Here is a 57,671-nt window from a genome sequence, read left to right on the forward strand (position 1 = left end):
GGTGCGGATGAAAACGAGATACTCTGCGAACAGGTACGTTCGCCCGCCGCGCTCGCGCAGGTGCTTGAGCAAGTGAACGCAGAATCTCGCTTGTCACTTATAGAGGTCGTATTGCCGAGGATGGATATTCCAGCGCTCTTGCGAACCATCACCCAGTCGCTTGAGACCCGCAATACCGTGCAGTAGAACAGTCAGACTGTTGACGAACCTGTTTATTGAACTCACACCGCTATACGGACTTTGTCAGCGACCTCGGCATGCTTTTTACCGCCTACCTCGTAAGCGGTATATTCAACACCAAAAGATGCATTTAAAATGCAATTTATAAACTGCATTCGTTGAGAGGCATCATCATGGCATACCGCGATCAATCCCTGGGTGAACTGGCTATCGCTATTCCGCGCGCCACCAAGCTCTTTCGTGAACTCAATCTGGACTTCTGCTGCGGCGGAAAACAAACGCTAAGCCGCGCGGCTGGCAAAAAAGATCTCAATATCGATGAGCTAGAAGCCCAGTTAAATGAGCTGGCTGCACAGCCTTCTGATGCACGAGACTGGCGTGAAGCACCACTGGCTGACATTATCGCGTACATCATTCCTCGCTTTCATGACCGCCACCGTGAACAATTGCCGGAACTGATTCTGATGGCAGAAAAAGTCGAGCGGGTGCATCACGATAAAGCAGACTGTCCGCACGGCCTCGCAGCACAATTGACCGCAATCTATAACGAACTGTCCCAGCATATGATGAAAGAAGAGCGCATCCTCTTCCCAATGATTAGTCAGGGAATGGGGGCAAATGCTGCCGCACCGATTTCAGTGATGGAGCATGAGCATGATGACGCAGGGCGTGATGTGGAAGTGGTCAAAGAGCTGACCAACGGCGTCGTGCCACCAGAAGGTGCCTGCAACACCTGGCGCGCACTGTACTCAGGTATTAACGAGTTTATTACCGATCTGATGGAACACATCCATCTGGAAAACAATTTGCTGTTCCCACGCGCACTGCGTGGTGAGTAATGTCGCTGTAGTAAAAAAATAAGAAAGTCCAAAAAATAAAAAAATCAGTAAAAACCATTCAGTAGAAACAACAAAGGCGCTCAATGAGCGCCTTTTTTTGTCTGGAGATTACAGAATTTCCAGCAATTCTACTTCAAAAATCAGCGCGCTGAACGGCGGAATGGAAGCGCCTGCACCGCGTTCGCCATATGCCAGATTATGCGGGATATAGAGCTCCCACTTAGAACCGACTGGCATCAGCGTCAACGCCTCAATCCAGCCAGGAATAACGCCGCTGACCGGGAACTCAGCAGGTTGGCCACGCTCAACGGAGCTGTCGAACACACTGCCGTCAATCAGGCGACCGGTGTAATGCACACGAACACGATCCTGACGAGCAGGAATTGCTCCTTCACCCTGAGTTAACACGCGGAATTGCAGACCGGACTCTGTGCTATCCACACCTTCTTTCTGCGCGTTTTCCGCCAGGAACTGTTGGCCTTCTACCGCCAGCACCTGTTGGCGCTCACGACGTACCGCATCAGCACGCTCATGGATTTCACGCAGCGCACGATGAACCACATCCACAGGCACCGCAGGCGCGTTACCTTCCAGCGCATCGCGTAGACCAGCAAGCAGGGCTTCTGGGATCAGACCTTCAAGCCCTGATTCCTGTAACTGTTGACCAACCTGTAAACCGATGCCGTAACTTGCCTGCGCTTCGACGCTATCAAAAGAAGGAGTTGTCATGGATGTTCCTTTTAATCTGTAAAAAACTGAAAGCGCAGCATAACAGCGACGGGGATTGGGGTAAAATCTTGTGTGCAGGTAATCACGTTAACTGAACGCGAGCCAAGCCATTGCCGGAAGCTGGCCTATACTGGTGATTCTACTATTCCTAATACATCGGCTACCTTGTTCATCAACGTGTTAACTAGTCAGCTAAGGGAAATTATCGGTATACTGAACGCATTCTTATCCTGATACGGTTTTTATGCTGACGCAGCGTTATTGTTGGCATAGCGTGGTTAATGACATCATTTTTATCTGATGCGTTTTTATACTGACTGTTTTTATACTGAATTGTAGTAAGAGAGGTCACCATGGGCAGAATTGCGCCCAGGAAGCGGAAAACCACCTGGGATTATCAAACGCTAGTGCGCTTCTGCCAGCGAATTATCCAGCGGCAGCCCTCAGATGCTGTAGCCGTAGAAAATGATGAGGCGAATGAAGAGCAGGAGCGTCTGTCTCCCCCTTCCCTGCGTGAACGTATGAGTGTCACGCTGCAAAAAATCTGGCATCTGCCCGACAGCTACCACTGGATGGAACCGTTGCCTCTCCTCCATCGTCGCTGGATTTTAATCGCTATCGCACTGCTGCTGGTCGTATTGCTCTGGCCTTACAGCGCGCAACATCCGCAGCCTGCACGTAGCACCCCCGTACCTCTTACTCAGGCGGATAATCAGGCTGCGATGCAGGCCGTGATTATTGAAAATCCACCTTCCACGTCACAGCAGCAACACGCGTCTACACCGCCACCGGCTCAGCATTCAGCGCCGTGGCGGAACTATGAAATATCATCAGGGCAAACACTGGCACAGCTCTTTCGCGATAATAACTTGCCCGTCAGCGATGTGTTCGCTATGGCGCAGGTGGAAGGCAGAGATAAGCCACTCAGCAATTTGCGGGCTGGTCAGGCGGTCAAATTACAACTGAATGCGCAAGGCATGGTGGCAGAGCTGGAAATCGAAACCACAGCAAACCAGACGATTCGGTTCACGCGCGGTGCGGACGGCGCGTTCACCCGCACACGCTAGCGGGCCAGCCGTTCCAATAGAAAATCGCGCAGGACAAGAGCATGGTTGTGCTGCGCATCTTTACTGCCATAAAGCAGCGTGATGGTCTTCTTCTGCTCAAGTAACGCCAACAGCCTGTTGCACGCCGTCCCCTGCGCTAACTCATTACGATAATAATCCACAAACTCCGCCCAACGTTCAGGTTCCGCGTGGAACCATTTTCGCAGCTCGCTGCTCGGCGCAATGTCTTTAAACCACTCAACCCCTTCCAGGCGCGTTTTACTGATACCGCGCGGCCACAGGCGGTCAATAAGAAAAGTGGGGGAAGAAAAAGGGGCGTGCGCATCATACACGCGGGTGAGGTGAATCAAATCGGACATACGGCCTCCTTTTTAGCGTCTCCTTTTTAGGGTAGTCAGGTAAGGATAGTCCATTTCCCAATCCCTAAAATGCAAAACGCTGGCACGAGGCCAGCGTTTCACATGTTAACTAAAGTGTTAATTCGACGATAAACGTGAATTATGCTTCAGCAACAACAACGACATTCAGTTCAGCAAAGACATCGCTGTGTACCTGGAAGCTCACTTCGTGCTCACCCAGAGTACGCAGAACGCCGTTCGGCAGGCGAACTTCGCTCTTAGCAATGTCAACACCGGCAGCCGTTACCGCATCAGCGATATCGCGAGTACCGATGGAACCGAACAGTTTACCTTCGTCGCCTGCTTTAGACGCGATGGTAACGCTACCCAGTTCTTTGATCTTAGCGGCGCGAGCTTCAGCAGCAGCCAGAACGTCAGCCAGTTTGGCTTCCAGTTCAGCACGGCGTGCTTCGAAGAACTCAACGTTTTTCTTAGTTGCCGGCACAGCTTTGCCCTGCGGAACCAAGAAGTTACGAGCATAGCCCGCTTTAACGTTTACCTGATCACCCAGGCTGCCCAGGTTTGCTACTTTATCAAGCAGAATAACTTGCATTACTTTATCCTCTCAAAGTCTCGTTAATGGACAGTGGCCGATTACTGATGACGGTCAGTGTACGGCAACAAAGACAAGTAACGCGCACGCTTGATAGCGCGGGCCAGCTGACGCTGGTATTTTGCACGAGTACCGGTGATACGGCTCGGAACAATCTTGCCGCTTTCAGTGATATAGTTTTTCAGCGTAGCGATATCTTTATAATCAATCTCTACAACGCCTTCCGCGGTGAAACGGCAGAATTTGCGACGACGGAAATAACGTGCCATGTGGCTAGTCTCCAGAATCTATCAATTCAATCTGCTCGGCATGTAACACTATCTTGCTTAGACCATTGCGCCCTTGATGGCAGCTAATGAATCCGTGCACGGTAAGTTGCGTGCCGACCGTTATACTGTGGGTAACTGCTTGTGACGAAAGTCCGCTGACAATCACGGGCATACGACACCATGCTTGCCGCTTCAATCCGGCTTCCTCTTGCGTCGAGCGGTGCTCAAGCACGAACTGACAGTGAGGAATACCTGACGGGCTGACCTTACGAATGGGCGTCTTGCACACGGTGCCAGACAACACCAGACGGTTCACCGTCACCACAACAATTACTCTTCAGAATCCCCTGCATCCACATCATCGCCAGCTTCAGCGAAATCTTCACGACGCTCACGGCGTTCGTCTTTCGCTTTCACCATTGGAGATGCTTCAGTTACCGCGTGCTTAACGCGCATAACCATGCTGCGGATAACGGCATCGTTAAAGCGGAAGTTTGTTTCCAGCTCATCGATCGCTTCCTGCGGTGCTTCAACGTTCAGCAGAACGTAGTGAGCTTTGTGCAGTTTGTTGATCGGGTAAGCCAGCTGACGGCGGCCCCAGTCTTCCAGACGGTGGATCGTGCCCTGCGCACCAGTGATGGTAGCAGTGTAGCGCTCGATCATGCCCGGAACCTGTTCGCTCTGGTCAGGATGAACCATAAATACGATTTCGTAATGACGCATCGAATTGCTCCTTACGGATTATTCAGCCTCCTGTCTGGGTCAACCGCGGCCCGTGGAGGCAAGGAACGTGTATGTGTGCGGCTGAAAAAATGACGCGTAAGTATAGTGCTCGACATTAAAGAACACAAGGAAGAAACACAGGAGTTTTCTGCGTGGTGATATTTCAGCGTTAGGAGCAAAATTACAGCGTCCGCTGGAAGAAATCAGCCCCCGCCTGCAACGCCGTCGGCGTAATACGATGCGCCACACCTGGCTCGGTCAAATACGTCAGATTAGCCAGTTGCTCGCGCGCCTGTAATGCCTGGTGGAGACGTGCGCTTTCTGCCGCAGGCACGACATCATCCGCCTCACCATGCCACACAAACAACGGCCGACTGGACAGTGCCTCCAGCCGCGTGGTGACATCATAATCAGCGAGCTGGGCCGCTAACGCCTGCAACACCGCCTGATTCTCTTCGCGATCGGCCGGAACCGGAGGAAATAGCGTTGAGGATAACGTGGAGAAGTAGCCGGAACCCATAAATGCCGCCACCGCCGTAATCCAGGGATAGCGCGCCATGCACCCCAGTGCGCTCATTCCGCCAAGTGACGCGCCGCAAACGCCAACCCGTTCCCCGTCGATCAGACCACGTTGCCGATATTCCGCTACATAACCAGGAAGTTCTTCAATATTCGATCGCAGGATATCCCAAAAATGACGCAACCGCTGCGCTTCATCCCCGTCATAACGGGCACCATGCATGGCAGCATCGGGTAGAATCACTCTGAATCCAGCCTGAGCCAGCGCATAGCCAAAATACGAGTACACCTCTTTTGACGAGCAGTAACCGTGGAAGAAAAAAATCGTCGGCAGAGGCTGTTCCTTTCTTCCCGCAGGCACCGCATGAATCACATCTATACCGCTGCCGAGTTTATCCAGTGACATTTCAACCATATTTCCCTCGTATTCCGTTCTGTCAGCACACTTTTATGTAGCGAAATCGTATTTAGCAACAAGGTCACAACCTTTTACGATAAACCCGCTCACAATAATCTTCCTATCTCAGTAATGTTATTAATTTCATGCTTATTTAAGCAGCGCATTTATGTAAATAAAAAAATTGCATTGATCCAGATCAATTACTGAAATGGATATTTACACTCCGTGATTAAATTTTTTTTATTTACTGCCGTTAACGCATGTGAAGTAAGACTAAAAAATAACCTTTTTATTATAAGAGACACACATATGTTGGGACTTTCCTTTAAGCACTGGGGTTTGGGTATCAAGTTATCAATTATCGCCTCCCTAAGCGTGGCGATATTGTTCATAGCTTTCACCCTTACTCTTACCCGCTCCGCAGGCGATCAACTAAAATCGTTGACCCTCAATGACATGCAGAGCCAGGTGAATGGAGTCACCGACATGATCAACATGTACGATACCAGCCTACAAGCTGAGGTCAGCAACTATACGCGGCTGCTAGCGAGCTTTCTGCCGACGCGGTTTTCACTGGATACCGTTAACCGTACCCCTTTCGGCAGCACACCTCAGCCGACACTAAAGGCTGGCGATACGGTATTGAACCTCAACACCGAGGTGACGGATGACTTTCTGAGCCGTACTCACGCAATCTCAACAATTTTCGTCCGCGATGGAGAGGATTTTACGCGCATCACTACTTCACTGAAGAAAGAAGATGGATCGCGCGCAATGGGCACCAAACTCGATCGAGAAAGCCCGGCCTATGCACTTGTCATGAAAGGTGAAACTTACAGTGGGTTAGCAACGCTGTTCGGCAAACAGTACATCACCCAGTATCAGCCGATACGCGATAGTGAAAACAAGGTCATCGGTATTCTGTTCGTCGGCGTCGATATCACGAAGCAATTTACCGAGATGCAACACACTATTCTGAACAAGAAAATGGGTGAGACAGGCCATTTCTTTGTCCTTAGCACGAAAAAAGGAAAGGATGCAGGTAACTATCTTTACCACCAAAGCAATGCCAACCAACGTCCTGACTGGTCAGAAGGTGCATTAGAGAAAGTGCTGGCAACCGGTAATGGTACGATCGAATACGACAACAACACGATGACGGGCGAAGAGAAAACCCGGATCATGGTGTATCGCAGCATTCCGCAGTGGAACTGGATTGTTGCAGGCACGGTGAGTAAAGAAAGCTTAATGGCAGAGATTAATCATACCCGTAACCTGTTCTTAGGCGGCGGTATTATTCTGGTTCTGCTCTTCGCTGCATTCTTTGTCGTGCTAACGCGCAAATGGCTGAGCCAGCCGCTGGTTGAAATCGTCAAAGTGGCAGAACAATTTTCTGCCGGTAACCTGACGGCCACGCTTTCCAGCAACCGGAGCGATGAAGTGGGTCGCTTGATCGATGCGATTAACGGCATCGGGCAGGGGTTAACGACTATCGTGTCGCAGGTAAGAAGCTCCTCTGAGGAAATCAGTGCCAGCACCGATGCGCTTGCCGCTGATAGTGAAAATATCAGTGAGCAGATTGCCCGTCAGGCCAGCAGCGTCGAAGAAACCTCTGCCAGCATGGAGCAGCTCTCCGCCAGCGTGAAGCAGAATGCCGATAATGTCTCCGCCGCCAAAGATCTGGCAGAGCAGAGCGCAGCGGCGGCACGCAACGGCAGCCAGACCGTCACCGACTCAGTTTCTACGATGAGTGACATCAAAAATTCATCGCAGCGGATCGCCGATATCACGACGGTGATCGAATCTATCGCTTTCCAGACCAATATTCTGGCGCTTAATGCTGCCGTAGAAGCCGCTCGCGCGGGCGAGCACGGCAGAGGCTTCGCCGTGGTTGCTGCTGAAGTGCGCGCGCTGGCACAGCGCAGTTCTACTGCGGTGAAAGAGATCGAAAGCTTGATTGATGAGTCGCTGGAAAAAATCGAAGCGGGCTACCATTTCTCAGAAAAAACGCAGGCGGTAATGGACGACTTACGTAACCGCATCCTGCAAGTCAGCACCATCGTGAACGATATTGATATCGCCTCACGCGAGCAGTCCGCCGGTATCAGCCAGGTAAACATCGCGATTGTACAGATTGGTCAGGCAACGCAGGAAAACGCCATTCTGGTCAACAATTCGGAAGACACGGCGCAGAGTCTGCGTCAGAAAGGCCACCACCTCAGCGAGTTGGTCAGCGTCTTCCGTATTTAACATCCACCCATACCCTAAATAATTCGAGTTGCAGCAGGCGGCAATCGCACGAATCCCCAGGAGCTTACAAAAGTAAGTGACTGGGGTGACAAATCTGCCGGGAGCAGATTTGAACGCTGCTTGCAGCGGCCCTTTAGGGCGAGGCCCACGACGGGCCGAGTATTTAAGAGAAGCCAACGCACATGCAGCTTGAAGTATGACAGGTATAGCGGCCATCAAAGGTATTGCGCGATGGCCGCCACTTAAGTATTATGCCGACGTTTTTTCACCCATCCCCCCACTGACAAAGGAGACGACATCATGACAACACTTACTCTGATTCTTTGCAGGACATCTCGGGACTAATTCCGCATTCTTTTCCGCTTTGCGTTATCCCCCCAGCTGTAGCCTGCCTTACCCTATTTTTAAATTGATCAGCAGGATGATCTATGGGCAATGCTATTCGCTCTATTTCGGCGCGCGTCAGTGTGATCGCGACGGAAAATACCTGGATTGAAGATAAAGCAATCCAACAGCTTCAAATTACCTCACAGCTTCCCGATATGGTACGTGTGGCCGGTATGCCAGATTTGCACCCAGGCCGCGGTTACCCCATTGGGGCAGCATTTTTTTCACAACAGCGCTTCTACCCCGCTCTGGTCGGAAATGATATCGGCTGCGGCATGGCGCTATGGCGCACTGGCCTGAACGCCAACAAAATTTCGCTGGATAAGCTGGAAAAACGGCTTGGCAATATCGATGGGCCACTAGAAGACGATGACGATATTCCACCCGCGCTGGCAGATTTCCGCTATTCGCTGGGCACCATCGGCGGCGGTAACCACTTCGCAGAATTGCAGCAGCTTGATGAAATTTATCAGCCAGATACGCTGCACGATCTGCGCATTGATCCTAAACAACTGCTGTTGCTCGTGCATAGCGGCTCACGCGGATTAGGACAAACCATACTGGAAGCCCACGTGCGGGAATTCGGTCATCAGGGTCTTGAAGCCAACACACCAGCCGCAGAAGCCTATCTGGCACAGCATCAGTTTGCGCTGACGTTTGCCACCAACAATCGGCGACTGATCGCTCAGCGAATGCTGGAACGTTGGCATACAGAAGGCGATGCCGCACTGGACGTGAACCACAATCTAGTGACACCGACAACGATTGAAGGCATTTCTGGCTGGCTGCACCGCAAAGGCGCGACACCCGCCGACTGCGGCCCGGTTATCATCCCCGGCTCACGCGGCGACTACAGCTATATCGTCCAACCTATCCCTCACGCCGACAGCCTGTATTCACTGGCGCATGGCGCGGGGAGAAAGTGGATGCGCACGGAGTGTAAAGATCGTCTGTCTTCACGTTACAGCGTCCAGCAACTGGCGCGTACTCGCTTCGGCAGCCGCGTAATTTGCCAGGACAGGCAACTGATTTTTCAGGAAGCCCCGGAGGCCTACAAACCGATAGACAGCGTGATTGGCGCGATGCAGCAGGCGGGATTAATTACTCTGATTGCACGCCTGAAACCGGTGCTCACCTATAAAACGCGCGGGGAGGATAAATGATATTACTTCAACTTTCTGCCGCGCAGGGCCCCGACGAATGCATGCTCGCAACGGCAAAAGCGTTACAAGCTCTACTACGCGATGCAGCACGACAAAGTATCGAGTGTGAAATTATCGAAACCGAAGCAGGGAAACGTTCCGGTACGCTACGTTCCGCACTGGTTCTGTTAAACGGCGATCGGGCGGAACCGCTGGCTGCCAGCTGGTGCGGTACGCTCCAGTGGACATGCAATAGCCCCTGGCGTAAAGGGGGTGGACGTAAGAACTGGTTTATTGGCGTCGCACGCTTTCATCAGGAGCAGGCGTTTGCCGATAACGAGATTCGTTTTGAAGCCACGAAATCCTCCGGTCCCGGCGGGCAGCATGTGAATAAAACCGAGTCTGCCGTCCGCGCTACCCATGTCGCCAGCGGCATCACGGTGAAAGTGCAGAGTGAACGCAGCCAGCATGCGAATAAGCGTCTGGCCTGTTATCTCATCGCCTACCGTCTGGAAACGCTACAGCAACAGCAACACGCCGAACTACGCGCGCAGCGGCGTCTGTTCCACCATCAGATAGCGCGCGGCAATCCGGTAAAAGTCTTCAAGGGCGAAGATTTTACGCTGGTTGCTTCCCACTAACCTCAACTAACGGGCGGGCATCGATTGCCTGCCCGTGATTTTCCCCCTCGCTAAAGAGAGGGCTATCAGTGCGCTGAGAGCGTTCCCGTATCATCACGCAATGGCGAATCAGTACGACATACACGCCGCATTCAGAATCCCACCGCTGAGCGAAGCAGCACAGAGAAAAGCACCGGACGCAATATCGTTATTCTGGATATGTTGGCTGAGACGCGGCATATACAGGCGCACCGCAAAATAAATCAACAGTTGCACCACCAGCGCGACCACACCCCAGGTGATGTAATCCACGAGGCTCACCGAATTAATCGCCGCACTGGAAAGTGGAATCACATAACCAATCAACGCCCCACCAAATCCAATCGCGGCCGTACCATTGTTCTCTTTAATCAGCGCCCACTCATCATGCGGCGTAACGCGGGTATAAATAAACAAAAAGGCCAGCACCATGGCAAACCCGATAAAGAAATAGGACGCGAAAGCGAGTAGCGACGTAACAATAGGCATAGCGATATTCCTTTTAAATGAGACACGTTGGCGCGCCAGCAATAGGTAAGGGAAAGAATGGAGAATTATAGATGATTCGTGCAGAGCAAAGCGCTTATTGATAAACAATGCAGGAATCCCCCGCACGGCGCTTTACCACTCTGGCCGTTGTATCCACACGAATATCCTCACATTGTTTGAGAAAATGAATAAGTATTGCGTCTGAAATGCCGATAACGGGTGAGGCATTTTTTATCAGTGATATAGGAGTCTGTTCCACTTTCATCACCTGCCCTTTTTACACAACACACAACGACAACTAATCCGTTATTGGCCTGCTATGACGGTAATAATTAATGAACAAAAGGAAGAAGTTTATGCTGCGCTGGATGTCATTTCAAAACCTGTCGGTAACACGCAAGTTATTGGTAGGGTTTGGTTTATTGCTCATCATGGGGGTAATCCTTTCCATGGTCGGCTTTTATGGATTATACAATAGCGACCAATCATTAAAGCGCATCAGCCGTCTGGGTGCCATTTATGACAAGACCGTTGTCGCCCGAGAAGGTAACTTTGGTTATGCGCTAGAACGTAAGGCGCAGTATCTGGAACAGCATGACAGCGCTATCGGCAATATCAGTGGAGAGCTATCAGCACTGCTGAAGGAAATTGATACGGGACACTGGCCTGCGGAAGATAAAAGCGCCATTCAGGATATCAGCGCGTCGCTCAATACCTACCTGACCCAGCGCCAGCAGGTCATGAGCCCGGATGTCAGCCAACAGCGGCTCAGTGAATTGAACGATCAAATGGCGCTGTTGCAGGAAAATATCAATAAGCTTTACTTCACGGAAGAGAGCCGCGCGGGCCGTAACGTCATCAGCAGCGATATTCAACTGGGCGTGATTACGCTGATTGCCATCATACTCGGCCTGACCACCGCAATTGTTATTTCACGGCAGATCGTTCGCCCATTACACCAGGCGCTACACGCGACTCGCGCCATTGCAGAAGGCGATCTCACGGTACACCTTCACAATGAACGCCGTGATGAGTTAGGCCAGCTGATTTCGGCTATGGGGCAGATGAACAACAATCTGCACAGCATGATTGATAAAATTCGCCTCAGCGCGAATCAGATCTCCTCTGCCGCAGGGGAAATTACCGCCGGTAATGCCGATCTTTCCGTCCGAACCACGCAGCAAGCCGCTGCACTGGAAGAAACCGCCGCCAGTATGGAACAGCTGACGTCAACGGTAAAACAAAATGCCGATAACGCCCATCAAGCCAACCGGCTGGTTATGGACGCCTCTGATACCGCAAATCAGGGGGGAGAGCAGGTTTCTAAAGCGGTTAATACCATGCACGGCATCGCACAGAGTTCTCACCGTATTGCTGAAATCACTTCAATGATTAACAGCATCGCGTTCCAGACTAATATCCTGGCGCTCAACGCAGCAGTAGAGGCTGCGCGAGCCGGTGAACAAGGTCGTGGTTTTGCCGTCGTCGCCAGTGAGGTACGCAATCTGGCACAGCGCAGCGCGCAGGCCGCAAAAGAGATCGATACGCTCATTGGCGAGTCAGTTTCACAGATTAATAACGGTGCGGCACTCGTTAACAGCGCAGGGAAAACAATGGAGGGGATTGTACAGTCCGTGACACAGGTCCACACCATAATGAAAGACATTACTACCGCCTCGGACGAGCAACATCGCGGTATTTCTCAGGTCGGTCAGGCAATCATAGAGATGGATCAGAACACGCAGCAAAATACCGTGCTGGTCGAGCAATCCTCTTCTGCCGCTCACTCGCTGGAGCAACAGGCGATCGTGCTTTCTGATGCCGTTTCTGTCTTCCGGCTTTTACATCCTTCACAGCAAGACCTTCGCAGGCTGGCAAACCCCGCAGCCTAACCCCAACGACAGAGAGGTGCCTTATAGCACCTCTCTGCTATCAGATACGACGCTAATCACCCGCGCTGGCGAACGGCTTCAAACAGACACACGCCAGTGGCAACAGACACGTTCAGTGAAGACACGCTGCCCGCCATCGGAATACTGATCAGCTCATCGCAGTGCTCACGGGTCAGGCGACGCATCCCTTCCCCTTCCGCGCCCATCACCAGCGCCAACGGCCCGGTCAGTTTACTTTGGTACAACGTATGATCGGCTTCACCCGCCGTGCCGACGATCCAGATATTACGCTCTTGCAGCAGGCGCATCGTGCGAGCCAGATTGGTCACGCTGATGACTGGCACCGTTTCCGCTGCCCCACAGGCCACCTTCTTCACCGTCGCATTCAACTGTGCCGAACGATCGCGGGGCACAATCACCGCATGCACGCCAGCGCCATCAGCATTACGCAGGCACGCGCCCAGATTATGCGGATCGGTCACGCCGTCCAATATCAACAGGAAAGGCGTTTCCAGATTGTCTAACATCGCAGGCAGATCGTTTTCCTGATATTTCCGCCCTTCTTTGACCTTCGCTACGATCCCCTGATGCACCGCGTCTTCAGCCTGCTTATCCAGCCACTGCCGATTCGCCACTTGAATGACGATACCTTGCGCTTCCAGCTCGGCAATCACAGGCTGAAGGCGACGATCGTCGCGCCCTTTCAGAACAAAAACTTCCAGAAAACGCTGCGGGTCGCGCTCAAGCAGTGCTTTAACCGCGTGGATACCGTAAATAATTTCGCTCATTAATACTCTTCAAATTAACCATAACAGGCAGAACCTGTTCATTAGAGATAGAGGCTTACCCGGCTTCCTCCTCTACATCGAGGAGGAAGCTGGCTAGTTAACCTTACTCAGCAGATTTTTTCTTTGCGCGTTTAGCCTTGGTTGCAGCGGCGATTTTACGCGTTTTCTCTGCGTTCTTTTTCGCTTTATCGCGGTTCTTTTTCGGTTTGGCTTTTGGCTTATCCGATTTCGCGTTGCGTTCGCCTTCTTTGCGGAATGCCGCATCCGGCTCAAAGTTTGCAGCAGCTTTGCTTGGACTACGACGACGTCGACTTGGCTTAGCCTCACGCGACTCAGGTTTCTTCGTCCGGTCACGCGCAGTTTTGCCTTCGCCACGCACCTTGCGCGTACTGGAAATCAAGGCGAAATCAATGTTGCGTTCGTCCATATGCACAGCTTCAACGCGGATTTCTACTTCATCACCCAGACGATAAACCTGCCCACGCGATTCGCCGATCAGTCGCTGACCGATATTATCGTAACGATAATAGTCATTATCCAGCGTAGAAACGTGCACCAGCCCATCGATAAACAGATCTTTCAGGCGCACGAAGAAGCCAAAGCCGGTCACGCTGGCGATAATCCCCGTAAAGACTTCACCCACATGATCCTGCATAAAGTCGCACTTCAGCCAATCCGCAACGTCACGTGTGGCTTCATCCGCACGGCGCTCCGTCATCGAACAGTGCATACCCAGCTGTAGCATCTCGTTAATATCGCTATGCCAACCGCCCGTTGACGTCCAGCGCTCATGGCGATCGCTCAGCAGGTACTTAATCGCACGGTGCAGCGACAGGTCAGGATAACGACGAATTGGCGATGTGAAGTGGCCGTAAGACGTCAAGGCCAGCCCGAAGTGACCGCGGTTTTCCGGGTCATAAATCGCCTGCTTCATCGAACGCAGCAGCATGGTTTGCAGCATTTCCCGATCGGGACGCTCCGCGACCTCGTTCATCAATTCCGCGTAATCTTTCGGCTGCGGCTTCATTCCGCCTTTCAGCGTCAGCCCCAGTTCGCCCAGCACGCTGCGCAGGGCTAATACATGGTCTTCGCTCGGCTGATCGTGTACGCGGAACAGCGCGGGTTCTTCGTTCTTCTCCACAAATCTCGCGGCGGAGATGTTCGCCAGAATCATGCACTCTTCGATCAGCTTGTGCGCGTCATTACGCACCACGGCTTCCACACGGTCGATGCGACGTTCAGCGTTAAAAATAAACTTCGCTTCTTCGGTCTCAAACGCGATGCCACCGCGCACTTCACGCGCGTGTTCCAGCGCTTTATACATATGGTGTAGCTCTTCCAGCCCGCCGACCAAAGGCTTGTAGTGCTCACGCAGCTCGGCATCGCCTTGCAGAATGTTCCACACTTTGGTGTAGGTCAGACGTGCGTGTGAGCTCATCACCGCTTCATAGAATTTGTAGGACGACAGCTTGCCCTGTGCCGAGACAGTCATTTCACAGACCATACACAGGCGATCAACCTGCGGGTTAAGCGAACACAGCCCGTTTGACAGCACTTCCGGCAGCATCGGTACAACCTGCGACGGGAAGTACACCGATGTGCCACGCGCCCGCGCTTCATGGTCAAGCGCCGTATTCGGCCGAACGTAATAGCTCACGTCCGCAATCGCGACCCACAAGCGCCAGCCGCCGCCACGTTTCTGTTCACAGTACACGGCGTCATCAAAATCACGGGCATCTTCGCCGTCAATCGTGACCAGCGGCAGCTTACGCAGATCCACACGACCTTTTTTCGCGGCTTCCGGTACCTCTTCGGAAAGATCCTTCACCTGCTCTTCGACTTTAGGCGGCCAGGTGTGCGGAATATCGTGGGTACGCAGGGCGATATCCACCGCCAGCCCAGTACCCATATTGTCACCGAGGATCTCAACGATCTTACCGACCGCCTTCGTGCGGCGCGTTGCGCGTTGCGTCAGCTCAACCACGACCACAAAGCCCATGCGAGCGCCGTTAATTTCTTCTTTCGGGATCAGAATATCGAAGCTCAGACGGCTATCATCCGGTACGACGAACCCAACGCCAGCATCGACAAAATAACGGCCGACAATTTGTCCAGTACGCGGTTCCAACACCCGAACAATACGCCCTTCGCGGCGTCCTTTACGATCCGCACCCAGTGGCTGTGCCAGCACAACATCGCCGTGAATCGCCCGTTTCATCTCTTCAGCCGACAGATAAAGATCGTCTTTGCGACCTTCCACACGCAAGAAGCCGAAGCCATCACGGTGGCCGATCACCGTGCCACGCAGCAGATCGAGCTTTTCTGGCAGCGCATAGCATTGGCGGCGAGTAAAAATAAGCTGACCATCGCGCTCCATCGCACGCAGGCGACGGCGCAGCGCTTCGAGGGGTTCTTCTCCGGTTAATTGCAGGTCGGCGGCTAATTCTTCCCGGCTGATCGGGGTATCGCGCTTGGCGATGTGCGCCAAAATATATTCACGGCTAGGGATAGGGGATTCGTATTTTTCTGCTTCTCGTTCCAGGAATGGATCTTGTGACATTGCGGTTCCTCCGTTGTCATCAGCAGGAGGCTGAATAAAATTCATTCAACCAACAATAATTTATAAAGCGGCGGGTTTTCTTTGACCATATCAGCCAGCGTGTATTGATCCAGCTCATGCAGAAAATTTTGTACCGCCTGTTGAAGCACCTGCTTCAAGCGACAGGCTGGCGTAATGTGGCAAAACTCATGGTTACAGTTAACCAGCGTGAGCGGTTCCAATTCGCGTACAACATCGCCAATCCGAATAGTTTCTGCCGGTTTCCCAAGACGAATACCGCCGTTTTTGCCGCGCACGGCCATTACCAACCCAGCACGGCTAAGTTGATTGATAATTTTGACCATATGATTACGAGATACGCCATACACTTCCGTTACCTCCGAAATGCTGGTCATTTTCCCGCTCGGCAGTGACGCCATATAAATCAGCGCCCGCAAACCATAATCCGTGAAACTTGTTAACTGCACATAAACCTCGGATACCTCTGGGTATCATTGACAGGCGTATGGGGTACGCCCCTGAAAAAACAATGCTATTGACAGATAATAAACCAGGCACAAACACTACGGCTAATTATTTATACCCTTTGGGTTGCAAGAGATTGGTCGGTGGTGCCCTGCTTACCAAACCTTTTTACCTCTGCCATATCTTTTTAATTTTATCTCACCGCAACACAGATAACGTATTCTCTTTTGTTACACATCACATCTAGCGTGGGCTATCCCCCACGGAAGCGGCGTAAGGAAAAGGACACCATGGGGCTGAAAAATATTTCTATCCGCACCGGCTTATTAACGTTATTGCTGTTAACGACCCTGTTGCTGCTTATCGTCAGTAGTATGGGCGTCGTCGCGATTAAGAAAGACAGGGAAACACTGACTGCACAAAATCAAATTCAGGGGATTGAGCTGGGCAACCTGATGAACGGATACAATCAAACGCTTAGCGCCCGCGCCTCAGCAACGCTCGCCGTCAGGAAAATCGAAATCGGATTGCTGGATGACGGTGCTAAAGAAACCGGAATCGTAGAAAAACACCTCCACCAGTCACAGGAAGACATTGAACGCGCCATCAAATCGGTCGATGCCGATCCAAAGCGTCAGGCGCTGGCACAGGACGTGTTAAAAACCTATCAAGCCTATTTTCAGCAGGGTATGAGCCCGATGCTGAGCGCGCTGCAAAAGCAGTATACCGACGAATATTACGACGTACTGGAAAAACAGCTCGGCCCGCTGAGCGAGGCCTTTGATTTATCAATCCAAAACTTCCGTCAGTATGCCCAACAGCTTTCCGAACAGGGCTTGGCGCAGTCTGAACGTAATGAACGCATGATGCTGTTGCTGATTGCCATTGCCAGCCTGTTATCCATTACGCTGGTCGCATTAGCCTGGGTCGCGCTGCGGCACATGCTGCTCAAACCGCTGGATTATGCCATTGAGCAGTTGGAACTGGTTGCCGCTGGTAACCTGACCCGCCGCCTGATGCAAGGCGGAGACAACGAACTGGGTCGACTCAATGATGCTATCGGCCGCATGCAGGGTGCGCTGCTGGAGTCGGTCAGTCAGGTACGCGACGCCAGCACGCAAATCGATCTCGGTAGCCGCGAACTGTTTGAAGAAAATGCTCAGCTTTCCCAACGCACCGAAGAGTCCGTTGCCGCGCTAGAGCAGACGGCGGCAAGCATGGAGCAATTGAGTGCCACGGTGAAGCTCAATGCCGATCACGCCGAGCTTGCACATCAACTCGCCAATAACGTCTCGAACACCAGCAGCCGCAGCAACGAGTCAGTCTGCTATGTTATTGAAAAAATGCAGGAGATCGCCACCAGCGCCAAACGCATCAATGACATCCTCAGCGTCATCGACGGCATTGCGTTCCAAACCAACATTCTGGCGCTGAACGCCTCCGTCGAATCCGCCCGCGCAGGCGAACAAGGCAGAGGTTTTGCCGTCGTCGCCGGAGAAGTACGTAATTTGGCGCAGCACAGCGCGCAAGCCGCGAAAGAAATCCGCTCACTGATTGTAGATTCACAAACTCGCGTGTCTGAGGGGCTTGAATTAGCCTCTAAAGCAGGCGAGACCATGGATGAGGTGACCGACGAAATCATCCGTATTACACAGCTGATGCGCGACATTTCCACCGCGACACAAGAGCAGCATCGCGGTATTGAGCAAGTAAATGTTGCCTTTACGCAGATAGATAAAGTGGCTCAACACAACGCACAGCTCGTCAAAGCCTCATCCGCCACCACGCGGTCGTTGGAACAGCAGTCTCAACAGCTCATGCGGTCTATGTCGCTATTTCAGGTAGAACCTCGCCTTTCCTAATCCACAGATCTACATCACCAGTGGTCAGCCTCACGTTGACCACTGGCATTATAAAAAATCGTCACTGCTTTCTACTCATTACGTACAGCACAGAATAAATAATGAGAAAAAGCAGGAACCCGCTACCCACTTAACGCACATACTTCATACATATACTTTCAGATAATTTGAGTATTATTTTTTTGCCGCTATTCTCTGTTTTTGCACATAAGCGTATAAATAGAGTTTCAGCGTAAAAACGGCCAGAACCACCACGTCAATACATTGAATAAAAAGACAATGAGAGAAACACCTTATTGGTGGTAGGCGTTGTGCATTTCAGGTCATTAATTACATGCCAATAAAATATTTATTAATATAATTAATAGCTAGCTATTTTATTAATTCGGCCCATTGCTTTTCGCGTAAAAAAGGACTGCCGATAACATCGCAGACGGCGTTGTGATAAACGAATGCCTCTGGCAACAGCGAATCAAGGGTAAAGACAGAAAGAACATAGGCAAATATAAACATGAATAATCAGTCAGTTGATGTTGATTTGATTACCAGGTTTGACAATGAAGCCAAACTGCACGCGCTCAATTCCGTTTATGCCATCGCCGAGTTTGATATGGCAGGGAAACTGGTTGAAGCCAATCCTCTTTTTTGCAAAATGCTGGGCTATAAAAAAGAAGACATTATTCAGAAAAATCACACGTTCTTTCTGCCAGAAGGATTGCGCCAAAAACACGATCATTTCTGGCACGATGTGATCAAAGGAAATATCAATGCGGGAGAATTCCAACGAAAAAACCAAAAAGGGGACATTATTTGGCTCCACGCCGCTTATACGCCAATTATTGATCATTCCGGTCGCCACATTGGCGTAATAAAATTGGCGCTTGATATTACTCAGGAAAAGCGTCTGATGTCGGAACATCGAGCACAGCTAGAGGCAATTGAAAATGCGCAAGGCGTGATCGAATTTGATAAAGATGGCTACATCACCCACGTCAACAAACACTATCTGATGCTAACAGGCTATGAAGAAAAGGAAATTCTTGGCCTGCACCACAAATCGCTTTGCGAACCCACTTATACCGAACAGGCTGACTATCAAACATTCTGGGAGACCTTGCATCGAGGCCACCCCATTAGCGGACGCTTCCACCGACTGGGTAAGGATAATCATTCATTCTGGATACAGGCGACCTACAGCCCAATCATGGATAGTGAAGGTAATGTGAGAAAAATCATTAAATATGCTCACAACATCACGCAAAACGTTGAAACCGAAAAAAAAGCCCATCAGCAAGGTATCATTCTCGATATCCTGTTATCAGTCCATGACAGCTTTCTACTCGACCATAATCTCCCCTCAGCCTGCGATAAAGTCTTTGAACGCCTGCTCGACGTGACCAACAGCAGCTTCGGTTTTATCGCCACGTTGCAGGAAGATGAGGACGGGCAATCGCTCTATCTTCCCGCTATATCCAATCTTACCTGGGATGAAGAAACCCTGGCTTGGTACAGGCACCAGCGAAGAATCCACGGTGGTCTGAAGTTACGTAAGCTTGATAACCTGTTTGGCCATGTTGTAACCCAAAATACGGTGGTCTGCACCAACAACCTGCTGAGACAAAAGGCCGGGCGGGATCTTCCCCCCATCCATCCTGCGCTGTATTCCCTGCTCGGCATTCCTATCACCCACAACGGTAAAGCGATCGGAATGATCGCGCTAGCTAACCGTCGGGAAGGTTACGATCAAACGATGATCGAACTACTGGCACCGTTGGTGAAAACGCTCGGTATTATTATTCACGCCCGTTCGCTGGAAGATGAGCGCACACAGGTAGAGGCCTCTCTCCGCTTTAGCGCGGGGCATGATTTTCTTACCGGCTTGCCCAATCGCAGCAGTTTCTTCGAGCAGGCCAGTGCTTTTTTCCAACTCAGGCAGCAAAACCAGCACGCGGACAAAAGCTGTCTGGCCATCATTGATATCGATTTCTTCAAAAATATTAATGACAAATATGGCCATCTGGCTGGCGATGCCGTTCTAAAAGAGCTGGCGATGTTGATGCGTATGTCATTACGTCAGGAGGATCTGGTTGCCCGTCTCGGTGGTGAGGAGTTCATCATCTTGTTAAAAGATGTCTCCTATCAAACGGCGGTAATGACGATTGAGCGTATTCGTAAATCGATTGAGCAACATACGCTGGAATACGACCGCCAGAGTCTGCATTTTACGATCAGTGCAGGCATTGCCGCCTACCGACCTGAACTTGCCTCCGTTGAAGATTGGATTCAGCTAGCCGATGAAAACCTTTATTCCGCTAAACGGCAAGGTCGCAACTGTGTGAAATAAGCCCGTCCCGACAGCGCTGCTGATAGCTTTGTTCGAACGTTTGCATTCCCACTGCCGTTCCCGTCTGGATCAAGCCGGGAAGCTGGTGCGTTTTCCCCTCACGAATCAAGTTGCTGACTGCCGCTGTCGCCGTCAGCACTTCATAAAGGGCGATTCGGCCACCTTGCACTGCGGGCAACAACTTTTGCGCCACTACGGCTTGCAAACAGGTTGCTAACTGGCTGCGAACATACGCTTTCTCTTCACCGGGGAAGACATCAATTAGCCGATCAACGGCCTGCGATGCACTGCGTGTATGCAGCGTTGATAGCACCAAATGGCCGGTTTCCGCCGCCGTCAACGCCAGACGAATCGTCTCCGTATCGCGCAGTTCCCCTAGCAGAATAACATCGGGATCTTCCCGCAATGCCGCTCGTAGCGCCTGCGCAAAAGATGCGCTGTGTGCACCGATCTCTCGCTGTTGGATCAGGCATCGTCGGCTGGTATGGATAAACTCGATCGGATCTTCCAGCGTGATCACATGGCGATCGCTGCTGTCGTTTAAGCTCCCAACCATTGCCGCCAGCGTCGTGGATTTACCGCTGCCCGTCGCACCAGTGATCAGAATCAGCCCGTTTGGCTTCCCCAGCAGTGTCGCGAGGACGGGTGGCGCATGTAATTCATCCAACGAAGGTTGAACAAACGGGATAATACGCAGCGCGACAGACAACCCTTCCCGCTGGCGAAACACATTGACCCGCAGGCGCTGCCCATCAGGCAACATTAACGCCCCATCCACCTGCCCTGCCTGGCGCAATTGCTCTTTCTGAGTCGGTTCGAGCCAGGCATCGCACCATTGTGCCACCTGCTCCGGCGCTAAACATGGTAAGGTATTTTCAGGCTGTAGCCGCCCATCCATACGTAACACCGGAGGATGCCCGCTACAAAGGTGCAGATCCGAGGCATTATGTTTTACACTACGCGCCATCCACTCATCCAACTCCATAGATTAACCTCCTGAATAACCATGACGACAATCCAGCAGAATCTACAGGACATCCGGCAACAAATCGCCACCGCCGCACAGCATTGCGCACGGGCACCAGAAGAAATTACGCTACTTGCAGTCAGTAAAACCAAACCTGTGAGCGCGATCGAAGAAGCCATTGCGGCAGGGCAATGTACGTTTGGCGAAAACTACGTTCAGGAAGGCGTGGAGAAGGTTCATTATTTCCAGAAAAATCACCCGGACACGTCGTTGGAATGGCACTTTATCGGCCCACTACAGTCCAATAAAAGTCGACTGGTAGCCGAGAATTTTGACTGGTTTCACACGGTGGATCGCCTGCGTATAGCGCAGCGCTTGAGCGAACAACGTCCGACCGCCCTGCCGCCGTTAAATGTTCTGTTGCAGATTAATATCAGCAACGAACCGAGCAAATCCGGCATTATGGTGGCTGAACTTGCAGAACTCGCCGCCAGTGTCGCCGTATTACCTAACCTGCGTCTGCGCGGCCTGATGGCGATTCCGGCACCGGAAACCGATTATGAACAGCAGCTTGCTGTTTTCAAACAAATGGCAGCGCTGTTCCAAACATTGTCAGTAAATTATCCGCATATTGATACACTCTCTATGGGAATGACAGACGACATGCGCGCAGCGATTAATGCAGGCAGCACGCTGGTGCGCATCGGTACGGCAATCTTTGGCGCACGGGACTATTCGGCAAAAAACGCATAAACAGTCAGCCAAAAGCGTATAAACCGCAGAGACAGCGCCTGAACGGCACGCCGTCTTTGACAAACAGGTGAGCAACGAGGATGCAGATGCAGCAACATAAAATAGCGTTTATTGGTGCCGGGAACATGGCGCAGGCCATTATCGCCGGATTAGTCAACGGCGGTTACCCCGCTCAACATATCAGCGTCTGCGCCCCTTCGGGCAAAAACCGCGATGCACTGGCAGCACAATATGGCGTCATCAGCAGCGCGGATAACGTGCGCTGCGCGCAGGAAGCGGACGTCATTGTTCTGGCCGTCAAACCACAGATGATGGCGACAGTGTGTGAGCCACTGGGTGAGCAGGTCAACTTCACCGGTAAGCTGGTGCTCTCGATTGCGGCGGGAATCAACATCGCCCGTTTTCATGCGCTGTTGGGTGAGCCGCTGAATATCGTGCGGATCATGCCAAATACACCGTCTCTGGTCGGCAAAGGGATGAGCGGGATGTACGCCCCTGCGTCCGTCAGTCAGGCCGATAAAGACTTCACCGCACAGCTAATGCAGAGCGTCGGTAAAATTTGCTGGGTAGATAGCGAATCCGGCATTAATGGCGTGATCGCCGCGGCGGGCAGCGCACCAGCCTATTTCTTCCTGTTTATGGAAGCGATGCAGCAGGAAGCGATTCGCCAGGGGTTTGATCAAGAAACCGCTCGCCTACTGGTGCAACAGGCTGCGTCAGGCGCGGCAGCATTGGTTGAAGCCAATCCTGATACGCCGCTGTCGACTCTGCGGGAGAATGTCACCTCCAAAGGTGGCACCACGGCAGAAGCGCTACGGGTGTTTAACGAACAGCAGTTAACGCAAACCGTGGCTGAAGCCATGCAGGCGGCGATTGCTCGCGCACAAGAAATGGAAACGCTTTTTTAATCAAAAGCGAGCCCCCGATTCTTTATCTGATTAAGGAAAAGACGTACTTATGCTCACCCTGACTTTTCTGGTCAAAACGCTGGTTGACCTCTATGTAATGGTCCTGCTGCTGCGCATCTGGATGCAGTGGTCACGCAGCGATTTCTATAACCCGTTATCGCAGTTTGTCGTCAAAATCACTCAGCCGATTGTCGGGCCGCTGCGTCGTATTCTGCCGTCGCTAGGACCGATTGATAGCGCCTCACTGCTGCTGGCCTTTATTCTCACGACCATTAAATACCCTTTGCTGCTATTGATTCAGGTGGGTGCAATTTCCCTCAGCCCAATGAATCTGCTGGTCGGGTTTATTTCGCTGATTAAATCCGCGGGTTATTTGGTCTTCTGGGTCATCATTATCCGTTCTATCATGAGCTGGGTCAGCCAAGGCCGCAGCCCCATTGAGTATCTATTGCATCAGTTGACCGAACCGCTAATGGCACCGCTCCGCCGCATTATTCCCGTAATGGGCGGCATTGATTTCTCTGCCATGGCCGTCATTCTGATTCTGTATATGCTCAACTATCTGGGCATGGATCTGTTTCCGGGGCTATGGTTCCTGCTGTGAGTGCCATTACTCGCCACGGCGATGCGCTGGTGATTCGGCTGTATATTCAGCCGAAAGCCAGTCGCGATCAGATCGTGGGTTTACATGGCGATGAACTGAAAATCGCCATTACCGCCCCCCCGGTTGATGGGCAGGCTAATGCCCATCTGACCAAATTTCTCGCCAAACAATTTCGGGTCGCCAAGAGTCTAGTTGTGATTGAAAAAGGCGAACTCGGGCGGCATAAACAGATTAGAATTACCCATCCGCAACACATCCCGGCTGACGTCGCGGACTTCATTGAATAAATACGCAGGACAAGACGATGCAAAAAGTGGTTTTGGCTACCGGAAACCCCGGTAAAGTGCGCGAGCTCGCCAGCTTGCTGGCCGATTTCGGTCTGGATATTGTGGCTCAAACTGAACTCGGCGTGGATTCTGCCGAAGAAACCGGCCTGACCTTCATCGAAAACGCCATCCTGAAAGCACGTCATGCGGCGCAAATTACAGGGTTACCGGCCATTGCCGATGATTCCGGGCTGGCTGTCGATGCATTGGGCGGCGCACCGGGCATTTACTCGGCGCGCTACGCGGGTGCAGAAGCCAGCGACCAGCAAAATCTGGATAAGCTGCTACTGACCTTAAAAGACGTACCGGATGAAGAGCGGCGCGCCAGCTTTCACTGCGTGCTGGTGTATCTGCGCCACGCGGAAGACCCGACACCGATTGTCTGCCACGGCAGTTGGCAGGGTGTGCTGACGCATGAAGCCGTGGGCAGCGGTGGCTTTGGCTATGACCCGATCTTCTTCGTCCCTGAGCTGGGTAAAACAGCAGCAGAATTAACGCGTGAAGAGAAGAACGCACAGTCCCATCGTGGTCAGGCGCTGCGCCTGCTGTTGGATACGCTACGCAATGCTTAAGCTTCCCCCGCTCAGCCTGTACATTCATATTCCGTGGTGCGTACAGAAATGCCCGTATTGCGACTTCAACTCGCATGCACTAAAAGGCGATGTGCCGCATCAGGAATATGTCGATCATCTGCTGGCGGATCTGGATGCCGATTTGCCGCTGACGGGTGGCCGTGCACTGCACTCGATTTTTATCGGTGGTGGCACGCCTAGCCTACTGAGCGCAGAAGCGATGCAGGCGTTGCTCGACGGCGTTCGCGCGCGTATTCCGCTAACGCCGGATGCCGAAATTACGATGGAAGCCAATCCCGGTACGGTTGAAGCCGACCGCTTCAGCGGTTATCAGCGTGCGGGGATTAACCGTATCTCCATCGGTGTGCAGAGCTTCGATCCGCAAAAGCTGACGCGTCTTGGGCGTATTCACGGCCCGGACGAGGCCAAGCGCGCCGCACAGCTGGCGACGGGGCTGAAATTGCGTAGCTTTAATCTGGATCTGATGCACGGCCTGCCGGATCAGTCGCTGGACGAAGCGCTGGACGACCTGCGTCAGGCCATTGTGCTCAATCCGCCGCATTTATCGTGGTATCAGTTGACCATCGAACCTAATACGCTGTTTAGCTCACGCCCGCCAACGCTGCCGGACGACGATGCGCTGTGGGACATCTACGAGCAAGGTCACGCACTGCTGAGCGCGGCCGGTTACCAGCAGTATGAAACCTCCGCGTATGCCAAGCCGGGCTACCAGTGCCAGCACAACCTGAACTACTGGCGTTTCGGTGATTATTTGGGAATTGGCTGCGGGGCGCACGGCAAGCTGACCTTCAGCGATGGTCGCATTCTGCGCACGGTAAAAGTTCGCCATCCGCGTGGCTATATGCAGGGCACGTATCTGGATAAGCAGCACGATGTCGCCAACGACGATCGGCCTTTTGAGTTTTTCATGAACCGTTTTCGCCTGCTGGAAGCCGCCCCGCGTGCGGATTTCACGGCCTATACCGGTCTGGAAGAGCACAGCATCCGCTCACAGTTGGATCAGGCGCTGACGCAAGGTTACCTGACGGAAACCGCCACGCACTGGCAAATCACCGAACACGGTAAACTGTTTCTGAATTCCCTGCTGGAGCTGTTTTTGGCGGAGGAATAGCAACAATCAAGTAGGCACGTTTTCTCTGGTAAATCTGCCCACACTTTCCCCTTCTGGTTCTCTTTTTGCAACTTTTACAACGTTTGTTGCGAACCGCCTCCCTTTCCCATCAAGCACCGCTTGTACGCGGTGCGGAAATCCTTTTTCCTTGTACTAGAAGACGATGTCATCGTTAAGTACGCTACAGGCTTCTGATAAGAACAAATCTTACATCTGAGAACCGGAGGCATGATGGTCAGAACCATGACAATTAACCTTGGCGATGAACTTCACCATTACGTGAAATCAGGCGATTACCGCACGCAAAGTGAAGTCATTCGGGAAGCGCAGAGAATGCTACGGGAAAAACAGGCGGAGTCAGACCTGACGGTCTTTCAGGAGTGATTTGACACAATCTGATAAGTACAGAACAAAGAGTACCCATAACTTAAAATACTTCTCAAAGGACGATAAGTGCGTATAGAAGAAGAGGTTTTTCTCAGTGATTATGGCATGAGGCGAAAAAGGTTCGTCTATGATCGTCGTGTTCACCACAGCTACGTTTTTGTTGCTGGTAACGAAGTATATACGGTCATCGTTGGTAGCTTGGCTAACGAACCGACTTTTGCTCGAATTGGGTACAAAATGCCGACTGGTGTTCCATTCCCGGTTAACGGAATGGCAGAAGTTTATTTTGACGTCTTCGACGGCAATGATTTGGCCGATTTTCGTCACGTCAGTTTTGAGGGATTAGGGAGTGCTGTCGTTTTGCAAACGGTCTCGTTGGCGTTAATCGCACACTTTGAGAAATTTAACATTGGTGGTTTCGTTTTCCAGGCCGCATCAGGTGGAGTGGTTGATGTCGGTCGCCGCACTCCCTTGGAAGAAACGTATGACTATATGCTTGGGTTAAAAAATGAACCGCGCTATAATGAACGTACAGGGTTGCCAAAAAAACTCCGCGACCACTGATACCTGAAGATTTACATGCGTACAAAACAGTTACAGAGGGGAGAGCCTGCTATGTCGTATTATAATAATCGCGAACGCTCCATGCTTCTCCCTCTTATCAATGGTGAGAAGAAAGTGTTACAGGCGTTAGTTTCTGCAGAGTTGCAAACTCACTCTATCAACGCTGAGGCACATCTGCATGGCCTTAAAGCCAGCCTTACTGATGGTAAAAAACATTCTTCTTCTACCTTGCTACGCAGAAAATTGAAAGGTCGTCTTGTGCGTGAATTGCACGAGATTTAACAAAACCCTTTTTGCAACGTTCACAGCCTTAATTTCGAGTTGCTTCCCTTTTATATCAAGCAGACGCAACAAGATAGGCCTTGAACGTAAGGTGCTTGAGCAGGGCTTGTACTCATTTCCGTCGTCAGACATACGCTATTTTTTCTGTACGAAACAGATAGCGTCATTATTGTCAGAATACTTCATTCGTCGCAGGACATTGTGCGGCACCTCCAGCGGCCATGAGCTGCATTAGCTCAGACTTTAACTGACCGTTTTTCGCGGACAGAACACAATCACATCTGACTGGCTGTAATGAGCGACAGCGGACATAGCGACTCGCTATTAAGGCTGGTAACTAGAGTGCCTACTTTGCTTTATGAATTGGTTGTATATTCTTGCACATGAAAACACTTAGTGGATCTGCGATGTAAGGGGGAAAAGCCTCACAAACAACATATCCGCATCGGCGATATAGAGCTATAGCTACTTGCTGATGAATACCTGTTTCAAGGCGTAATTGGTAGCAAGCATTACTTAGCGCAAGATTTTCAAGAGATGCAACGACCTCTATCCTAGTTTACGGCCCCTAAACTCTGGGCGAATGTAGACCCGCTTCACCTCACCAAAGCCACCTTCCTGAAAGAGCAAAGCGCCGCAACCCTGTTGGAATTCCATGCTAATCTCTTGCAATGACACAGCGCAGTTTCTCATCACTGACAGTGGAAAAATCCAGACAATGATCACTTTCGACTGGATAAAGCTCACGTTGAAAAGCATCAAGCTCACCCACCAGACAGCCCAACTCAGCATCATCTTTATTAACTTCTGAAATGTAGAACATTGATCATCTCCAATTTATCTTTGGTCTGATGAATCTATCACTGAATTTCAACCCTGTTTTAAAAACCTTTGACTAACTAATTACTATTTATAAGAAAATATTTTATTGACCTAATGCACTAACTTCCACTTCTGGCACAAAGCCGTCGTTCGAGTCGGATTGAAGGTCTGGTATGAGCGAGGTGCGAAAGCTGGATTTAATACACATTTCTCTTTTTATCACAAGCCAGCTTCTGCATTAATCAATAGCTAGACACTTGATGGATACTCATACTGCTCGCTGATTACCAAATTGGTTTTCATATACATCCAAATGATTTTTAAAGTATTTTCTATAATCATCAGCGGAATTTATTAAAATTGTCACCTCAATAAATGTTTCATCCAGTTCTTCTGAATAATCTTCGATAGCGATGAAACCATTAGCTATTTCTTCATCTATCCCTTTAATGAATAGTTTACATCCCGTTTTATCAGCATTTGGTGAATAAAACTGAGTAGGTATAAAAGCTCCATGAACTATGCCCATAGGGGGATCGCCAAACTCTAATTCAGAAACACCAATAATTTTATCTTCTTTTCTAATCTCGAATGCCACGTAATTACTCCTAAGTTATTGATTCTTGTTGTCGGTAAACCTGTTTATAAACCAAGTGACTATATCTATACCCTAAATAATTCGAGTTTCAGGCAGGCGGCAAGAGAAGGACAAATTCGTCGGGAACGAATTTGACCAGCCAATGGCTGGCCTTCGGTGAGAGACAGGATGTCTCTCATTCCATCCCAATGAGTTTACTCAGGTAAGTGATTCGGGTAGGTGCAGATTTGAACGCTGCTTGCAGCGGCCCTTCAGGTCGAGGCCCACGACGGGCCGAGTATGTGAACGCAGCCAACGCACATGCAACTTGAAGTATGACGGATATATATTGGTTGTTTTCATCGTATATAAGTAAGCGCTCTATGTCATGAGATTCGGTTTCTAATACGTAGCGGCCAAAACCAAGGGCCTATCAGGTCTGCTATGAGCTATTTAAAAATATTGTGGTACTTTCAGCCGATTTTGTCCGGCATCCTCTGGACTCTCGCAACCTGTATGGTCAATTCAAAAAATGGTGGTATAACATCATCGCTTCAACGCATTAATCTGCGAGACCGATAAACGATAAACAAGAAGCAATATATGGAAATTATTTTGATGCGTCATGGAAAGCCCACTTACACTGGCAATCCGAAAGTGACTTGCGATGAAATGTCTGAATGGGTTGCACAATACAATCTTTCGGATACGGGCAGCGATATGCCTCCAGAATCAAGCAAATCAATGGTATCCAAAGCATCGCTGATAATCAGTAGCCCTCTGCCAAGAGCACTTTCTTCTTTAAGTGCGCTCGGATGTGAACCAGACATCATTGACGACGTGTTCAGGGAAGCTGACCTACCTTTAATCAGGATACATGGCATTAAGTTACCCCCCACATACTGGACAGTTTTTTTTCGTGTCATGTGGCTCTGTGGCATGTCAAATAGGGCTGAGAGCTTAGGAATGGCAAAAAAACGTGCTTTCAAGGCCGCAGAATTACTGGTAAATCATGCTAAAAAATCAAATCGTCCCGTGTTGCTGATGGGACACGGCGTTATGAATCGGCTTATTGCAAGAGAACTCATATCGTTGGGTTGTATAGAAGGCTGTCGCCAGGGAAGAGAGTACTGGAACGTCGGCGTTTACAAACTTCTGCAAGTAAAACCTTAAATACATATACAATGTATTTCCACCACTACCACAAAGCGACCTGCCAGATTAGGTTTAGCTCTGTGCAGCAACAGAGCCAATTCAGACCTGAGCTACTACGCATAGGCAGCAACATAATCTCAAACAATATCAGCCAGTTCAGGCCATACACGGATTGAATTTTTACCTGCGGTTATGACACAGTAGAAACCTATCACGCTCTGTTTATCAACCACCTGCGGGTAACGATGATGAAACGTATAACAACAATCGCAGTAGCGCTGCTGGTCACTGCAACATTGAGCGGCTGCAATACCACGCGCGGCTTTGGCGAAGATGTGCAGAAACTAGGGAGTAAAATTTCCCACGCAGCCAGCTAATTCACCGCCAGATAAAAAAACCGGCAATCACTATGCCGGTTTTTTCTTTACGCTGCGCCCCAATCCCTTTCACGACCGAATAATATCCCTCAGAACGCCGACAGCATATCAATGTGCGGAATGCCGTCTTCGTCGTATACCTCACCGGTCGGCACAAAGCCAAACGCGCCGTAGAACGTTTGCAGATGGGCCTGCGCAGACAGGAAAAGATGCTTTTGCGGCCAGTGACGTGCGCAGGCAATCAGCGCGTGTTCCATGAGCTGATGCCCCAGATGTTGTCCGCGGGCGTGCGGCGCGACAATCACCCGCCCAATCGTTACCACATCATTGTTCGGATGCGGCGCGAGCAGCCGGGCATAGGCGGCCAGCTTACCGTCGCGGTATGCCGCAATATGGCGATTGCCTTCCACCAGATCGCGACCATCAATATCCAGATAGGGGCAGGTTTGCTCCACTACAAATACCTGACTGCGCAACGCCAGTATGTCATGCAGTGCATACACATTAAGGTCTGTCACATTCCAGTCATGCCATATCAGACTCATTTTCACCCTTCCTATTCTGCACTGGCAGAGCGCGCACGACGCTTAGCCAGAATCAGCCATACCCACAGCAGCGCAATCGACAACGCAAACAAAACGCCAAAGCCTATCCCGATCGCGATAACCGAGACGCCCAGTTTCACCACCAGAGAATAGAGCCCCAGCATGAGCAGCATAGCGCCGTTTTCACCCAGATTCTGTACGGCGATTGCATTACCCGCGCCGACGCTGGCCTTCCCACGTTCCTGCAACAGTGCATTGAGCGGGACAATAAAGAACCCACCGAGCGCCCCTAGCAGAATCAGCAGAGAATAAGCACTCATAAGATTATGCTGAAGCGTGAAAATCACCACCACCACGCCGATCAAGAACCCCGCAGGCAAGCAGCGCCGTACGTTATCAAGCGTCACCAGTTTGGCTGCGCCACCCGCTCCCAGCACGATCCCAACGGCGACCATTGCATTAAGCAGCGTCGGCGTCGCGTTATCGGTAATCCCAAGCGCATGTGGCACCCACAGAACCAGCAGAAAGCGCAGCGTTACACCCGCGCCCCAGAACATGCTGGTGCCGATCAACGAAAGCCGAGCATCGCCATCACGCCACAGCACCCGACAGGCAGAAAAGAAGCTGCCCGCCATCTGTACCGGATGCCACGGCTGCCCTGGACGCGCGGCGTTGAGATGTGGGATCAGCATATTCGCCCCCAGCGCTACGCCGTAAGCCACCGCGCAAACTGACAGCGCCCCGTAAATATTCCAGTCTGCCAGCACGCCCCCTGCGACAGAGCCAGTCAGAATCGCTGCAATGGTCGAGGCTTCCATCAAACCGTTGGCTTTTACCAACTGATCGCCACGTGTGATCTCACCCAGAATGCCGTATTTCGCGGGGGAATACGCGGCGGCACCAATGCCCACCAGCGTGTATCCCAGAAACGGATTACCGCCTACGCAAATGAGCAGTGCGCCCGCCAGTTTCAGTGTATTGGCGAACATCATCACCCGCCCTTTGGCAAAGCTATCCGCTATTTGCCCGACAAACGGTGCTAAAACGATGTAGGCAGCCACAAACCCCATCTGCAAAAACGGCTGGCTCCAGTCGGGATACACCAGCTGTTTAATCAATGCTAACGTGGCAAACAGCAACGCGTTATCACCAAACGCGGAGAAGAACTGCGCGATAATCACCGCGCTCATACTGCGCGACAGCAAAGGCGTCGCGGGTTCAGTCTGTCGACTCATGCACTAGGCTCCGACGCTTGAGTAAGGTTTTTTTCAGCGCTCGACTCTTCAGCCATATGGCGCAGCGTAACAAAATCAGGCTTACCACTGCCGAGTAACGGTAACGCTTTCACATAGCGAATATCGCGCGGTACTGCCAGTTCTGGTACACCGCTGCGGCGGGCTTGTGCAAGCAGCACATCACGAGTTATTTGGCTGTCTGTGGTAAACAGCACCAGCGCCTCACCTTTGCTGCTGTCGCTTTTCGCACTCGCAGCATGCTGCGCCTCCGGCGACACCTTCACCGCCAGTTGTTCCACGCTTTCGAGCGAGACCATCTCCCCTGCCAGCTTGGCAAACCGCTTCACACGGCCGATGATGGTGCAGAATCCTCTTTCGTCCAGTTCCACAATATCGCCAGTGTCATACCAACCCTGCTGCAATTCGCCTTCCGCATTTTCTGCCGCAGGCGCTTCGAGTACGCCGGGGTTTTCCACCCGCAGATACCCTTTCATGATATTCGGCCCACGCAGTTGCAGACGACCACCGCGCGTGATGCCCGGCACCGTAATCAAACGCGATTCAATTTCCGGTAACAGCAGGCCGACAGAATGGATCTTGGTCGCCATCGGCACGTTGATTGCCACCACTGGCGCACATTCGGTCACGCCATACCCTTCCAGGATGCGGATACCAAATTTGTCCTGCCAGACCTGACGCGTCGTTTCCGACAGCTTCTCCGCGCCAGCCACGACATAGCGCAAACGAGCAAAATCATACGGATGGGCGAAGCGTGCATAGTTGCCTAAAAACGTAGACGTACCAAACAGCACGGTACAGTTCTGGTCGTAAACCAGCTCCGGCACGATGCGATAGTGCAGCGGACTGGGGTAAAGAAACACGCGTGCGCCCGTCATCAACGGTGTTAACAGACCCACCGTCAGGCCAAACGCATGGAACAGCGGCAGCGCGGACATAAAGCGGTCGCGCGGCGTGAAATCCGCTACGGTGCGAATCTGTTCGACATTTGCCAACAGGCTGTCGTGGGAATGCACCACGCCTTTCGGATTCCCCTCGGAGCCCGAAGTAAACAGCACGATGGCTGCATCATCAGGTTTCTGCGGCAGCATCGCGCGGGCAGGAAACAGCAGATGAAACAAAATCCACAGCTTATCGACCAGCGTCACGGTGTCTTTCAAATCTTCCAGATAAACCCAGTTGGCCTCGCTGACCTGCTTCGGCAGATCCGTTAACTTACCTTTTTCAAGAAACTGGCGAGACGTGACGATCGTTTTGATCCCTGCCGCTTTCATCGCACTTTGTAGCCCTTTCGCGCCCGCCGTGTAGTTCAGCATGGCGGGAATGCGGTTACGCAGCGATGCACCCAGAATGGATGCCGCAGTGATGGTCGCATTCGGCAACAGCATACCGACATGCTCATCGGCGCGGGTGAAGCGCTGTAAAATGCGCGAGACACCCAGCGATTTTTTCAATAAACCTTGATAGCTGTCTTCATTGAATGAGATATCCGCAATACTGGCGGAATGCCGCCCGTAGCGGGTTCTCGCCGCCAGAAAGGCCTGATACAGCGTATGTTGCGGACGCGTTTCCATTCGCGCCTTCATCATAATCTGGTGCAAGCGTTCACCGGCCAGCGCACGGCGTTCTCTGGCACTGCTGGCTTCCGGCATCGGCAACGTGGTCGGCGGCAAATAGGTGATCGTAATCTGCGGGAGGCAGCGGCGTTTAAATACGCCCGCCAGTCGACCAAACGGCGTGAACTCGGCACCATCGATACGCACGGGGATGATCGTTGCCCCTGATTTCGCGGCGACAAACGCCGCACCGCTGTAAATCTTCATCAACGAACCGGTGACGCTAATACGCCCTTCCGGGAAAACGACAACAGGCTGGCCGCGTTCAATCACTTTGATCAACCCCTTGATCGCCAGAGGTTTAGTCGGATCTAACGGCACAAAATCGATATAAGGCTTCAACCAGCGCATAAACCAGCGATCGGAAATGGAGGAATACACGGCAAAGACGGGTTTTATCGGTAAGAATAACGCCAGCAGAACACCATCAAGAAAAGAGACGTGATTGGGGGTGATGAGCAATTTGGATTGCTGGAATTGGCTGCTGTCGCCCTCGATCCGGATGCGGTACAGACGCTGGAACACCCAACGTAACAGGGTATAAATCATGCCTTCTCCCAATAGACAGATAAACGGGTAGCTTGCTGAGGCACAAACCACCGAGCGATACGTCAAAATACTACATACTCATCAGACTTCAAGCGACGGATATACGGCTTAACGCGAAGATTGCCGTCGGCACATCATTCACATAGCATTAATCACGTAGGGGATAGCGAAAGCGGGAATTCAGGCAAAAAAAAACCTACGCATCCGCGTAGGTTGGTGTAATCAAATGATTTCAATGTACAGAGTACATCGATATATCACCAATCAATACCTCTGGGACTTGTTACTCTAAGGATCGCCACTTATCTTCACCAGCGATGAATCGAAAGAGTTATTCTATAAGTGCAACCAACTGTAAAATTCTAGCGAATCATGTAAGGCAACCGCCTTCTCAGCGCCTTTTCGCCAGATAAATGCCGCTATTTACCCCTAAAGGTTCCTTTTCTCTCCGATTCCGCTTTTTCACCTTTTTCCCGCCCGATCACATTTCCTGATTTTTTATCGGTAAATGACCACTCAAACACAGGGGTGTTAGTCCACTTTTTCAACAGAATCAATCAGAAAGTGAGGAGTAGGATCGCGGAGTCTGCATGGGGCAGACGCTGAATTTAACCAGGTGTGTGTAACGAATAATGAAGAACTACAAAATAGGTACCCGACTGGCCGGTGGCTTTGGCCTACTTATTGCGCTTTCGTTGGCGATGCTGACCAGCGGTATTTACCAACTTAACCAGGTATCCAGCAGTACACAACAGATGATGCAAGAACCGCTGCGCAAGGAAAGGCTGGCATCTGACTGGCATGCCACGCTTGTCGCGGGGGTTCAGCGCAGTATGGCGGTAGCACGCAGTAATGACGACTCGCTGGTTGAGCTATTTGCTGCCGAAAACACCCGCGCCAGTAAAGAAAGCGGTAAACGACAGGAAGATTTTGCCAGCCTGATCTCTACGCCAGAAGAAAAAGCCTTATTCGACAAAGTTGGCGAATATCGTCAGTCCTACATCAAAAAGCGCGATGCGATTATCACGGAGAAAGGCGCGGGTAACTTCGATCGCGCCAGAGCACTGTTCGATGATGAATTCGTTCCCGCTTCCAATGGCTATCTGGCAAGTGTGGAAGCACTGCGCGACCACCAGCGCGCCAGCATCGATAAAATGGGACAAGACATTAACACTGGCGCAAGCCGTGGCGATCTCATCCTTGCTATCACAGGCGCACTGAGCGCCATCATCGGCGTTCTGATCGCCTGGGTGCTCACCCGCAGTATCGTGCAGCCACTGTCGCGCGCCGTACAGGCTACGCAAGCCGTCGCGGCGGGCGATCTCACGCACAACGTGCAGCCTGAAGGGCGTGATGAAGCCGCGCAATTGCTGCACGCCCTGCAAGATATGACCGTGCGTCTGCGCTCTATTGTTGGCGAAGTTCGTCAAGGATCTGAATCCATCGCCGGTGCTTCTTCACAGCTTGCCGCGGGCAATATCGATCTTTCCAGCCGCACGGAAGAACAGGCCAGTGCACTACAGGAAACCGCTGCCTCTATTGAGCAGTTAAGCGCGACGGTAAAGCAAAATGCCGATAACGCGCGTCAGGCCAATCAGTTGGCACAATCGACCACGCAGCAAGCGCAGTCAGGTGGGCAACTGGTGACGGAAGTGGTGGAAACGATGGGCGCGATCGACTCTTCATCGAAGAAAATCGTCGATATCATCGGCGTCATCGATAGCATCGCGTTCCAGACCAACATCCTGGCGCTGAATGCCGCCGTAGAAGCCGCACGGGCAGGTGAGCAAGGCCGCGGTTTCGCCGTGGTCGCCAGTGAAGTACGCAGTCTGGCACAACGCAGCGCCTCTGCGGCTAAAGAGATTAAGGAGTTGATCGATCGCTCTGTTCAAACCGTGGAAGCGGGCAACCGATTGGTGGTACAAGCGGGCACATCGATACAGGACATCGTCAATGGCGTGCGCAAAGTCAGCGATCTGGTCGGAGAGATCAGCTCTGCCAGCAACGAACAAACGATGGGCATTGAGCAGGTAAACGTCGCGGTGAACCAGATGGAAGTGACCACCCAGCAGAATGCCTCACTGGTGAACGAAGCGTCGGCCGCTACGCAGTCTCTACAACAGCAGGCCGCACAGTTGGCGGAGACGGTCAGCCAGTTCCGTTTAGGCAACAGCCATCAGATCGCCCGTACGCCAGCGGCAGCGCCTTCGTTAGCCCTGCAACCTGCGCTAGCCGCACCGGGTAAGAGCGGTGTCTCTGCCAGTGAGGGAGACTGGACATCGTTCTGATTCTCCCGATACTTCTCGGCCTGCTATCTCTTAGTCATTTTTCTATGCAAATTCAGAGGTAGTTTCGTGCGCGATAGTACCGTTATTTTCATGCTACCCCGTAGCACGCGCCCGACACGGGACGGCTCAAACGCCGCTCGCCCCGTGACCCCAGGCTTACGGCTAAATTATGCCGCTACGCGGTTCCATCAGTGTTCTTGACCGCTAACCGAGCCGCCAGTGACGCGTTCCCGACGCGGCACTGGCTTTCGCGGCGTCCATGCCGCTCACTCGGCGGCCAAACCCACCGATGCATAATTTTTACGCCAGATAACAGCAAAACCTGCCATAGGCATGCCAGCAGTATAGCGCTCGAAACTGCCTCTGAATTTGCATAGAAACATGACTAAGACGAAGGGACCGCCTACAGCGGCTGGTGATACAGCCGCACCGTTTTGTCCGGGTAGTCCAATCCCTCGCCGATGTAATGCCAGCCGTGGTTTTCGTAATAGCCGCTAAACGTGGCGTACAGGTAAAGGTCATCAAATCCCGCGCGACGGCAGAAATCTATTACGTGCCGTTGCAGCGCCACGCCCAGCCCTTTATCGCGATAACTTTCTTCCACATACAACGACGCCAGCCAGGGCGTCAGGTCCTGTCGGCTGATTAAATCACAGCGCCAGAGCCCCACCGTCCCGACTAAACGATCGCCATCCAACGCGATAAACGTCAGCGGCAGCGCCGCAGGATTCAGGCTATTGCGCACCACACTGGCAAAGAATTCACGGCTGTTCTGGCTACCGAAAGCCTGCCATATCCAGTCGATCACCTGCTCCTGATGCTGGGGATGATCTGCCAGATAAACGATGTCCGCCATAACTAGACCAGTTTCCCTTGAAAAATCGGTACAGAATCAAACAAATAGCCGTCGAACTCCGGCGCGTCAGCGTCAGAGATTTCCATCAGCGTATTTTTGACATTTTCAAGGTGTTGCCACATCGCCTGATAAGAGCCGGACACATCGCGACGCCGCAGCGCGGCCAGAATAGCTTGATGATCCGCCAACCATTTCAGGCGATAGCCCTGCGTGCCAACATGGGTGTAAAGCTGCTGCCAGAGCGCGTTATCGTCACGACACGCCCAGATATTGCTGACCGTTTCCAGCAGCATCTGGTTTTGCGTCGCCCCCGCAATTTGCAGGTGGAACAAGCGATCGAAATCGCCGCGGTAATCTTTTCCGGCAATTGCAGCCTGCTCTTGCTCTAGCGTTTTACGCAGGTTTTCGATATCCGCTCTCGTTGCCATGCGTGCCGCAAACGCCGCGATGTTGCTTTCCAGCAGTTGGCGCGCCTGTAGCATTTCAAACGCGCCAATATGATTCTTGGCGCTGTCTGCCGCGTCATCTTCATCGGGAATACGCAGGACATAAACCCCAGACCCCTGACGAATATCAACCGTGCCTTCCAGCTCAAGCATCAGCAGCGCTTCGCGCACTATCGTGCGGCTAACGCCATAGGTTTCCGCAATATTTCGTTCAGGAGGCAGGCGCGATCCGACGGGGTAGTCCCCTGATTGAATCTTTTGGCGCAAATCACAGCCAATTTCCTGATATTGCTTCTTTTCTTGCAGAACCACATCCTTCGCCACGCTTTCACCCTACATACACTGGCCACCCTGAGTGCGGCCCTGATGTCCGCACTAATTTATCCTCACGCGTACTGACGTCGCGGCGGGACATTAGTCTACCAAACTCAGCGCCTGATCCAGTACTTTTGCACCATTTAATGTGCCGTAGGCGACAGGGTCGATCACCGCGATAGGGATCTGATAGCTATCCGTTAGCTTTTTATTTTCGTTAAGTTTGAAGCGTACCTGCGGCCCTAATAGAACCGCGATAATATCGCTGCCGAACTCCTGCAATTCATCCCGCAAATTTTGTTCCGGGATCGCGTAGATCTTAAATGCCATTCCCCGCGCTTCCGCTTCCTTCTCCATTTTAGTGACCACCAGTGAGGTCGACATGCCTGCCGAACAGGCCAGTACGATTCTTTTCATATTCCATTCCTCATTTTGGTTATCTGCGTCTATTTCTCTTATTTCTCTTCATCATCCAGCGTCAATTCAAGCCGACGCGTGTCGTGTAGCTGACGAAACCAACCGGCAGATTTTTTCGGTCTTCGTTGCCGATCCTGTTCCAGATCGATTTCGATCAATCCGTAGCGGTTTTTAAACGCGTTCATTGGCGAAACATTATCGGTAAACGCCCACAGCATGTAGCCTCGGCAGTTTGCCCCTTCTTCTTTCGCCTTCAACGTCCAGTAAAGGTGTTCAGCAATAAATGCGATGCGGTAATCGTCCTGAATCACGCCCGTATCGTCTTTAAAGCGCGCCTCATTCTCGATACCGATACCGTTTTCTGCCACAAACCACGGCGCATTGCCGTAGTCGCGCGCTATGCGTTTCGCCATGTCGTAAATGATTTTGGGATTGATCTCCCAGCCACGGGAGGTGTTCATGCGACGTCCCGGCAGCTCAAAATGCTCGTAGTAATAAGCCGGATGGAACGGCGTCTCCTTGTTCCATTCACGGCTAGGTGCTTTTACCCGATGCGGGTAATACAGGTTGATTCCTACCTCATCGACCGTGTTATCGCGAATGATCGCCAGCTCTTCTTCCGTGTAATCCCAGTTCACCTGGTGCTGAGCCAGTAGCGCGATCAGTTCCGCCGGGTATTCCCCTTTCAGCGCCGGATCGAGAAAGACGCGGTTATAAAACAGATCGTAAAGGTGTGCCGCTCTCACATCATGTGCCGCGCGGGATCGTGGATAGGTGACTTCAGGATTGAGGATCACACCAATCGATCCGCCGTCCCGGCCATACCCTTGCTGCCGAAACCGCTGCACCACTTTTGCCGTCGCCAGATTCTTGTGGTGATTCCACTGCATCCACGTGTGCGTGTTCTGCTCATAAGGGTAGCGTAGCGCGTCCAGATAAACGCGCGTCTGCACCACAATTGGCTCATTGAAGGTAAACCAACGCTTCACTTTTCCGGCATAACGGGCGAAAACGGCATCGGCATACAGCACAAACCATTCCACCACCTGCTTTGATGACCAGCCCTGATACTTCTCCAGCAAGCAGGCGGGCAGTTCATAATGTTCAAGGCAGATCATCGGTTCGATCCCCTGCCGGTGCATTTCATCCAGCAGATTGTCGATGTAGGCGGCGTACTCCTCATCAACGATACCTTTCTCATAATCCAGCATGAAGCGTGACCAGTTGATCGACGTACGATAGTGCGTCAGTCCCGCCAACTTCATCAGCGCGACATCTTCCCGATAGCGGTTAAAGAAGTCCGTCGCTTTCGCCGGGCCATACCCGTTATGCCAGACCTGACGATCTTGCTTGTACCAGAGATCCAGATAGGAATCCTGCCCGGCTTTCTTGCCGCTCCACCCTTCCGTTTGCCATGCCGATGCCGCCGCGCCCAGAATAAAATCCGGTGGAATAGTCAGTGAAACCTTACTCATGCGTTACCTCTCTTCTCGTCCGTTTCAGGCTTTTTCCGCTGCGGCCTGCTTTTCCGCTTCCAACTGCGCTAACTCGGCGCGGCGAGAGGCGACTTTGACAAACGGCAGATAAATCAGCATCGCAACGATGATGCACACAATCTGCGTCGCAACCGCCCCCATTGAGCCCGCCGTCGACAACCAGGCGTTGATGATTGGCGGCGTCGTCCACGGCACCATCACCACCGCTTTACCGGCAAACCCCATACTGGTGGCGAAATAACCAATCGTACCGGTCACTAACGGTGTGATAATGAAGGGAATAGCCAGAATCGGGTTGAGCATAATCGGCATACCAAAAATCACCGGTTCATTGATATTGAACACGCTGGGGCCAAAAGAGATTTTGGCAATCTCTTTCATCTCTTTGCGTTTAGACGCAATCATCACCGCCATCAGCAGGCCAATGGTCAGACCGGAACCACCGATGCTCATGTACACATCCCAGAACGGCATAGTGATAATGTTCGGGATCTCATGCCCCTGCTCGAACGCGGTCATGTTGACGGCAATCGCCCCCAGCAGAAGCGGTTCACGAATCGGCTTAATCATTTGGTTGCCGTGAATGCCGATCACCCAGAACAACTGAGCGACAAACATTAGCACCAGTAAACCGGGCAAGCTCTGCACCACGGATTCCAGCGGCTGCTGTACAACTTTATAAACGGCGTCATACAGATACATACCCGTCAGGCGGTGAAACACAAACCCAAAGGTGGCGATAGCGACCACCGTGATAATGGAAGGAAACAGCGCGGAGAAAGAGGCCGCGACGTTGGACGGCACACTGTCCGGCATTTTAATCTGTAGCCGATCGACATTTTGCAGCTTGGTATACATCTCGACAGACAGAATGGCGATAAACATCCCCAGAAATAGGCTTTTGGTATCGGAAAACTGCTTCGCCAGCACGTCTTTCACCACCATCATCTGCCCGTTGACGGCCATTTCAATCGTAGTTGGCGTAACGGCAATAAAACAGATCACCGCCAGCAGGCCGGGGAACAGCCCGCGTGAACCATTAATCTTGCCAAGCTCAATACCAATCAGAAAGACAGCACCGATAGTCAGAAAGCTGAGCGTGGCATAGTTAATGCCGCTCATGATCGGCTTAAGCTCCGCCAGGAACGAAAATAGGGGAAAACTGGCCAGACCATTTTTAGGGTCCATCACCATGTTGGAGATCAGAACGGAAAACGCGCCGACGATAATGACCGGCATCAGCGTAATAAAGGATGCCTTAATCGCCATAATGTAACGCAGGCTATTAAATTTATTGGCAAAGGAGCCCAATGAATCAATCAGTTGGTCCTTAAATGACATAACACCACCTCTTTGATCATCATATCGTTATATCGCGTGTAGCACGCGGGATGGCCGTTACGCGCAGGGTAAATGCAGGTACCGCGCTTTCGCGTTTGGCATACCAAAAATCAACCATAATGAATTATTTTTCTGTGACATGATTCTCACAAGACGATATTGGAATTCCAATATGATGAAAATGTGATTTTTGGCATACCATAAATTGTCAGCCAACATGGGCTGCTTTCCTGACCACAAGAAGGAAACCGACGATGAAAGACATAGAAAACGTTCCTGCATTCGATATGGAACAAACCGTGATGGAACTGCTGATTAATGCGGGTGAAGCGCGCTCAAACGCCATGATGGCCATTCAAGCCTCACGCCAGCGAGAATGGCAACAGGCGGACAATCTGCTCGCGGCGTCACAAGAAGCGGCTCGTGCCGCTCACCGCGTGCAAACACGGCTGATCGGTTTGGATGAAGGAGAAGGAAAGGTGCCAGTCAATCTGATCATGGTGCATGCGCAGGACCATCTGATGACCGCCATGCTATGTCGGGATTTGGCGGAAGAGATCGTCTTATTACGACGAGAAATGGCTACATCACAAAACTGACAAAATCTGGTTGAGAAACGAGCATCGGGCGTTAAATCCGACAATATGCCTGTGGTAATATGCTCGTAACAGGGATGGATAGGCGCTTTCAGCCCGTCATCATACTCAATTAAGGTGTAGCAATGAAAACCATGCTTGAGGTGGCGAAACGCGCGGGCGTGTCTAAAGCAACCGTATCCAGAGTGCTCAACGGCACGGGTCAGGTCAAACAGGCAACACGCGATGCCGTATTTCAGGCAATGGATGAACTCGGCTACCGTCCTAATTTTCTAGCACGCTCGCTGGCTCGCCGTACCTCAAACAGCATTGGTCTCGTTATCTCCAATTTTGACGGTCCCTATTTTGGCCGTCTGCTGCGCCGTGCTACGGATATCGCGGAAAGCAACGGTAAACACCTCATCGTAACCGACGGACACGATACGCCGGAAGATGAGCATCGTGCGGTGCAACTTCTGTCTGACAGGCAATGCGACGCGATTATTCTCTATACCCGCTATATGTCCGAAACGGATCTCATGGCGCTGCTGAATACGCTGACCATTCCGATGATCGTGATGAATCGCGATCTGCCGCAGGCGCGGGAGCGCTGCATTTTCTTCCGCCAGCAGCAGGCCGCATTTGACGTGGTAAATTACCTGATCGAACAAGGTCACCGTGAGATCGCCTGCATCACCGCACCGATGCAAACGCCGACAGCACGGGCACGACTCGCAGGCTATCAGCAAGCCTTAATCGCCCACCAGATCGAAGTTGACCCGCGTAGGGTGGCACACGGAACCAGCCTGGTTGCCAGCGGCTATCAGGCTGCACAGCAGTTGCTGAATAACGGCATCGGCTTTAGTGCGCTGTTTGTCAGCAACGATCACATGGCGATTGGCGCAATGAAAGCGCTGTACGAAGCGGGGAAAAGATTGCCGCAGGATGTCTCCGTTTTCGGCTTTGACGATGAACCCTGCGCAACCTACCTGCACCCTTCACTTTCTACCGTTTACATGCCGATCGAAGAAATGGCGGCCACCGCGATTACGCAAGTACTGGATCTGATTGCAGGCAAAGACGTTAAACCACTGCAACCTTTTACTGGCGAACTGAAGCTACGTGAGTCGGTACAGAAAGGGCCATACTTTACCGTCTAATAGTATCGGCTCAGACACTTCAGCACGTCATTACCATAATGAACGTTCCCGTTTCACGCTTTAGTCATCGTCCAGTTGTACCGCGACGTAAAGCAAAAAACGATCGTCAAAATTTGCCAGATTGAGCCCTGTCAGTTCAGAAATACGCCGCAGTCGGTATTCCAGCGTATTTTTATGAATATAGAGTGCATTCGCGGTGACGGCAGCCTGTAAATTATGCCTGAACCAAGTATGCAGCGTTTTTCTAAATACCCCATTGTTATCCATCGCTTTTAGACGACGCAGTGGACGCACCAGTTCGTTGGCCTGCCATCCTCCACGTAAGCTATCGAGCAGGACAGGTAACTCCATATCCTGATAGCAGTAGCATGGTGTTTCTGGCATGCGCTGCTTACCCACTTTCATCGTCGTTTTTGCCGTATGGTATGAACGTTCAACGCCGCCATCACCGGGAAAAAAGTTGCCTAATGCCAGGCGCACACGTAGAGAACTCCCTTCTTGCAGCCGATGATATAATTTTTCCATCCGCCGTTTATGTTCTTCGGGTTCCCACCGTTCCGCATGGATAAACGCAGGCTTAAGTACCACCATCTCAGTCAGAGAGACTATCGCCATCAGGTCGTCTTTATCGGTTTCCATCAACAGTGACTGTAATTGCTGGAGTTCTGTCATCGCGGTGCTGACCCCCAGTTGCCCGCTGTCTAATTCAACAACCATCGCAATCCGAGGCTTTTGCAGATCGACCCCTAATCGCTGCGCCCATTCGCACTGTGTGGCTGAATAGGCAGAACTGCGCACCAGACTGAGTACCAACTCTTCCCGCAAACGGCTATTTTGTGCCAGTAGTTGGAGTAATCGGGCCTGTTCCAGCATCATTTCCGCCGTCATACAGACCAATTCGCCATATTGACGCAGCCCCGCTGGTGTACCGGTTAACCCGATCACACCGACAATATTCCCGTTTAAGCGCAGAGGCAGATTAACACCCGGCCTGACGCCCTGTAGCATATGCACGGACGCGTCATCAATATTAACAATACGTTCCTGCGTAAGTGCTAACAGTGCACCTTCATGTATTTCGCCAACACGCTCCTTATCACCACTACCGATAATTCGCCCTCGTGCATCCATGACATTCACATTGCAATCAATAATCTGCATTGTCCTCGTCACAATAGAGCACGCCAATTTATCATCAAAATCATAGTCAGCCATAAATTATCCCCGGCGTAGGTGGCATAAAATATAACGTGAAAATTAAGCTCTCATTTAATATCTATTTATCGTCATCATGTTTCACGCTAATAAAACCACGCCAATCATTATTATAAAAAAGAAAAAATCCACTCATTGTTTCCCGACGGGAATAAAAATCAACTTTAATTAGTTAAATTATCTGTTAGCAATCATTTATTATCGTCAACATAAAAAACCAAATAAAACCATCAATAAAAATGAATTAAAAGGTATTTTATACCTGAAACAATTCACATTTCAGGTACATAGCCAATGCATCTGCAATTTAATATATGACGATATATTAGGAGACTCGCATGATACGGCAGGTATTAGAGCTGCCAACCTGACTCATTTGATCGCCCTGCGTGAGTAAGACTAAATCTCCAGAAGCCAGATAGCCCTTTTCGCGCAGTAGCGTAATGGCATCGTGCGCAGCCGAAACCCCTTCAGCTTTGCTAGCAAAAAATAGCGGCGTTACACCACGATAGAGTGCCGCAAGATTCAGCGTCTTCTCATGACGGGACAGCGCAAAAATCGGTAAGCCTGACGTAATACGCGAGGTCATCCGTGCAGTGCGCCCTGATTCGGTCATGATGACAATCGCTTTGACACCTTTGAGGTGGTTTGCTGCATACATGGCCGACATGGCGATCGTTTCTTCAACATTATCGAACTCAACGTCAAGCCGGTGCTTAGACACGGTGACCTGAGGCTCTTTTTCTGCTCCCAAACACACTTTCGCCATAGCGATGACCGTTTCTTCCGGGTAGCTCCCCGCGGCGGTTTCCGCCGATAGCATGACGGCATCAGTGCCATCCAGCACGGCATTCGCGACATCCATCACCTCAGCACGCGTTGGCATCGGGCTGGCAATCATCGACTCCATCATTTGCGTCGCCGTAATCACAACGCGATTAAGACGACGAGCGCGTTGGATCAACGCTTTCTGCACACCAACCAGCGCAGCATCACCAATCTCTACCCCCAGATCGCCACGCGCTACCATCACCACATCAGATGCCAAAATGATGTCATCCATACATTCTGGTGTAGCGACCGCCTCAGCCCGTTCAACCTTGGCAACAATGGCCGCCTGACAACCCGCCTCACGCGCCAGTTGGCGAGCATAACGGAGATCGTCACCATTACGTGGGAATGACACGGCCAGAAAATCGACATTAATCTTGGCGGCGACCAAAATATCGGCTTTGTCTTTCTCGGTCAGTGCATCAGCAGATAACCCACCGCCCAGCTTGTTAACCCCTTTATTATTGGATAAGACACCGCCGACGGTAACGAGAGTGGTAATCTTTTCATCTGCCACACCCATCACTTTTAACTGAACGCGACCATCATCCAACAGCAAAATATCGCCGGGTACAACATCGTTCGGCAGGTTTTTATAATCGATACCGACCTGATGATTATCACCTAGCCCTCTTTCCAGACGGGCATCAAGAATAAACGTATCGCCAACATTCAAAAAAACCTTACCCTCTTTGAACGTTGACACTCTGATTTTAGGTCCCTGTAAATCCCCTAAAATCGCCACATGCTTATCAAGTTTACGTGCAATATTACGAATTTTTTCGGCACGAATAATATGATCGTCCAATGTGCCATGAGAAAAATTAAATCGAACAACATTCACGCCCGCGCTAATGATTTTCTCCAGATTATCATCACGATCGGTGGCTGGCCCCAGTGTTGCAACAATTTTAGTTCTTCTTAAAAATGCAGTCATTTCTCTTCCTGTTTTTATCCTAAAAAACGATGTTATGTATCCATTCCGTATAAGAAATGGAAAGCAATCCGCTGCAAAAAATAGGGACTAATGATGGATAGACGTCGCCTTAATTAAACGTCCAATATTTTCACAAGCGCGTTCCATATTTAACGCCCCTTCTTTTAATAAACCATCGATACTTTTCGCATGGGGAATAATACCGAAGATGGCGTCAATACCTTCCTGATAGAGATCTTCAACACCGCTTCCTACACAGCCAGATACCGCAATCACCGGGACGCTATTTTCCTTCGCCGTTCTTGCCACACCGTAGGGGGTTTTACCAAATTTGGTCTGACTATCAATACGTCCTTCCCCCGTAAAACAGAAATCGGCTTCAGACAATTTTTCCCTCAGCCCGCTGTACTCAATCACAATCTCAATGCCTTTTTGCAGCGTGCAATCGGTAAACGCCATCAGGCCTGCCCCCAACCCCCCCGCAGCTCCCGCGCCGGGCTGGCTAGCGATATCTTTACCCAACTGTGCCTTAATAAGCGTGGCATAGTGAGACAGATTGCCGTCGAGCATGCTCACCATTTCAGGCGTTGCTCCCTTTTGCGGTCCAAAAATATGTGAAGCACCATTTTCACCACACAATGGGTTAGTCACATCACACGCCACCAGAATATCTATGCCAGCCAGACGCTGATCAATGCCAGAAATATCAATATGATGTAGTCTTCCTAATGCACCACCGCCACGGTTTAGCCGTTCACCGGCTTCATCATAGAATTTCACCCCAAGCGCTTCTGCCATCCCTGCGCCACCATCATTGGTTGCGCTACCACCGATACCCAGGATGATCTTTTTGATCCCCTTATCCAGGCAGGCACGAATCAACTGGCCGGTGCCGTAAGTCGTCGTGATCAAAGGATTTTTGGTGTCCTGATTAACATGGTGAATACCGCTGGCAGAGGCCATTTCAATCACGGCAATGTCACCGTCGCCCATCACACCATAGGTTGCTTCAACCGGCTCGCCCAATGGACCAACCACCGTTTGCTGGAAAATTTGTCCCTGTGTCGCATCAATCAATGATTGCACGGTGCCTTCACCGCCATCTGCCATGGGTACGTGAATATACGTCGCTTCAGGGAATATCTTTTTCAGACCTTTTTCCATGGCAATACACACTTCTTTTGCCGTCATGCTTTCCTTGAAGGAGTCTGGTGCCAAAACAAACGTTTCATTTTTCATGTTCATTATCTCGCTACCTTATAAAACAAAACCGTACAAAACCGTTGAGACAATGGCCATTGTCCCCCCTACCAGCGCCTCATAAGGAATTAAGGCCATACGCTGCCGAATACTCATATTCATGCTTTGTGCTGTGACGTGGAAATAATTACCCTGCGGTAGAGAGTCAATAACGGTAGCGCCAGTATGAACCATGACGGCGGAGGCAATGGGAGGAGCGCCAATATGCGAAATAGCATCGCCAAATGTTCCTGTCGCTAAAATAACGCCAGTAGATGTTGATGCTGTGGCAGCAGCCATCAAAATACCCGATATCGGTGCCAGGAAGGTGCCGGAAATACCTAGAACATTAATTAATGCGACAACCTGTATCGATAAATTTGAAGCGGCAATTAATCCGGCAATCGCACCTGCACCAATTAAAATCAGCACGGTGGCCGTCATTTTCTCCAACCCGGATGCCGTGTAAGCCAACATTTTGTGTTGTTGTCCCATCGCTATCAAACCAATAAACCCCGCCAGCGGCAGTACATACATCGCATCAAGTTTAAAAGAAGAGAGCAGGCCAATATGCAAAATAGAACCAATGGGATTCAGCATCAGCAGAACAACGGCAACCAACGGTGCTACAATCGCTTTGCCAAGCGTCGGATAGGCCTTTTCACTGGCCGTGGCAGACAGGGCATTCGCTTCCTGTTCGCTGACCTTGACACCTTTGTTCTTCAGTAATGTGGCAACGACCACTGCCATTATCATGCCGCAAACCGCAGGAATAAAACCGGCAATCATCACATCACTCAAGCTCAGGTGAAACCCATTCGCTGCTGCAATGGTATTCGGATTCGGTGAAATAATATTGCCCGCTTTTCCGCCACCAGACAGTGCCAATAGCAATGCCAACTTTGACACGCCCATTTTATTCCCAACAGACAGCGCGATCGGGGCAACAATTAACACGGCAACAGGAATAAATACGCCAACGGAGGTAATAATCATCGTTGCTAACGTCAGCGCTAAAATAGCTTTTCCTTCCCCCATTTTTCTTACGATTGCCTGGGCAATCGTTTCTGCGGCTCCTGACTCCATCATCACTCCTGCTAAAACACCAGCCGCCAATACGCGGATAACGGTGCCCATCACACTTTGTGTGCCGGAGGTTAATAGTGAAATAGTTTGATCTAAATTGGCTCCGCCAATCACAGCGCCAATGATGGCACCAAAAAACAAAGAATAGACGGGATTAACTTTTCTGAGAATAAGAAGTATAGCAATAAACAAACCTATTAAAGCCCCATACCAACCAAGGGGTTCCATTGCATGCATAATTAAACCTCTTCTTGTTTTTTATAAAAAATAGACAGCAGGGTACGAATACAAATCTTTTTCCTGGCCGATTTGTATTAAATGATGTTTTAAATTCTATTAACGATTAATAAAGAACAACGTTAAAACCTCGCCCTATTAATATTTCACGATGGTTATTCTATGCTTTCCTAATAAATCGACCTATGTGTCCAGACACGAAAAAAATGGGCATTTGAATAAAAAAAACTGTGTCAGAGAACAAGATAGCGAGAGGTTTATCACATTGTGATTTGGCGACAGCAGAAACGAAGGTTGGTCAGGCAGGGGTAAAAAGGCACAGAAAACCAGCGCAAACAAAAAGGAGGCTGCGTGCTAATCCAAACAGCCTCCTGCTACGTCATCAGCCATGTTCAATCAGCATTACCGCTGTCGTATCCGCTTCTAGCGCATCAAACAGATGCGGAACATCAGCGGAATAGCTGATGTAATCCCCTGCACTCAATTCAACGGGTTGCGTCACTGGCCCGATTCTGGCGCGGCCACGGCTCAGGATCACATGTTCAATCGTCCCTGGCCTATGCGGTTGAGAGACTCTGGCTTCCCCCGGCTGTACGTTGAGCCGATAAATATCACGCTGCGCGCCTGCCGGACACGCAGCCAGCAGAGTCGCAGCATAGTTTGCCTGCTCCGAATAGGTTGCCGCGCCTTCGTTAGCACGAATCACCTGCACATGCTGACGAGACTGACCAATCAGTTGGCTTACCTGCACATCAAGCGCCATCGCCAATGCCCAGAGCGTTTCCAGGCTAGGGTTGCCGATCCCGGTTTCCAACTGCGAAAGCGTTGATTTTGCCAGCCCTGCTCGCTTTGCCAGTTCGGTGACTGACAGGTTTAACCGTTCACGTTCACGCCGAATAGCAACGGCCAGCCGTGCGATTGGCGTAATCGCCTGTGCGCCATTTTCCTGATTATCGATCGTCATAGCGTTCACCATAATGACCATTTGTTCGACTTGACGAACAAAGGCGTTGTGTTCATTATTTTGTCCTGTTGTTCATTATAAAAAATTTTGTTCGCTATAACAGCACACACTTTGCACAAATAGGTAGGAAAAAAGATGACATCCCAGACTCGCGGCACGATAGAAATGGCTATCGCGATGCTCATTTCCGGTACGGTTGGCTGGTTCGTTTTGACAACAGGACAACCCGCCATGACCGTGGTGTTCTGGCGCTGCGCATTCGGCGCATTGACGATGCTGATCGTGTGCGGACTATTAGGCTTGCTGCGGCGGGACGTCATTAATAAGAAGCAGGCTGGCATTGCCCTACTCGGCGGGCTAGCGCTGGTACTCAATTGGACGCTGCTGTTTGGCGCGTATGCACACGCGTCTATCGCCGTCGCCACGGTGGTTTATCATACGCAGCCCTTTATGCTCGTGGGGCTAGGCGCGATCTTTTTCAGGGAAACACTGACCCTCAACAAAGTCTGCTGGCTACTGTGCGCTTTTAGCGGCATCGTCCTGATCGTCAGCGCGCAAACAGGTGCTGACAGCGCTGACAAAGGCTATCTGTCTGGTGTACTGATGGCATTGGGTGCTGCGTTCTTCTACGCCGTAGCGGCCGCGATAACGAAAAAGCTCTCGGCGCTCCCGCCGCATGTGATCGTACTGATACAGCTGTTCGTTGGCGTCGTTATCCTTGCCCCCTTCGCGGCAATGCCTGCCTCTCCGACCATGTCACAGTGGGGAATGCTTGTGGCGATTGGTGTGATCCATACCGGGCTGATGTCGACGCTGTTGTACAGCGCAATCCAGAAAATCCCGACCGCGCTGGTTGGTGCGCTATCGTTTATCTATCCGGTCATTGCCGCTCTGGTAGACTGGGCAGCCTTTGGGCATCGGTTAGACGCGATGCAACTTGCGGGTGCCGTCGCCATTCTGCTGTCCGCCGCAGGGATGACGTTCGGCTGGCATATCAGGTTCAACCGGCAAAGGGATAACCCGCGTCATGATGCACCGCATCCGGGGGAAAAACAGGACGCCTTTCCCCCGACACAGCCGAACCATGTCGATTAAAACGCTTCCAGCGCCAACAGCTCTGTCAGGTTCTGACGACGGCGAATCAGGCGCGGTTCGCCATTTTCAAACAGCACTTCCGGCAGCAGCGGACGGCTGTTGTAGTTAGAGGACATGGATGCACCGTACGCGCCGGTGTCATGGAATACCAGATAGTCGCCAACCTGCGCATCTGGCAATGGGAAGGTTTCTACGCCGCCCCCCGCCTGTTGGGTGAACACATCACCAGATTCACACAGCGGTCCTGCAATCACGCTATCGTGCAACGTGGACTGGCTGATATCGCGGCCATCGCCTGACAACAGAGAAACATGGTGATAGCTGCCGTACATCGCCGGACGCATCAGATCGTTAAACCCGGCATCGACCAGCACAAAATGGCGGCTGCCCATGGATTTTATCGCCCGTACTTCCGCCACCAGCACACCGGATTCCGCCACCAGAAAACGTCCGGGTTCGATTTCCAGCGTCACCGGATGACCGAGATGCGCGGCAATTTTCTCACGCGCCGCGTTCCACAGCCCGTAATAGTGTTCGGTATCAATCGCTTCTTCCCCGTGGCGATAGGGAATCGACAGCCCGCCGCCCGCTGAAATCGCCTCGATATCCTGACCCAGTTCAACGACCTGCTGCACCATCGCCTCGCACACCTGTTCCAGATGGCCGTAATCCACGCCGGAGCCAATGTGCATGTGAATCCCCACCAGCTTTAGCTGGTAGCGCTGAATGTGTTCCAGCGCCAGCGGCAAATCGCCGTACCAGATACCGTGCTTGCTGTTCTCGCCGCCGGTATTAGTTTTCTGGCTATGACCATGACCAAAACCCGGATTCACACGCAGCCATACCGGATGCCCCGGTGACTGCAGCCCAAGCTGTTCTAGCATATCCACCGAACCCGCGTTCACCGGGATATTCAGTTCGGCAACGCGTTGCAGCGTCGGGCGATCCAGCAGATCGGCAGTAAATACGATCTCATGCGCGTCAGTACCCGGCACAAACCCCGCCACCAGCGCACGCTCAATTTCCCCCAGCGATACCGAATCGACTTTCACCCCTTGTTCGCGCATCAGGCGCAAAATATGCGTGTTGGAACACGCCTTCTGCGCGAAGCGGATCGTATCGAACTGACGCAGTTGGGCGATGCGATTAACGATGGTCTGCGCGTCATAGGCCCACACCGGGCAACCAAAACGGGCAGGCAGTTCACGCAGGCTTTGCGCGTTCAGAGCATGAGTGAGGTCATTCAGATCGTGAGGCATAAATAATTACCGATTTGCGAAGTTATACGTGATTGGGCATCACTATAAAAATTACCCAATGGGTACACAAATATCGTTTAAGGTAGACTCTATTCATTTCTGATATGGTTTATTTCAGTGAATAGAGGAGGCGACATGGCAGCAGTATCCTTACGGCACATCGAGATTTTCCATGCGGTGATGACGACCGGTAATCTGACGGAAGCGGCGGCGTTGCTGAATACGTCACAGCCGACCGTCAGCCGCGAGCTGGCACGCTTTGAGAAACTGGTTCAGATGACGTTGTTCGAGCGACTGCGCGGCAGGCTTTACCCCACCGCACAGGGGCTAGAGCTCTTTGAAGAAGTGCAACGCTCTTACTATGGACTAGAACGGATCATCAACGCCGCCCGCGATATTCGCCGTTTTCAGCAGGCACAGCTTTCCATTGCCTGCCTGCCCGTGTTCTCACAGTCGCTATTGCCTGACGTTTGCAAACCGCTGCTGGCACGCTATCCGCTGCTTAATCTGCACATCATTCCACAGGAATCACCGCTGCTGGAAGAGTGGCTGTCCGCGCAGCGCCATGATTTAGGGTTAACGGAAAACAGCTTCACACCAGCCGGTACAGAGCGGCAAACGCTGATGTTATTAAATGAAGTGTGCGTGCTGCCTGCCGAACATCCACTGGCACAAAAAGCGGTGCTCACACCGCAGGATTTTGCTCATCAACCCTTTATTAGCCTGTCGAGCGCCGACAGCTATCGTCAGTTGCTGGACAAACTGTTTCAGGAACAGAGCGTGTCACGCCGGATGGTACTGGAAACCCACAGTGCTGCATCGGTGTGTGCGATGGTGCGGGCAGGCATTGGGCTGTCCATCGTCAACCCGCTAACCGCCTTGGATTATGCGGCCTCCGGCGTGGTCGTGCGGCCTTTCAGTATCGATGTCCCCTTTACTGTCAGCCTGATCCGCCCGTTGCACCGCCCAGCGTCGGCACTCGTCGATACCGTCATTGAACAACTCAAGCAGTCCGCCGCAAGCGTGCCTGCACGTCTGGAACAGGCCTTACAACAGTAACGCTCGGTTCGCTCTACAGCACTTTCTGGGTCAGCGTCCGCCAGCGCGGATCGTGGGCAAACCACTCCACCAGAAAATCTAACAGAGTACGCAGCGCAGCGGGCATCTGGCGGCGAGAGGTGTAAATACCGTAAATGCCCATCTCCTGCGGGCGATATTCTGGCAGCAGCGCGACCAACTGCCCGCTGGCGAGATAAGGTGTTACAGAATAGCGCGGTTGCAGCGCAATCCCCGCGCCTTCCAACGCACCTGACAGCAGCACAAGCGATTCATTGCCGCTCAGGTTCCCGCTGACGGGAATCGTAAACTTTTCATCATCGCGGGAAAAATGCCACAGGCTTTTGCCAAAATAGGTGTAGGTCAGGCAGTTATGAATTGAGAGATCGGTAAGTAGACGTGGAATACCATGCTCATTCAAATAAGAAGGTGACGCACACAATACCGACTCGCAGCTTGCCAGCGGGCGCGCGATCAAATTGGGATCGAGCTCGTTGGTGATACGCAACGCCAGATCGATACGCTCCTCGACCAGATTCACTGACCGGTTATTCATTTGCAGATCGATAGCGACCCGAGGATGGTGCCGCAGAAAAGTCGTTATCGCCATGCCGACAGCTCCCTGCGCCAGTGACTGTGAACAGCTAAGGCGTAGCAGGCCGCTTAACATGGCATTGCCTGTATCAGCCTCGACACGCATGTCCGCCGTCAGCGCCAGCATCTCCCGACAGCGCGCCAGCGTTTTTTCCCCCGCATCCGTCAGGCTTAGCTTGCGCGTGGTGCGATGCAATAACCGCGCGCCCGCCCACGTCTCCATCTCTGCCAGATAGCGCGTTACCATCGCTCGGGACATATCCAGCGTCTCTGCCGCTGCGATCATGCTGCCGCGGTCTATAATAGTCACAAACACTTCCGCAGCCGTAATGCGATCCATAGATTAGTCCGTTATATGCAACAAACAATTGCCGTTTTTGCGGTTTTTCGTACGATTAATGCAACATAACATGAACCCACTTTCTGTCATACCTGTGGAGTATCACCATGTCTAAATCTATCGTTTTTACCGTATCTTTACTCGCTGCATCACTGGGTCTGGCTTCTGCGGCCAACGCCGCCGAGTTAAAAATCGACGTATTTAATCCAGGCGAAGCCAGTGTATTCCCGGTTTCTTCTGAGATTATCAGCGGCGATACAGAAGTTGCTCTGATTGATGCACAGTTCCAGCGTAACGATGCTCAAACGCTGGTTGATCGCATCAAAGCCACTGGCAAGAAACTGACTACCGTCTATATCAGCCATTCCGACCCTGATTATTACTTCGGTCTGGACGTGATTAAAGCCGCGTTCCCAGACGCTAAAATCATTGCGACCCAAGCCACCATCGATGCCATTAACGCGAGCAAAGACGGCAAAGTGGTACACTGGGGCCCGGTTCTGAAAGAGAACGCACCGAAAGAGATCGTTGTTCCTCAACTATTGGCAGGCGATAGCTTTACCGTTGATGGTAAAAAACTGGAAGTGAAAGGACTGACAGGGCCAACACCCGATCGCACTTACGTTTGGATTCCTTCGCTGAAAGCCGTTGTCGGCGGTATTCCGGTATCTGCCAACATCCACGTCTGGCTTGCCGATACTCAAACGCCAGAATCTCGCGTTCACTGGCGTGAAACGTTGAAATCCATTGAAGCGCTGAAGCCAACCACTGTCGTACCAGGCCACTTCATCGCACCAACAGATTACACCCTGAAAAACGTAACGTTCACACTGCAATATTTGGATACGGTGGAAAAAGAGCTGGCGAAAAGCAAAAATTCTGCCGAACTGATCGCCGCAATGAAGAAACACTACCCGACGCTGAAAGAAGAATCGGGTCTTGAACTGAGCGCACAAGTTCTGAAAGGTGAGATGAAGTGGCCGCAGTAAGACTGCATTATATTTACGATCCCTTGTGCGGCTGGTGCTACGGCGCCGCCCCACTCGCGCTGGCTGCGCAGGAGATTGACGGACTGGATCTGATCCTCCATGGAGGCGGTATGATGACCGGCAGCAATAGCCGGACCATCACCCCAGAGTGGCACGATTATGTGATTCCTCACGATCGCCGTATTGCGCAGTTAACCGGGCAAACCTTCGGAGAAGATTATTACGAAGGACTGCTGCGCGATACCAGCGTCGTGCTGGATTCCGCGCCGCCGACGGCTGCTGTACTGGCTGCGGAAGCCATAGACGACAAAGGCATGGCGATGCTGTACCAGATTGAGCAAGCACACTACGTTTCCGGTCTCAAGATCGTCGACACCGCCGTGCTGCGTCAATGTGCAGAAGCAATCGGCCTGGATGGCGATGCCTTCTGCACGGAGTTGACGTTTGTTCGAGCAGAAACACTGTCACAGCACATCAACGCCAGCCGGGAACTTCTGGCAAAAGTGCGCGGACAAGGTTTTCCTACTTTTGCGCTAGAAGATGCCAACGGGAATTTCCAACAAATACCCGCGGCAAACTACCTCGGTCAGGTAGAAGCGTGGCGTAGCATGCTCATACAGATGGTCAACCACGCAACGGCATAATCACAGCGCCCCACCTTTCTCAAGGGAGCAAGCCAATAGCCTGCTCCCTTTCCTTTTTTGTTCTCAATGCAGTTTGTATCTCATCCCTGCAAACCGCTAAAGTATCTCCTTCGTGATCAATCAGCGCACTACCGCGCGTATTCATCCATCGCGTTGAAAGGAAAGCAACGTGAGAGCGATGCGCCCAGCGTGATGGCCGGAAAGTACGCTTACGCTGATGAATACAGCGGGCTGATGCCTATTGATGGGCTATAAATGCGCAAAGCAGTCAATAACGGGGGGGATTAACAATGAAATTAAGCCACAGCTTTAGCAGTGCATTAAGAACGTTTGCCTATTTTATGGCTAGCGGCACCCAAAATACGCTTGAAGGCATTGACTACCTTTCGCTATACGGTGAAGAGCCCAGCGCGTTTGAACAGGTCTTCGCTATCTACGCCAACGTGTTAGAACTGGATGAAGACGGCAACGTACTGAACGCCAAATATGCCGAAAAACGGGCAACAGACTATTTACGACAATACTGCGACCCCAGTTTCACCGTTGAACCACCTTATGAAGACTGGGAAGTTGAGTTGCATTAATTTATCTACAGGACGTCTTGATCAAAAAAGCCTCGACGAATCCGCCGAGGCCTAGTAAACATCCGCATTAATGACGGATTATAATATTTTTATATCAGTCAGCTTGACGGGTAAAAACAACATCTTCAAATGAAAAACGCTGTTGGCCACCGCTAATCGTGGTATACGAACGGCTGCCGCTTAACGTAATTTGTTGAGGGGTATCCGTTGATGTTCCAACCCAATAGTCACGAATAACATAGTTGTAACCACCAATGTTATTACGATAGGTGCATGCAACACCTAAATTGATTGTGGCTCGCCCAGCGGTATAGAGCCATGACCCAGAGAAAGATTCCCCTTGATAAATAAATTCACCTACAGGTGTATCTTTTGCGGTGAATGTTCCGGTAAATGTTGCTCCTGCAAAATCAGGATCGGTAATAACCAGTGTATGTTTACCATCTTCGCTAGAATACGTTCCGGCTTCTAACATAATTAACCTCTATATATTAAATTATTTGAAAGATAAAAAACAAAGCCCTGTCGCATCTATAATAAAAAACATTACATTTTAGCCAGCAAGGTACTAAATATAATGTGAGATACGCAGTGCACAGAGAGTGTATGAGAAAAAGAGGAAATAGCTTATTAAACTGTTTTATAACTTAAGCATGTTAACGATAATATCCAATCAACGCTGCGAGCCTGATGAAAGAGGTACCTTTCGGTTCGGCATATTCAGCAGGTTACTGCGAGTACTCTGATTGGTTCTCAAGCTATTTTTCGGAAAAAATCTTGCTGATTAGCAACTGATTATTTTCAATAAATGTGATAAATTATTTAAAATTTCAAAATCACATTTCCTTTTCAAGAGTATTTACATGAATATAATTTACCCCAGTGATTACTTTAATACCGCAAAAGTGGATGAGATGTTTGAGACAGAGTATAACTGTGCGAGAGAAAGTGGTTTGTCGTGTGTATTATTATCAACACAACATGCATCAAACGGAAAATATCGATTTTCAACGAGCATTGAACCGAATACCCCCGTAATTTGGCGAGGCTGGATGCTCAAAGCAGAAGAATATGAAAGGTTGAGCACTGCCGCGAACCACAATGGTGGTAACATGCTTATATCATTAGATAACTACCTCTCATGCCATTATATTACGGGATGGTATAAATCATGCGAAAAATATACGCCAAAGACCGTTTTCTTAAAAGAAAATGATGATGTAGAGCAGATGACCAATCAGTTAAAATGGCCTTCTTATTTCGTTAAAGACTATGTTAAATCGCTAACCACCTCCAGAGGCTCTATTGCCAACAATGCTGAAGAAATCAGGGAAGTCATAAAATCTATTAAAAAATTTCGTGGTGAAATCGAAGGTGGACTTAGCCTAAGACAGGTTGAGAACATTGTAAAAACCAGCGAACGCCGATATTTTTCGTTTAAAAATAAAGTCTATTCCTCTAATGGCATTGTTCCCGATATTGTTGTTGAAATAGCACAACGCATAAGCTCTCCCTTTTTCTCCATTGACATGGTTGAAAATACTTCTGGTGAACTTCGCCTTATAGAAATTGGCGATGGGCAAGTCTCTGATACTAAAGAATGGGACGTCGAAGCCTTTATTAAAATATTCCTTAATGTGTAGTGAATAGAGCCGTGATTCATTTTTATTGAGATAACGTTATCGCGAACTGGCGATGTGTTTTCCCCAATACAGGGGAAGATAACACTCAGTCACGGCTTTCCCTCTGTGCTACAATCCCGCGCCAGTAAAGGTAACCTCAGACAGCACCGCCAAAAACACA

Annotated in this window: 58 protein-coding genes and 1 pseudogene (1 of these 59 running past the window's edge); 29 read left to right on the forward strand and 30 right to left on the reverse strand. The window is 51.1% G+C overall.

Annotated elements, in window-relative coordinates; genetic code table 11:
- Positions 1–186 carry the final stretch of an indolepyruvate decarboxylase gene (ipdC, locus tag A6301_RS04490; RefSeq protein ID WP_234257205.1) on the forward strand. Its footprint begins 1,482 nt before the window's first position, so the window shows 186 of its 1,668 coding nt (coding positions 1,483–1,668); the start codon falls outside the window, past its left edge; the stop codon is at positions 184–186.
- Positions 187–353: 167 nt separating this feature from the next.
- On the forward strand, positions 354–1,019 hold the full coding sequence (gene ytfE / locus A6301_RS04495; protein WP_005974769.1) for an iron-sulfur cluster repair protein YtfE: 666 nt from the start codon (positions 354–356) through the stop codon (positions 1,017–1,019).
- A gap of 108 nt (positions 1,020–1,127) precedes the next feature.
- Here ytfE and fklB read toward each other — a convergent pair whose 3' ends face one another.
- On the reverse strand, positions 1,128–1,748 hold the full coding sequence (gene fklB, locus A6301_RS04500; RefSeq protein ID WP_107170008.1) for an FKBP-type peptidyl-prolyl cis-trans isomerase: 621 nt from the start codon (positions 1,746–1,748) through the stop codon (positions 1,128–1,130).
- Positions 1,749–2,101: 353 nt separating this feature from the next.
- On the opposite strand from fklB, the gene A6301_RS04505 reads away from it, so the two are divergent.
- The gene (locus A6301_RS04505; RefSeq protein WP_234257206.1) at positions 2,102–2,815 is read left to right on the forward strand and encodes a LysM-like peptidoglycan-binding domain-containing protein; all 714 of its coding nucleotides are present in this window, start codon (positions 2,102–2,104) and stop codon (positions 2,813–2,815) included.
- Here the strand turns inward: A6301_RS04505 and A6301_RS04510 are convergent.
- The 6 genes from A6301_RS04510 to yjfP form a co-directional block, all read right to left on the reverse strand.
- A complete protein-coding gene (locus tag A6301_RS04510; protein ID WP_234257207.1) occupies positions 2,812–3,174 on the reverse strand; it encodes a DUF488 domain-containing protein in 363 nt (120 codons plus the stop codon). The genes A6301_RS04505 and A6301_RS04510 overlap by 4 nt on opposite strands.
- A 139-nt stretch (positions 3,175–3,313) precedes the next feature.
- Positions 3,314–3,766, reverse strand: a complete 453-nt coding sequence (rplI, locus tag A6301_RS04515; protein ID WP_010279043.1) for a 50S ribosomal protein L9 — start codon at positions 3,764–3,766, stop codon at positions 3,314–3,316.
- 41 nt (positions 3,767–3,807) lie between these two features.
- On the reverse strand, positions 3,808–4,035 hold the full coding sequence (rpsR, locus tag A6301_RS04520) for a 30S ribosomal protein S18 (protein ID WP_005974788.1): 228 nt from the start codon (positions 4,033–4,035) through the stop codon (positions 3,808–3,810).
- 4 nt (positions 4,036–4,039) lie between these two features.
- Positions 4,040–4,360, reverse strand: a complete 321-nt coding sequence (gene priB / locus A6301_RS04525) for a primosomal replication protein N (protein ID WP_107170004.1) — start codon at positions 4,358–4,360, stop codon at positions 4,040–4,042.
- A gap of 5 nt (positions 4,361–4,365) precedes the next feature.
- Positions 4,366–4,758, reverse strand: a complete 393-nt coding sequence (gene rpsF / locus A6301_RS04530; protein WP_005974793.1) for a 30S ribosomal protein S6 — start codon at positions 4,756–4,758, stop codon at positions 4,366–4,368.
- Positions 4,759–4,939: 181 nt separating this feature from the next.
- On the reverse strand, positions 4,940–5,692 hold the full coding sequence (gene yjfP, locus A6301_RS04535) for an esterase (RefSeq protein WP_107170003.1): 753 nt from the start codon (positions 5,690–5,692) through the stop codon (positions 4,940–4,942).
- A 294-nt stretch (positions 5,693–5,986) separates the two neighbouring features.
- Between yjfP and A6301_RS04540 the strand changes: the two genes are divergently transcribed.
- The 3 genes from A6301_RS04540 (at position 5,987) to prfH (ending at position 10,097) form a co-directional block, all read left to right on the forward strand.
- Positions 5,987–7,927: a methyl-accepting chemotaxis protein gene (locus A6301_RS04540; RefSeq protein ID WP_205540182.1), complete on the forward strand. Its 1,941-nt coding sequence runs from the start codon at positions 5,987–5,989 to the stop codon at positions 7,925–7,927.
- A 428-nt stretch (positions 7,928–8,355) separates the two neighbouring features.
- Complete coding sequence (locus A6301_RS04545) at positions 8,356–9,477, forward strand: RNA ligase RtcB family protein (RefSeq protein WP_205540183.1); 1,122 nt, start codon at positions 8,356–8,358, stop codon at positions 9,475–9,477.
- Complete coding sequence (gene prfH, locus A6301_RS04550) at positions 9,474–10,097, forward strand: peptide chain release factor H (RefSeq protein WP_107170000.1); 624 nt, start codon at positions 9,474–9,476, stop codon at positions 10,095–10,097. The genes A6301_RS04545 and prfH overlap by 4 nt, the downstream gene beginning before the upstream one ends.
- Positions 10,098–10,205: 108 nt before the next feature.
- Here prfH and A6301_RS04555 read toward each other — a convergent pair whose 3' ends face one another.
- Positions 10,206–10,604, reverse strand: coding sequence for a DUF350 domain-containing protein (locus A6301_RS04555; protein ID WP_137741253.1), 399 nt, complete (start codon positions 10,602–10,604; stop codon positions 10,206–10,208).
- Between the two features lie 356 nt (positions 10,605–10,960).
- Here A6301_RS04555 and A6301_RS04560 point away from each other — a divergent pair, with 356 nt between their 5' ends.
- The gene (locus A6301_RS04560; protein WP_107169999.1) at positions 10,961–12,496 is read left to right on the forward strand and encodes a methyl-accepting chemotaxis protein; all 1,536 of its coding nucleotides are present in this window, start codon (positions 10,961–10,963) and stop codon (positions 12,494–12,496) included.
- Between the two features lie 56 nt (positions 12,497–12,552).
- Here A6301_RS04560 and rlmB read toward each other — a convergent pair whose 3' ends face one another.
- From rlmB to nsrR, 3 genes are all read right to left on the reverse strand, one after another.
- Positions 12,553–13,284, reverse strand: a complete 732-nt coding sequence (gene rlmB / locus A6301_RS04565) for a 23S rRNA (guanosine(2251)-2'-O)-methyltransferase RlmB (protein WP_107169998.1) — start codon at positions 13,282–13,284, stop codon at positions 12,553–12,555.
- Between the two features lie 103 nt (positions 13,285–13,387).
- Positions 13,388–15,844: a ribonuclease R gene (rnr, locus tag A6301_RS04570; RefSeq protein ID WP_234257208.1), complete on the reverse strand. Its 2,457-nt coding sequence runs from the start codon at positions 15,842–15,844 to the stop codon at positions 13,388–13,390.
- A 41-nt stretch (positions 15,845–15,885) separates the two neighbouring features.
- Positions 15,886–16,311, reverse strand: coding sequence for a nitric oxide-sensing transcriptional repressor NsrR (nsrR, locus tag A6301_RS04575; protein WP_103160677.1), 426 nt, complete (start codon positions 16,309–16,311; stop codon positions 15,886–15,888).
- Between the two features lie 288 nt (positions 16,312–16,599).
- On the opposite strand from nsrR, the gene A6301_RS04580 reads away from it, so the two are divergent.
- Positions 16,600–18,171, forward strand: a complete 1,572-nt coding sequence (locus tag A6301_RS04580) for a methyl-accepting chemotaxis protein (protein WP_234257209.1) — start codon at positions 16,600–16,602, stop codon at positions 18,169–18,171.
- A gap of 511 nt (positions 18,172–18,682) precedes the next feature.
- Entirely contained in the window at positions 18,683–20,515 is a 1,833-nt protein-coding gene (locus A6301_RS04585; RefSeq protein ID WP_107169995.1) for a diguanylate cyclase, read from the forward strand.
- On the opposite strand, the gene A6301_RS04590 is transcribed toward A6301_RS04585, so the two are convergent.
- The gene (locus tag A6301_RS04590; RefSeq protein WP_107169994.1) at positions 20,484–21,500 is read right to left on the reverse strand and encodes a type IV pilus twitching motility protein PilT; all 1,017 of its coding nucleotides are present in this window, start codon (positions 21,498–21,500) and stop codon (positions 20,484–20,486) included. The genes A6301_RS04585 and A6301_RS04590 overlap by 32 nt on opposite strands.
- Positions 21,501–21,521: 21 nt before the next feature.
- Here A6301_RS04590 and A6301_RS04595 point away from each other — a divergent pair, with 21 nt between their 5' ends.
- From A6301_RS04595 to A6301_RS04635, 9 genes and pseudogenes are all read left to right on the forward strand, one after another.
- Positions 21,522–22,235, forward strand: a complete 714-nt coding sequence (locus tag A6301_RS04595) for a YggS family pyridoxal phosphate-dependent enzyme (RefSeq protein WP_107169993.1) — start codon at positions 21,522–21,524, stop codon at positions 22,233–22,235.
- A gap of 86 nt (positions 22,236–22,321) precedes the next feature.
- Positions 22,322–23,143 (forward strand): pyrroline-5-carboxylate reductase, encoded by an 822-nt coding sequence (gene proC / locus A6301_RS04600; RefSeq protein WP_107170052.1) that lies wholly within the window; start codon positions 22,322–22,324, stop codon positions 23,141–23,143.
- A 49-nt stretch (positions 23,144–23,192) separates the two neighbouring features.
- Entirely contained in the window at positions 23,193–23,747 is a 555-nt protein-coding gene (locus A6301_RS04605; RefSeq protein WP_107169992.1) for a YggT family protein, read from the forward strand.
- Entirely contained in the window at positions 23,744–24,034 is a 291-nt protein-coding gene (gene yggU, locus A6301_RS04610; RefSeq protein WP_052902894.1) for a DUF167 family protein YggU, read from the forward strand. The genes A6301_RS04605 and yggU overlap by 4 nt, the downstream gene beginning before the upstream one ends.
- A gap of 17 nt (positions 24,035–24,051) precedes the next feature.
- On the forward strand, positions 24,052–24,645 hold the full coding sequence (locus A6301_RS04615) for an XTP/dITP diphosphatase (RefSeq protein WP_107169991.1): 594 nt from the start codon (positions 24,052–24,054) through the stop codon (positions 24,643–24,645).
- Entirely contained in the window at positions 24,638–25,777 is a 1,140-nt protein-coding gene (gene hemW / locus A6301_RS04620) for a radical SAM family heme chaperone HemW (protein ID WP_107169990.1), read from the forward strand. Before A6301_RS04615 ends, hemW begins: the two co-directional genes overlap by 8 nt.
- 231 nt (positions 25,778–26,008) lie before the next feature.
- Positions 26,009–26,158 (forward strand): annotated as a pseudogene (locus tag A6301_RS04625) (type II toxin-antitoxin system ParD family antitoxin); the annotation flags it as partial.
- 72 nt (positions 26,159–26,230) lie between these two features.
- A complete protein-coding gene (locus tag A6301_RS04630) occupies positions 26,231–26,728 on the forward strand; it encodes a hypothetical protein (protein WP_234257210.1) in 498 nt (165 codons plus the stop codon).
- A 15-nt stretch (positions 26,729–26,743) separates the two neighbouring features.
- On the forward strand, positions 26,744–27,010 hold the full coding sequence (locus A6301_RS04635) for a hypothetical protein (RefSeq protein WP_234257211.1): 267 nt from the start codon (positions 26,744–26,746) through the stop codon (positions 27,008–27,010).
- Positions 27,011–27,668: 658 nt separating this feature from the next.
- Here the strand turns inward: A6301_RS04635 and A6301_RS22455 are convergent.
- Positions 27,669–27,833, reverse strand: a complete 165-nt coding sequence (locus tag A6301_RS22455; protein WP_325175441.1) for a hypothetical protein — start codon at positions 27,831–27,833, stop codon at positions 27,669–27,671.
- A gap of 267 nt (positions 27,834–28,100) precedes the next feature.
- On the reverse strand, positions 28,101–28,430 hold the full coding sequence (locus tag A6301_RS04645; protein ID WP_107169986.1) for a hypothetical protein: 330 nt from the start codon (positions 28,428–28,430) through the stop codon (positions 28,101–28,103).
- Between the two features lie 582 nt (positions 28,431–29,012).
- Here A6301_RS04645 and A6301_RS04650 point away from each other — a divergent pair.
- Complete coding sequence (locus A6301_RS04650) at positions 29,013–29,582, forward strand: histidine phosphatase family protein (RefSeq protein WP_234257212.1); 570 nt, start codon at positions 29,013–29,015, stop codon at positions 29,580–29,582.
- Positions 29,583–29,812: 230 nt separating this feature from the next.
- The gene (locus A6301_RS04655) at positions 29,813–29,941 is read left to right on the forward strand and encodes an entericidin A/B family lipoprotein (protein WP_234257238.1); all 129 of its coding nucleotides are present in this window, start codon (positions 29,813–29,815) and stop codon (positions 29,939–29,941) included.
- Positions 29,942–30,030: 89 nt separating this feature from the next.
- On the opposite strand, the gene A6301_RS04660 is transcribed toward A6301_RS04655, so the two are convergent.
- The 3 genes from A6301_RS04660 to aas are packed head-to-tail and all read right to left on the reverse strand — an operon-like array spanning position 30,031 to position 33,904.
- Positions 30,031–30,486, reverse strand: a complete 456-nt coding sequence (locus A6301_RS04660) for a GNAT family N-acetyltransferase (RefSeq protein ID WP_107168107.1) — start codon at positions 30,484–30,486, stop codon at positions 30,031–30,033.
- A gap of 11 nt (positions 30,487–30,497) precedes the next feature.
- Positions 30,498–31,721, reverse strand: coding sequence for a lysophospholipid transporter LplT (lplT, locus tag A6301_RS04665; RefSeq protein ID WP_205540194.1), 1,224 nt, complete (start codon positions 31,719–31,721; stop codon positions 30,498–30,500).
- On the reverse strand, positions 31,718–33,904 hold the full coding sequence (gene aas, locus A6301_RS04670) for a bifunctional acyl-ACP--phospholipid O-acyltransferase/long-chain-fatty-acid--ACP ligase (RefSeq protein WP_215484609.1): 2,187 nt from the start codon (positions 33,902–33,904) through the stop codon (positions 31,718–31,720). The genes lplT and aas overlap by 4 nt, the downstream gene beginning before the upstream one ends.
- 632 nt (positions 33,905–34,536) lie before the next feature.
- On the opposite strand from aas, the gene A6301_RS04675 reads away from it, so the two are divergent.
- Positions 34,537–36,192 carry a methyl-accepting chemotaxis protein gene (locus A6301_RS04675; protein WP_075278326.1) on the forward strand — a complete coding sequence of 552 codons (1,656 nt, stop codon included), beginning with the start codon at positions 34,537–34,539 and terminating at the stop codon, positions 36,190–36,192.
- A 403-nt stretch (positions 36,193–36,595) separates the two neighbouring features.
- On the opposite strand, the gene A6301_RS04680 is transcribed toward A6301_RS04675, so the two are convergent.
- The 5 genes from A6301_RS04680 to A6301_RS04700 all read right to left on the reverse strand — a co-directional run bounded on the left by A6301_RS04680 (position 36,596) and on the right by A6301_RS04700 (position 41,063).
- A complete protein-coding gene (locus A6301_RS04680) occupies positions 36,596–37,048 on the reverse strand; it encodes a GNAT family N-acetyltransferase (protein ID WP_107168104.1) in 453 nt (150 codons plus the stop codon).
- 2 nt (positions 37,049–37,050) lie between these two features.
- Positions 37,051–37,818 carry an FCD domain-containing protein gene (locus tag A6301_RS04685; protein ID WP_103160671.1) on the reverse strand — a complete coding sequence of 256 codons (768 nt, stop codon included), beginning with the start codon at positions 37,816–37,818 and terminating at the stop codon, positions 37,051–37,053.
- 90 nt (positions 37,819–37,908) lie between these two features.
- Entirely contained in the window at positions 37,909–38,226 is a 318-nt protein-coding gene (locus tag A6301_RS04690; RefSeq protein WP_048262149.1) for a PTS sugar transporter subunit IIB, read from the reverse strand.
- Positions 38,227–38,264: 38 nt separating this feature from the next.
- On the reverse strand, positions 38,265–39,701 hold the full coding sequence (locus A6301_RS04695; protein WP_234257213.1) for a glycoside hydrolase family 1 protein: 1,437 nt from the start codon (positions 39,699–39,701) through the stop codon (positions 38,265–38,267).
- A 24-nt stretch (positions 39,702–39,725) separates the two neighbouring features.
- Positions 39,726–41,063 carry a PTS sugar transporter subunit IIC gene (locus A6301_RS04700; RefSeq protein ID WP_107168102.1) on the reverse strand — a complete coding sequence of 446 codons (1,338 nt, stop codon included), beginning with the start codon at positions 41,061–41,063 and terminating at the stop codon, positions 39,726–39,728.
- 254 nt (positions 41,064–41,317) lie between these two features.
- On the opposite strand from A6301_RS04700, the gene A6301_RS04705 reads away from it, so the two are divergent.
- On the forward strand, positions 41,318–41,662 hold the full coding sequence (locus A6301_RS04705) for a PTS lactose/cellobiose transporter subunit IIA (RefSeq protein WP_205540199.1): 345 nt from the start codon (positions 41,318–41,320) through the stop codon (positions 41,660–41,662).
- A 122-nt stretch (positions 41,663–41,784) separates the two neighbouring features.
- Complete coding sequence (locus A6301_RS04710; RefSeq protein ID WP_234257214.1) at positions 41,785–42,798, forward strand: LacI family DNA-binding transcriptional regulator; 1,014 nt, start codon at positions 41,785–41,787, stop codon at positions 42,796–42,798.
- 60 nt (positions 42,799–42,858) lie between these two features.
- Here A6301_RS04710 and A6301_RS04715 read toward each other — a convergent pair whose 3' ends face one another.
- From A6301_RS04715 to A6301_RS04735, 5 genes are all read right to left on the reverse strand, one after another.
- The gene (locus tag A6301_RS04715; RefSeq protein ID WP_107168099.1) at positions 42,859–44,013 is read right to left on the reverse strand and encodes a CdaR family transcriptional regulator; all 1,155 of its coding nucleotides are present in this window, start codon (positions 44,011–44,013) and stop codon (positions 42,859–42,861) included.
- Positions 44,014–44,338: 325 nt separating this feature from the next.
- Complete coding sequence (gene pyk, locus A6301_RS04720; RefSeq protein ID WP_107168098.1) at positions 44,339–45,781, reverse strand: pyruvate kinase; 1,443 nt, start codon at positions 45,779–45,781, stop codon at positions 44,339–44,341.
- Between the two features lie 87 nt (positions 45,782–45,868).
- Positions 45,869–47,026 carry a glycerate kinase gene (locus tag A6301_RS04725; RefSeq protein WP_205942451.1) on the reverse strand — a complete coding sequence of 386 codons (1,158 nt, stop codon included), beginning with the start codon at positions 47,024–47,026 and terminating at the stop codon, positions 45,869–45,871.
- A 12-nt stretch (positions 47,027–47,038) separates the two neighbouring features.
- Positions 47,039–48,343 (reverse strand): GntP family permease, encoded by a 1,305-nt coding sequence (locus tag A6301_RS04730; RefSeq protein WP_107168097.1) that lies wholly within the window; start codon positions 48,341–48,343, stop codon positions 47,039–47,041.
- A 382-nt stretch (positions 48,344–48,725) separates the two neighbouring features.
- A complete protein-coding gene (locus A6301_RS04735) occupies positions 48,726–49,319 on the reverse strand; it encodes a helix-turn-helix domain-containing protein (RefSeq protein WP_370642170.1) in 594 nt (197 codons plus the stop codon).
- Between the two features lie 123 nt (positions 49,320–49,442).
- Between A6301_RS04735 and A6301_RS04740 the strand changes: the two genes are divergently transcribed.
- Positions 49,443–50,402: a DMT family transporter gene (locus tag A6301_RS04740; protein WP_234257216.1), complete on the forward strand. Its 960-nt coding sequence runs from the start codon at positions 49,443–49,445 to the stop codon at positions 50,400–50,402.
- On the opposite strand, the gene lysA is transcribed toward A6301_RS04740, so the two are convergent.
- Positions 50,399–51,661: a diaminopimelate decarboxylase gene (lysA, locus tag A6301_RS04745; protein WP_234257217.1), complete on the reverse strand. Its 1,263-nt coding sequence runs from the start codon at positions 51,659–51,661 to the stop codon at positions 50,399–50,401. The two genes, A6301_RS04740 and lysA, sit on opposite strands and share 4 nt — an antisense overlap.
- Before the next feature lie 135 nt (positions 51,662–51,796).
- Here lysA and A6301_RS04750 point away from each other — a divergent pair, with 135 nt between their 5' ends.
- Positions 51,797–52,720 carry a LysR family transcriptional regulator gene (locus tag A6301_RS04750; RefSeq protein ID WP_234257218.1) on the forward strand — a complete coding sequence of 308 codons (924 nt, stop codon included), beginning with the start codon at positions 51,797–51,799 and terminating at the stop codon, positions 52,718–52,720.
- Positions 52,721–52,733: 13 nt separating this feature from the next.
- Here the strand turns inward: A6301_RS04750 and A6301_RS04755 are convergent, their stop codons facing one another.
- Positions 52,734–53,651 (reverse strand): LysR family transcriptional regulator, encoded by a 918-nt coding sequence (locus tag A6301_RS04755; protein WP_107168093.1) that lies wholly within the window; start codon positions 53,649–53,651, stop codon positions 52,734–52,736.
- 107 nt (positions 53,652–53,758) lie between these two features.
- Here A6301_RS04755 and A6301_RS04760 point away from each other — a divergent pair, with 107 nt between their 5' ends.
- The 3 genes from A6301_RS04760 (at position 53,759) to A6301_RS04770 (ending at position 55,868) form a co-directional block, all read left to right on the forward strand.
- Positions 53,759–54,640: an MBL fold metallo-hydrolase gene (locus A6301_RS04760; protein ID WP_234257219.1), complete on the forward strand. Its 882-nt coding sequence runs from the start codon at positions 53,759–53,761 to the stop codon at positions 54,638–54,640.
- Positions 54,628–55,284, forward strand: a complete 657-nt coding sequence (locus A6301_RS04765) for a DsbA family protein (RefSeq protein ID WP_234257220.1) — start codon at positions 54,628–54,630, stop codon at positions 55,282–55,284. The genes A6301_RS04760 and A6301_RS04765 overlap by 13 nt, the downstream gene beginning before the upstream one ends.
- A 290-nt stretch (positions 55,285–55,574) precedes the next feature.
- Positions 55,575–55,868, forward strand: a complete 294-nt coding sequence (locus A6301_RS04770) for a hypothetical protein (RefSeq protein ID WP_010279195.1) — start codon at positions 55,575–55,577, stop codon at positions 55,866–55,868.
- Positions 55,869–55,962: 94 nt separating this feature from the next.
- Here the strand turns inward: A6301_RS04770 and A6301_RS04775 are convergent, their stop codons facing one another.
- The gene (locus tag A6301_RS04775) at positions 55,963–56,343 is read right to left on the reverse strand and encodes a hypothetical protein (protein WP_107168089.1); all 381 of its coding nucleotides are present in this window, start codon (positions 56,341–56,343) and stop codon (positions 55,963–55,965) included.
- 388 nt (positions 56,344–56,731) lie between these two features.
- Here A6301_RS04775 and A6301_RS04780 point away from each other — a divergent pair, with 388 nt between their 5' ends.
- On the forward strand, positions 56,732–57,511 hold the full coding sequence (locus tag A6301_RS04780; protein ID WP_234257221.1) for an ATP-grasp domain-containing protein: 780 nt from the start codon (positions 56,732–56,734) through the stop codon (positions 57,509–57,511).
- Positions 57,512–57,671 lie beyond the last annotated feature (160 nt).

The organism is Pectobacterium sp. IFB5596 (assembly GCF_021432585.1).
GTDB classification, from domain to species: Bacteria; Pseudomonadota; Gammaproteobacteria; order Enterobacterales; family Enterobacteriaceae; genus Pectobacterium; species Pectobacterium punjabense.

Bases quoted from the DNA above. Each gene is read 5' to 3' on its own strand.
- ytfE (WP_005974769.1), top strand. From the start codon at position 354: ATGGCATACCGCGATCAATCCCTGGGTGAACTGGCTATCGCTATTCCG.
- fklB (WP_107170008.1), bottom strand. From the start codon at position 1,748: ATGACAACTCCTTCTTTTGATAGCGTCGAAGCGCAGGCAAGTTACGGC.
- A6301_RS04505 (WP_234257206.1), top strand. From the start codon at position 2,102: ATGGGCAGAATTGCGCCCAGGAAGCGGAAAACCACCTGGGATTATCAA.
- A6301_RS04510 (WP_234257207.1), bottom strand. From the start codon at position 3,174: ATGTCCGATTTGATTCACCTCACCCGCGTGTATGATGCGCACGCCCCT.
- rplI (WP_010279043.1), bottom strand. From the start codon at position 3,766: ATGCAAGTTATTCTGCTTGATAAAGTAGCAAACCTGGGCAGCCTGGGT.
- rpsR (WP_005974788.1), bottom strand. From the start codon at position 4,035: ATGGCACGTTATTTCCGTCGTCGCAAATTCTGCCGTTTCACCGCGGAA.
- rpsF (WP_005974793.1), bottom strand. From the start codon at position 4,758: ATGCGTCATTACGAAATCGTATTTATGGTTCATCCTGACCAGAGCGAA.
- yjfP (WP_107170003.1), bottom strand. From the start codon at position 5,692: ATGGTTGAAATGTCACTGGATAAACTCGGCAGCGGTATAGATGTGATT.
- A6301_RS04540 (WP_205540182.1), top strand. From the start codon at position 5,987: ATGTTGGGACTTTCCTTTAAGCACTGGGGTTTGGGTATCAAGTTATCA.
- A6301_RS04545 (WP_205540183.1), top strand. From the start codon at position 8,356: ATGGGCAATGCTATTCGCTCTATTTCGGCGCGCGTCAGTGTGATCGCG.
- prfH (WP_107170000.1), top strand. From the start codon at position 9,474: ATGATATTACTTCAACTTTCTGCCGCGCAGGGCCCCGACGAATGCATG.
- A6301_RS04555 (WP_137741253.1), bottom strand. From the start codon at position 10,604: ATGCCTATTGTTACGTCGCTACTCGCTTTCGCGTCCTATTTCTTTATC.
- A6301_RS04560 (WP_107169999.1), top strand. From the start codon at position 10,961: ATGCTGCGCTGGATGTCATTTCAAAACCTGTCGGTAACACGCAAGTTA.
- rlmB (WP_107169998.1), bottom strand. From the start codon at position 13,284: ATGAGCGAAATTATTTACGGTATCCACGCGGTTAAAGCACTGCTTGAG.
- rnr (WP_234257208.1), bottom strand. From the start codon at position 15,844: ATGTCACAAGATCCATTCCTGGAACGAGAAGCAGAAAAATACGAATCC.
- A6301_RS04580 (WP_234257209.1), top strand. From the start codon at position 16,600: ATGGGGCTGAAAAATATTTCTATCCGCACCGGCTTATTAACGTTATTG.
- A6301_RS04585 (WP_107169995.1), top strand. From the start codon at position 18,683: ATGAATAATCAGTCAGTTGATGTTGATTTGATTACCAGGTTTGACAAT.
- A6301_RS04590 (WP_107169994.1), bottom strand. From the start codon at position 21,500: ATGGAGTTGGATGAGTGGATGGCGCGTAGTGTAAAACATAATGCCTCG.
- A6301_RS04595 (WP_107169993.1), top strand. From the start codon at position 21,522: ATGACGACAATCCAGCAGAATCTACAGGACATCCGGCAACAAATCGCC.
- proC (WP_107170052.1), top strand. From the start codon at position 22,322: ATGCAGCAACATAAAATAGCGTTTATTGGTGCCGGGAACATGGCGCAG.
- A6301_RS04605 (WP_107169992.1), top strand. From the start codon at position 23,193: ATGCTCACCCTGACTTTTCTGGTCAAAACGCTGGTTGACCTCTATGTA.
- A6301_RS04615 (WP_107169991.1), top strand. From the start codon at position 24,052: ATGCAAAAAGTGGTTTTGGCTACCGGAAACCCCGGTAAAGTGCGCGAG.
- hemW (WP_107169990.1), top strand. From the start codon at position 24,638: ATGCTTAAGCTTCCCCCGCTCAGCCTGTACATTCATATTCCGTGGTGC.
- A6301_RS04635 (WP_234257211.1), top strand. From the start codon at position 26,744: ATGCGTACAAAACAGTTACAGAGGGGAGAGCCTGCTATGTCGTATTAT.
- A6301_RS22455 (WP_325175441.1), bottom strand. From the start codon at position 27,833: ATGTTCTACATTTCAGAAGTTAATAAAGATGATGCTGAGTTGGGCTGT.
- A6301_RS04650 (WP_234257212.1), top strand. From the start codon at position 29,013: ATGGAAATTATTTTGATGCGTCATGGAAAGCCCACTTACACTGGCAAT.
- A6301_RS04655 (WP_234257238.1), top strand. From the start codon at position 29,813: ATGAAACGTATAACAACAATCGCAGTAGCGCTGCTGGTCACTGCAACA.
- A6301_RS04660 (WP_107168107.1), bottom strand. From the start codon at position 30,486: ATGAGTCTGATATGGCATGACTGGAATGTGACAGACCTTAATGTGTAT.
- lplT (WP_205540194.1), bottom strand. From the start codon at position 31,721: ATGAGTCGACAGACTGAACCCGCGACGCCTTTGCTGTCGCGCAGTATG.
- aas (WP_215484609.1), bottom strand. From the start codon at position 33,904: ATGATTTATACCCTGTTACGTTGGGTGTTCCAGCGTCTGTACCGCATC.
- A6301_RS04675 (WP_075278326.1), top strand. From the start codon at position 34,537: ATGAAGAACTACAAAATAGGTACCCGACTGGCCGGTGGCTTTGGCCTA.
- A6301_RS04680 (WP_107168104.1), bottom strand. From the start codon at position 37,048: ATGGCGGACATCGTTTATCTGGCAGATCATCCCCAGCATCAGGAGCAG.
- A6301_RS04690 (WP_048262149.1), bottom strand. From the start codon at position 38,226: ATGAAAAGAATCGTACTGGCCTGTTCGGCAGGCATGTCGACCTCACTG.
- A6301_RS04695 (WP_234257213.1), bottom strand. From the start codon at position 39,701: ATGAGTAAGGTTTCACTGACTATTCCACCGGATTTTATTCTGGGCGCG.
- A6301_RS04700 (WP_107168102.1), bottom strand. From the start codon at position 41,063: ATGTCATTTAAGGACCAACTGATTGATTCATTGGGCTCCTTTGCCAAT.
- A6301_RS04705 (WP_205540199.1), top strand. From the start codon at position 41,318: ATGAAAGACATAGAAAACGTTCCTGCATTCGATATGGAACAAACCGTG.
- A6301_RS04710 (WP_234257214.1), top strand. From the start codon at position 41,785: ATGAAAACCATGCTTGAGGTGGCGAAACGCGCGGGCGTGTCTAAAGCA.
- A6301_RS04715 (WP_107168099.1), bottom strand. From the start codon at position 44,013: ATGGCTGACTATGATTTTGATGATAAATTGGCGTGCTCTATTGTGACG.
- pyk (WP_107168098.1), bottom strand. From the start codon at position 45,781: ATGACTGCATTTTTAAGAAGAACTAAAATTGTTGCAACACTGGGGCCA.
- A6301_RS04725 (WP_205942451.1), bottom strand. From the start codon at position 47,026: ATGAACATGAAAAATGAAACGTTTGTTTTGGCACCAGACTCCTTCAAG.
- A6301_RS04730 (WP_107168097.1), bottom strand. From the start codon at position 48,343: ATGCATGCAATGGAACCCCTTGGTTGGTATGGGGCTTTAATAGGTTTG.
- A6301_RS04735 (WP_370642170.1), bottom strand. From the start codon at position 49,319: ATGGTGAACGCTATGACGATCGATAATCAGGAAAATGGCGCACAGGCG.
- A6301_RS04740 (WP_234257216.1), top strand. From the start codon at position 49,443: ATGACATCCCAGACTCGCGGCACGATAGAAATGGCTATCGCGATGCTC.
- lysA (WP_234257217.1), bottom strand. From the start codon at position 51,661: ATGCCTCACGATCTGAATGACCTCACTCATGCTCTGAACGCGCAAAGC.
- A6301_RS04750 (WP_234257218.1), top strand. From the start codon at position 51,797: ATGGCAGCAGTATCCTTACGGCACATCGAGATTTTCCATGCGGTGATG.
- A6301_RS04755 (WP_107168093.1), bottom strand. From the start codon at position 53,651: ATGGATCGCATTACGGCTGCGGAAGTGTTTGTGACTATTATAGACCGC.
- A6301_RS04760 (WP_234257219.1), top strand. From the start codon at position 53,759: ATGTCTAAATCTATCGTTTTTACCGTATCTTTACTCGCTGCATCACTG.
- A6301_RS04770 (WP_010279195.1), top strand. From the start codon at position 55,575: ATGAAATTAAGCCACAGCTTTAGCAGTGCATTAAGAACGTTTGCCTAT.
- A6301_RS04775 (WP_107168089.1), bottom strand. From the start codon at position 56,343: ATGTTAGAAGCCGGAACGTATTCTAGCGAAGATGGTAAACATACACTG.
- A6301_RS04780 (WP_234257221.1), top strand. From the start codon at position 56,732: ATGAATATAATTTACCCCAGTGATTACTTTAATACCGCAAAAGTGGAT.